We start from the raw sequence: 57,671 nt of genomic DNA, 5'->3' as shown, positions 1-57,671 counted from the left end.
TCTCGGGGAAGTGCCTATCATAAATTGCTGGAACTGCTGGATTTTACTGTTGATTATGATGAGACAAGTCTGCCAGAAGCAGTGGAAGATCTCTTAAGAGCCGGCAGGATTCCGCGAGAGATGGCGGAGTGTATCCGTCCTGGAGATATTCTTGAATTTCTTCGCTGTGAGAGCGGCCGGCGGATGAGAAAGGCTGCCCGGAAGGGCGTGCTTTTTAAAGAGCAGCCTTTTGTGCTCAGCATGGATGCAGAAGAGCTTTATTCCAAGAGCAGTCTGGCGGCGGATGCCGGAGAAAAAATTCTTGTCCAGGGGATCATTGACGTGTATTTTGAGGAACCGGACGGACTGATCGTGCTGGACTATAAAACAGACCGGGTGAAGAGCGCGGACGAGCTGAAGGAAAAATACCATGCCCAGCTGGATTATTATGCCAGGGCACTGACGCAGCTGACAGAAAAACCGGTAAAGGAAAAGATTATCTATTCATTTACGCTCAGGGAGGAAATCAAAGTATGAAGATTCTGATCGGTTATCTGATCCTGGTCAACGGGATCACAATGATTCTGTATGGTATGGATAAATGGAAGGCAAAGGCAGGAAAGTGGAGGATCCCCGAGCGTACCCTTCTGCTGTTTACTCTGGCAGGCGGCTCTGTGGGGGCTCTGGCGGGGATGCTGATGTTCCGCCACAAGACAAGGACCGCGAAATTTGTCATCGGAGTGCCGGTGATGCTGGTCGTACACTGCGTGATCGTCGCGGCGGCGGTGATAAGACTTGCGGGATAAAAGCAGCGGGCTCTGGAAGCAGCATGGGCAAAAAGGGCTTTTCATAAGAAAGATTTTCTGTTATGATAGAGTGCAGAAAAACAGAGCGGGTTCTGATACTCCCACGGTACCGCAATGGGGCGGGAAGGGGGAGCAGTCCCGCTTTTTGTAATTTTACGGGAAAGGAAAAGGATAAATATGGTAAAACTGAATGAAAATTATTTAAATGTAAAAGAAAGTTATCTCTTTGCCGAGATCGCCAGGAGAGTGAGCGCCTACGAGGAGGCACATCCAGCACAGGCAGAGAGGATCATCCGTCTGGGAATAGGCGATGTGACCCGCCCTCTGACGAAAAGCGCTATTGAGGCCCTCCACGAGGCGGTGGAGATGCAGGCTGACGGGGCGACGTTTAAAGGATACGGACCGGAACAGGGGTATGAGTTTATCCGCAGGGCGGTATCTGAATATTATGCGCGAAACGGGGTGAATGTAGATCCGGATTCCGTATTCATTTCTGACGGGGCCAAGAGTGACACGGGAAATATTACAGAACTGTTCTCCATGGAGAATGTGATCCTTGTGCCGGATCCGGTCTACCCGGTGTATGTGGATACAAATATCATGGACGGCAAACAGATCATATATATGAACGGAACAGAGGAAAATGATTTCCTTCCTATGCCGGATGATTCGGTGACAGCAGACGTGATCTACCTGTGTTCACCAAACAATCCTACCGGCGCGTGCTACAGTAAAGAACAGCTGCAGGCCTGGGTAGATTACGCGCTCAGAAATAAGGCAGTGATCTTATTCGACTCCGCTTATGAGGCCTTTGTCTCTGAAACGGATCTGCCCCGCAGTATCTATGCGGTGAAGGGGGCGGAAAAATGTGCCATTGAATTCTGCTCTCTCTCAAAAACAGCCGGATTTACAGGAACCCGTTTCTCCTATACAGTGGTACCGAAAGCACTGACTTTCCCTTCTTCTGCTGGAGAGGAAATGAGCCTGCATGATATGTGGAACAGAAGACAGTCTACCAAGTTTAATGGGACACCTTACATTATCCAGTATGCCGCGGCTTCTGTGCTTACCGAGAAAGGCATGAAGGAGTGCATGGAAAATATTTCGTATTATATGGAGAATGCGGCTGTGATTGCCGATACGCTCCGAAGGAATCATATTCCATTTACCGGAGGGGTGAATTCCCCGTATATTTGGTTTAAATGCCCGGACGGAATGGATTCCTGGCAATTTTTTGACCGTCTTCTGGAGAAGGCTCAGGTGGTCGGAACTCCGGGCGCGGGCTTTGGCGTGAATGGCAAATACCATTTTCGACTGACTTCATTCGGCACTCATGAAAAGACGAAAGAAGCCATGGAGCGGTTTGAAGCCATGCTGAAAGGTGTGTAAGAATGTTGCGCCATAAGGAAAAAGGTTGACACAGGATTTAAAAAATATTTGCAGATGCCGGCAGGCGTCTGACTGAGAAGCGCTGTGACAGAGCGCTTCTTTTTATAACTTGAGCCAGACAAAAGGGTTTGGAGCAGATCTTTGGAAAGTCTTAAGAAACAGTTTTATATAACTTAAGTAATATTATATTGACACTCTATATTATATAAAATATAATATAGAAAACAGCACAATACAGTGCTTCCGGTATTGTGCAGAAAGGGTGATTGGATGATATTTAACACGGGCGCGGCACTTCTGGATGCCATTGTGCTTGCTGTTGTCTCCCGGGAGGATGAGGGAACCTACGGCTACCGCATTACTCAGGATGTGCGTAAAGTCATTGATGTGTCAGAATCGACGTTGTATCCGGTCCTGCGCAGGCTTCAGAAAGATGAATGTCTGGAAGTATATGACAGACAGTTTGACGGCAGGAACAGAAGATACTATAAAGTGACATCCCAGGGGATGGCGCAGCTGAATCTGTATAAATCAGAATGGAAGACATATACTCATAAGATCAACGCAATATTTGAGGGAGGTGTGACTGCATGAACCGTATTGGATTTTTAGCTGAACTAGAAAGACTGCTGGCGGATATGCCGGAGGAAGAGCGGCGCGCGGCGGTTCAGTATTATGCAGATTATTTTGCCGACGCCGGGGAGGAAAAGGAAGCGGATGTACTCCGGGAACTGGGAAGCCCCAGAAAGGTGGCCGAGTCGATCAAATCGGACTACTATGGAACGGAGTTCAATGAATCAGAATTTGACCAGAAAAATTGTATGGAAAAGTATGGGAAGACTTCCGGCTGTAAGAAAGAAAAAAGCGAGGAGGACTCAAGGCCATGGACCAGCGGAAAAGTGAAACTGCTTCTTATTGTGCTGATCGTGATCGCTGTGTGGCCTGTTTCTCTGGGCGCGGCCGGTATCGTGCTGGGTATTGTTGCCTCAGTCGTATGCTTTTTTGCAGGACTTGTGATCGCGGCTGTATGCATTATGATCGCGGGGGTGGCGGTAGCAGGAATGGGAATCGCCCTGTTTGTGATCCCTCCGGCGGCAATGATTGTTACAGGAGTGGGACTTCTGTTATTTGCGGTGGGACTTGCCGCGACAGTCGGAACAGTAAAGCTCTGCATCCTGGTATATCCGGCGATGATCAGAGGTTTCGTGAACCTTTGCAGACGTCCGTTTTATGGAAAGGCGGTGTAACAGAGAATGAGCAGGAAATGGAAGGTATTCTGGATTGTGGTCGCCGCGCTGGCCGCGGCGGGGATCTTTCTGACGGCTGCCGGGATTGTAATGGGAGGCCTGACAGATCTAAGCAGCAGAGAAGACGAACGGATTGTAAGTTCCTGGCTGAACCGGCTTGGCCTTGGGAGTTCTGAAAGTACGATAGCGATGTCTGATGGGGGAGATATCGCAAACGATGGAGATCCGGATTCTGGATATGTGCCGGGAGAACCCAATGGAACTACGGTGACCGCCTATGAAGATATCTCAGAGATGGATTTTGATATTGCGGCTGCCGGTTTGAGTGTTCAGGCTTATGACGGGGAGAAGATCATTGTAGATATTTCCGAACTGAGAGAGGATCTGCAGGATGACGTGGCGGTCTTTCGGGAGGACGAAAAGCTTAAGGTTGAAATGGAGAGCCATGGGAAATGGAATACAAATGATACCGGATTGATCCGTGTCAGTGTTCCTGCGGATGCTTCATTTGAAAAAGTTTCCGCCCATGCGGGAGCGGGATTTATTCAGATGGACGCGCTGGATGCTTCCGAGATTTCTGTCGATGTTGGGGCAGGGCAGGGGATCCTTACATCGTTTTATGCAGATATTCTGGAAGCGGACTGCGGAGCCGGACAGATCATACTGGAAGGAGAAGTGTATGATGAGGCAGATATTAGCTGCAATATCGGAGAAGTACTCTATACTGTCCCGGGAGAGCCTGAGACTTATGATTATGAGGTGACCTGCGGTATCGGTGAGGTTGTGATCGGGTCAGAGGCCTACAGCGGGCTGAACGATAAACTGGAGATAGACAATGGAAGCGGGACAGGGATCCGCGCGGACTGTGGTCTGGGAAGGATCGAGATCATATTTGAGTGAAAATTTTGAGAGTAGGAGGTATTAGCTGTGAATGAGAAAAGACTATATCGGTCGAGGAAGAGCAAGATGATCTGTGGGGTATGCGGAGGCATCGGAGAATATTTTAATATAGATCCTACGCTTATACGTCTGGTATTTATACTGTTTGGCTGCACAGGAGGCGGGATACTGGCATATATCATCGCGGCGATCATTATTCCGGACAATCCGGAGTAGAGTTATCAGAATATTCACGGAAAAGGGGTCAGGCACCTTTTAAAAGGTGCCTGACCCCTTTTCCGTGAATATTCTGTCTTCTTTCTGGCCATACTCCTGAAAAACAGAAAGAAGGAATATTATGGCAAAGAAGAAAGACAGGCCGATCGACCTGGATCATCTGGAACCAGAAGAAAAAATAAAATATGAAGTCGCGGAAGAACTGGGACTTCTTGACAGGGTACTGAGCCAGGGCTGGAAATCTCTTACTTCAAAAGAGACCGGAAGAATCGGAGGACTGGTGACGAAAAAGAAAAAACAGAAACAGTAAAATCTTTACAAAAAACAGTATATTTGATAAAATTGTACAGCCGGGAATAAGATTAGGTACCAGTATACACAGAGGCTGTAGGTGATATAGGTATGTCAGATAAGATAAATATCCTTGGAGTCGAAATGGACTGCCTCAGCGCGAAAGAAGCCATGCTTCAGGCAATGCAGTTTATGGAGAACGGCTCAGTGGATACCATAGAGATCCTGTCCATGGATGTCCTGATGAACGGAAGAGATGACCTGAAATGGAAGGAACTGTTAAAAGAGATAAAGATCGTACTTCCGGGTGAGGCAGAAATACTTGAGGCAGCAGAGGTATACGACAGAGTACAGATAAAGGAAGCCGCTAACAGGACCTTTTTCAGGATGTTGATGAAATATTTTCAGAAAAACAAAAAGAGAATTTTCCTTCTGGCTGACACAGAGGAAAGACTTGAACGGGCCGGTGCGGCAGCGTCCGGCTATAACCGGGGACTGCGTCTGTCAGGCCGGGGCCTGCTGGATCCGGACGGGAGCACGGAAGAAAATATCATCAACGATATCAATGGAACGGAGACAGATTGTATAATATCTGTTCTGTCATCTCCTTATCAGGAACAGTTTATTACAAGGAACAGGACTCTGCTTAACGCAAAACTTTGGTTGGGCTGTGGCTCTATGTTTGAGAAAAGCCAGGAGGAACGAATGCCTCTTGGCCAAATCCGACATTTCTTCCTAAAAACGATGTTCCGGCGGAGAGTAGAAAAGCAGCAGAAAGAAGAGTAAAACGCCCGATATGGGCCTCCAGGCTTGATTTGTGAACAATGTCTAAGCATGAAAATGTGAAATTTTTGTAAAATATTTGAGGAAATGCATAAAAAAAGTGTATTTCCTCTTTCTTTTTTTGCTGTTTTGCATTAATATAATATTTGAGTATGCAAATGGGAGGATTTTTTTGGCTCAAAATTTGTGAAAATTATACATGGGACAAATCGGAGGAGTGGAGGAAAAAACATGATTTCTAATCAGATACTTCAAAACACGATCGAAGGGCTAAAGGGAATTTCAAGAGTTGATTTCTGTGTGCTTGACACAGAAGGGAAGGAACTGGCGGCTACATTTGAGAATGAGCAGGACCGGGCAGAAGCGGTACTTTCTTTTGTAGAATCCCCGGCGGACAGCCAGGTGATCCAGGGCTGTCAGTTCTTTAAAATATTCGATGAACAGAGGCTGGAATATGTACTTCTCGCCGACGGGGACAGCGAAGACGCATACATGCTGGGAAGGATCGCTGTGTTCCAGATCCAGAGTCTTCTGATCGCTTATAAAGAGCGGTTTGACAAGGACAATTTTATAAAAAATCTCCTTCTTGACAACCTGCTCCTGGTGGATATTTATAATCGCGCGAAAAAATTACATATTGACACAGAAGTAAAACGTGTTATCTTTATTATTGAAACATCGCACGAAAAGGACAATGCCGCCCTTGAAAACGTGAGGAATCTGCTCGGCGGGAAGTCAAAAGACTTTATTACTGCCGTAGATGAGAAAAATATCATCGTGGTCAAGGAACTCTCGGAGAAGGACGGAAACAAAGAGCTGGAGAAGATGGCGGGAGAGATGCTGGAAACACTCCACAGCGAGAGCGAAGAGGAGCAGATCCGCATTGCCTACGGCACCATTGTCAATGACATCAAAGAAGTCTCCAAGTCATATAAAGAGGCAAAGATGGCTCTTGATGTAGGGAAGATTTTCTTTGATGAAAAAGATATTGTGGCGTTTACCACTCTCGGTATCGGAAGACTGATCTACCAGCTTCCGATCCCCCTGTGCAAGATGTTTATCAAAGAGATTTTCGAGGGGAAATCTCCGGACGATTTTGATGAGGAGACATTGACGACTATCAATAAATTCTTTGAGAACAGTCTCAATGTATCAGAAACGTCCAGACAGCTTTATATTCACAGAAATACTCTTGTATATCGTCTGGATAAGCTTCAGAAAAGTACAGGACTTGATCTTCGTGTGTTTGAGGATGCCATTACATTCAAGATCGCGTTGATGGTAACGAAATACATGAAGTACATGGAGTCGCTGGAATATTGATATCTGACAAGCCCTGCATCACGCGGACGGGACCGCCGCGCGTGCTTGCACGCAAAGAGCGGAAACGGGAGCGTGATATCGGGCGCTCAGCCCAAGCGAGATGGAGGCATAGCCGAAATCGAGCGTGCAGGGCGAAAGCCGTGAGCGGACGGGATCGCCGCGCGTGCTTGCACGCAAAGAGCGGAAACGGGAGCGTGCAGGACCAGATATCTGAAAATACGCAGGAGTATAGGTAATTAGTAGGAGGAACATATGATTGAGTTAAGGAACGTGACGAAGGAGTACACCAAAGGAAACGCCGCCCTTAACGGGGTCTCCGTGAAGATTGAACGGGGAGAGTTCGTGTTCATCGTCGGGGACAGCGGTTCGGGTAAATCAACACTGATCCGTCTGATCATGAAAGAACTGAATCCGACAGAGGGTACGATCATAGTCAACGGTCAGAATCTGAATCGGATGAGACACCGCCACATTGCGCGGTACAGAAGAGGACTTGGAGTTGTATTCCAGGATTTCCGTCTTCTGAAAGACAGAAATATATATGAGAATATCGCATTTGCCCTGCGCGTGACAGAGACGCCGACAAGGATCATCAAAAAGAAAGTGCCAGCAGCCCTTTCTTTAGTTGGACTTGCTCAGAAATATAAGTCATTCCCAAGGGAACTTTCCGGAGGAGAACAGCAGCGAGTCGCGATCGCGAGGGCACTTGTGAATGAGCCTGCCATTTTGTTGTGCGACGAGCCGACTGGAAATCTGGATCCGACAAACTCATGGGAAATCATGAGTATCTTGAAGGAGGCAAACGAGCGTGGGACAACAGTTCTTGTCGTGACGCATAACCAGGAGATCGTGAACGAGATGAACGAGCGCGTGATTACCATGAAACAGGGCGTGATCGTCAGTGATGAACAAAAAGGTGGGTATATAGATGAGGATTAGTACATTAGGATACGTAGGAAAACAGGGTATCAAGAATATCTGGAGGAACAAGATGTTTTCACTCGCATCCATTGCGACGATGTCTGCTTGTATCTTCCTGTTTGGTCTATTTTTTTCAATAATCGTTAATTTCCAGTATATCATTCGAACGGCAGAAGAAGGTGTCGCGATCACGGTATTTTTTGATGAGGACGCCACAGATGCCCAGAAGGATGCGATCGGAGAGGCACTCGAATCCCGGGATGATGTTTCAGAGGTGAGATATGTCTCGGCAGAACAGGCATGGGACGAGTTCCAGGAGCAGTATTTCGGGGATAATCCGGAGCTGGCAGAAGGGTTTAAGAATGATAATCCGCTGGCAAGTTCGGATAATTATGAAGTATACATGAAGACTTCGGAAGACAGCGGAAACCTGCTGTCACGGAGCCGTTCACTTTCAGAGACCCAGAGCGATCTTGTAGAGTTTGCCCAGGGGCTGGACGGTGTCCGTGAGGTCAACAGATCTGATGTGGTTGCCAATACACTTTCGAGTGTAAATACACTGGTAGCAGTGGTGTCCATCGCGATCATAATCATTCTGTTCGGAGTATCTATTTTCTTGATCAGTAATACGGTTACTATGGGTATCACGGTCCGGAAGGAAGAGATCGCGATTATGAAATATATCGGAGCCAAGGATTTTGTTGTCCGGTCTCCGTTTGTGATCGAAGGTCTTATTATTGGTATTTTTGGCGCGGCGATCCCTCTTGTACTGCTGTTTTTCCTTTACGACAAGGCTGTGCAGTACATTATGGAGAAGTTCAGTATCCTGCAGAATATTATCGATTTCCTGCCGGTGACGACAGTTTACCAGATACTTCTCCCGGTTGGTCTGATCATGGGAATCGGAATTGGTTTCCTTGGAAGTTTCTTTACCGTGCGGAAGCACCTGAAAGTTTAGGAGGCGCTTTTATGAAAAGACGAATGAGAAAACTGGCGGGGCTCTTCCTGACTCTGACAATGATATTAGGGCTGGCTTGTAATGTAAGCGCTACTACCAGCGAGGACATCAGTGACGCTCAGCAGAAGGCGGACGATCTGGAGGAACAGAAAAACGCGGCCGAGGCTGAACAGGACACTTTGGCAGGGCAGCTGGACAGTATTCTGGCGGACATAAAAGATACAGAGGCCAAGCTGGAAGACAAGAAAGCAGAAGTGGAAGAAGTCGAGAATGAGCTCGCTCAGGCAAAGATCGACGCGAACAACCAGTATGAGAGCATGAAAGTCCGCATAAAATACATGTATGAGAGTGGTGGGAATCAGCTTGTTGAAGTGCTCATGGAAAGTAAAAATATGGGCGATTTTCTCAACAAAGCGGAGTATGTTTCTCAGATTTCCGAATATGACAGGAATGAACTGATCAAGTATCAGGAGACTGTCCAGGAGGTAGAGGAGAAGGAGGAGCAGATCCAGTCAGAGTATGAGGAACTGGATACGCTCCAGACTGAACTGATCACACAGCAGGAAGAAGTTCAGACGCTGATCGACAGCAATGAGGCTGAACTTGCGGATATCCAGTCGCAGATTGATGAAAATGCGAGTCTTCTTGAGGAACTGCAGCAGAAGGCGGCAGAAGAGGCGAGAGTCCAGCAGGAAAGCGGCGGGACCAGCTACATACAGGGCGGCGGGATCGTAGTCAGCGGGAACGGGTATTTTACCCATCCCTGCCCGGGATATACATATCAGTCCAGCTATTTCGGCGAGGTCCGTTCTTTTGATCCGACGCCCCATAACGGGAATGATTATGCGGCCCCGGCAGGAACGCCGACCTACGCGGCAGCGGCAGGTACAGTGATCATAGCGGGGTGGAGTTACAGCGCAGGGAACTGGGTGGTTATTGACCATGGGAACGGACTCGTGACAAAGTATATGCACCACAGTGCTCTGTGTGTTACTGCCGGTCAGTATGTGGAGAAAGGACAGCAGATCGGCGCAGTAGGGACTACCGGATATTCAACTGGAAATCATTTGCACTTTCAGGTAGAACTGAATGGAGTTCCAGTGAATCCGGACACGTATCTGTGATATATACCAGCCTGCAGTAACAGAGCTGGATAAGACAAGGGAGGACAAAGTGGAAGAAGTGTTCCACTTTGTCTTTCTTGCAGTTTTGAGGATGATCCGGGGAATAAGACGCTTGCAGGGTTGTAAAAAATCGTGAGGAGTGATGTTTATGGACTGGAAAACAGAACAGACAATATCGGAAAATTCAGAGAGCAAAAGTACAGAAGCAGAAAAGAGTGGCAGGAATTTAATGGAAAGCGCAAGGAATCCAAAGAGCGGCCCCAAATTCTGGCCGGGTGTTCTGGCGGGAGTGGCCGCGACGCTTTTTGCATTCGCAGGTATCAAAGGAGGAACGTATCTTTTTGAACATATATTTGGAAACAGTTTTGCGTCGGACGGGATATCTGAGACGGATGTAGAGGAGAAACTGGATCAGATCAACGGGCTGATCGAAGACTATTATCTTTATGAGGATGAAATTGATGAGGACGCTCTGATCGACGGTATTTATTCCGGGTATGCCACTGCGCTGGGCGACCCTTATACAGAGTATTATGACGAAGAAGAGACAAAAACTCTGGAAGAATCGACCAGTGGGGTATTCTCGGGGATTGGGGCACTTATGTCTAAAAACGCGGGCAGCGGCGAAGTCGTGGTTGTCAATGTATATGAGGATTCACCGGCGGAAAAGGCAGGGTTGAAGGATGGAGATATCATTTCTCAGGTAGACGGTAAAACGACTTCGGGCGAAGATCTGAGCACGGTGGCTTCCTGGGTAAAGGGAGAGAAAGGTACGGATGTAGTCCTTCATGTGCTCAGAGAGGGGGAAGAACTGGAGCTGACTGCCACCCGTGATGATATCGAAACCCAGACGGTCTATTATGAGATGAAAGATGAACAGACCGGATATATTGCTGTCAGTGAATTTGACGACGTCACTTACGAACAGTTCGAGACTGCGCTGAATGAGCTGGAAGCACAGGGCATGGAAGGCCTGGTGATCGATCTGCGGGGAAACCCGGGAGGAAATCTGACCACGGTGACAGACATGTTAAAGCTCCTGCTTCCGGAAGGCACGATCGTATCTACAAAAGATAAATACGGTAATACAGAGGAAATTACCTGTGACGGTGAAAATGAATTTACAAAGCCACTGGCAGTACTTGTGAATGAATACAGCGCCAGCGCCGCGGAAATATTCAGCGCTGCGGTGCAGGATTATGGCACCGGGATGATTGTAGGAACGACGACTTACGGTAAAGGAGTCGTTCAGCAGATTATTGATCTGGGAGACGGCAGCTGCCTGAAACTTACGATTGCGGAGTACTATACTCCAAACGGGCGGAGCATCAATGGGACTGGTGTAGAGCCGGATATAGAAGTAGAATATGAATATAATGAGAATGATCCTGAGGCAGATAATCAGTTGGATAAGGCTCTGGAGACAGTTCGGGGAATGCAGGGACAGGTTAAAAATTAACAGAAGATATTAGTATAAAAAACCAATTGTCAGACAAGAAAAATATAAAAAAAGATATGTGTATTCAAAAAAATACAATCCAAGGTGAAAAAAGTTCTTGCAAAATGAATATCATGGTGATAATATATGAAACATATTTTTAACAGACTAAAGTGTTAAAATGGAAAAGGCAATGAACAAGACTCCGGTCTTCAGAAACTGACAGGAAGGAGGCGTCACCGACTGAGAGCGCCGGACAGCGGAGAAGACTGTGGGAACACTTGGGAGCTGACTGTCTGAACTAATAGTAGGGCGGTACGGAAAAGCATACGTTACATGCAAAGAGAGGAACCGAAAGCACTTGACGAGAGCAAGCGGCAGTGCAGGTCGAGTCCTAGTGCGAGGTTGTTCCGTGAGATTAGCGAGAGCAAGCGGAAGCGCAGCTTGAGGTTAGCGAACGGGACTTCCTTAAAAAGTGCACTTGACGAGAGCAAGCGGCAGCGCAGGTCGAGTCCTGGTGCGAGGTTCAATGCGGGTGGTACCGCGGATTTTATCTTGATAATTTCCGTCCCGGGATACTGATGTATCCCGGGATTTTTTCTGTTCCGGGATGCTGGATCTGAAAGGAGAAAGAAAAATGGAACTGGTAAAAGGAGTAAAAAGAGCAGAAACTTTGGAACTTGATGAACTTCTCGAAGAAACAGTGCGGGGAAAACAGGTCAAAGTCAGTGGAGCCGTGCATACAATCCGCGACATGGGGAATATAGCATTCATTATTCTTCGTAAACGCGGCGGACTGCTGCAGTGTGTGTATGAAAAAGACATGTCAGGATTTGACTTAAAAGACATCAAAGAAGGTGCTGCCATAGAAGTGTCAGGCACGGTTGCGGAGTCAGCGAAAGCGCCCCGGGGGATTGAAATCCGATTGCGGGGAATTCGGATACTGAGCCAGCCTGAAGCGCCTATGCCGCTGGCAGTATCCAAATGGAAACTGAACACTTCCCTGGAGGCCAAACTGAATTACCGTGCTATTTCTCTCAGGAATATCCGGGAACGGGCAAGATTTCGGATTCAGGAGGGGCTTGTGCGGGGGTTCCGTGATTTTCTGTACATGGAAGGTTTTACAGAGATCCATACTCCAAAGATCGGGGCCAAGAGCGCGGAGGGCGGAGCCAACTTGTTCCGTCTGGACTACTTTCACAGACCGGCGGTGCTCCAGCAGAGTCCTCAGTTCTACAAGCAGATGATGGTGGGCGTTTTTGACCGTGTATTTGAGACGGCGCCGGTGTTCCGGGCAGAGAAGCATAATACAAAACGTCATCTGAATGAATATACGAGCCTGGATTTTGAGATGGGCTATATTGACGGGTTTGAAGACATTATGGCAATGGAGACGGGGTATCTCCAGTACAGCATGGAACTTCTTAAGAGAGAGTACGGCGAAGAACTTCGGATCCTGGAAATTGAACTACCGAAGACGGATGAGATCCCGGCAGTAAGATTTGATGAGATCAAGCGGGCAGTATCGGAAGCCTATGGAAGGAAGATCAGAAGCCCTTATGATCTGGAACCGGAAGAGGAAACACTGATCAGCCGTTACGCAAAAGAAAAATGGGATGCGGATTTTGTGTTTGTGACCCATTATCCTTCAAAAAAGCGTCCTTTCTACGCAATGGACGATCCGGAAGATCCCACATATACGTTAAGCTTTGACCTTCTGTTCCGGGGCATGGAGATCACTACAGGAGGCCAGCGGATCCACGATTACCACAGCCTTCTGGGAAAAATGGAAAAACGGGGGATGACGGAAGAAGGCATGGAACAGTATCTGAGCGCTTTCAAGTACGGGATGCCGCCTCACGGAGGGCTGGGAATCGGACTGGAGCGTCTGACGATGAAGCTGACGGGAGAAGACAATGTACGGGAAGCGACCTTGTTCCCAAGAGATATGAGCAGGCTGGAACCCTGACAGAGAGGCAGAGGTAAGGAGGGCAGTTATGGCAGAGAGAATAACAGATGAAATGATCGAATATGTGGGGATCCTGGCTAAGCTGGAACTGACAGCGCAGGAGAAAGAAACTGCAAAAGCGGATATGGAGAAGATGCTGGACTATATCGACATACTGAATGAACTGGATACTTCGCAGGTGGAGCCTATGACACATATTTTCCCGGTCAGCAATGTGTTCCGGGAAGATGAAGTGAGAAACGCAGACGGAAGAGCAGAAACGCTTGCTAATGCGCCTCAGAAAAAGGGCGACTGTTTCGAGGTGCCCCGGACCATCGGATAGAGGAAAGAACAGAAAAGCAGCATCGGAAAAATAAAACAAATGAACGGACAGAATCCGGGAAAGGCGGTGGCGGCAGTGGAATTGTTAGAACTGACAGCCCTTGAGCTGAGCAGAAAGATAAAATCCGGCGAGATCACGGTGAAAGATGGGGTGGAAGCAGTGATCAACCGCATAAAAGAAGCGGAGCCGGTGATCCACAGTTATATTATGATCGATGAAGAACGGGCGTATAAACAGGCGGAACAGGTACAGAGCCGGATCCGCGCGGGAGAGCTTACCGGCCCTCTGGCCGGGGTCCCGGCGGCAGTGAAGGATAACCTTTGCACGGAAGGGATGCCGACGACATGCGCATCCAGGATACTGGAAGGCTTCCGGCCGGCTTATACAGCAGAGGCTGTGAAGAACATACAGGATGCCGGGATGATCATCATTGGAAAGACAAATATGGATGAATTTGCCATGGGGAGCACAACGGAGACCTCTTACTTTGGCCCGACAAGGAACCCCCATAATACAAAACATGTGCCGGGCGGTTCTTCCGGGGGCTCCTGCGCGGCAGTGGCGGCGGGAGAATGCTTCGGGGCGCTGGGTTCCGATACCGGTGGTTCCATCCGACAGCCCAGTTCCCACTGCGGCGTGGTGGGACTGAAACCGACCTACGGGACGGTTTCCAGATACGGGCTGGTGGCTTACGGTTCGTCCCTGGATCAGATCGGTCCCATAACGAAAGATGTGTCTGACTGCGCGGCATTTCTGGAGGTGCTGGCATCGTATGACCAAAAGGACAGCACTTCCGTAAGAAGAGACGACTATCATTTTACAGACAGCCTGACGCAGGATATCAGGGGGATGAGGATCGGAATCCCGCAGGACTATATGGGAGAAGGGCTTGACCCGGAAGTACGGGATGCGCTCATGAAGGCGGCAGAAGTGCTGAAAGATCAGGGCGCTGTCGTGGAGACATTTGATCTGGGACTGGTAAAATACGCGGTCCCGGCTTACTATACGATCGCGTCCGCGGAGGCCAGCTCGAACCTGAGCCGGTTTGACGGGGTAAAATACGGCTATCGCGCAGCGGACTATGAAGGCCTTCACAATATGTATAAAAAGACCCGTTCCGAGGGATTCGGAGAAGAAGTAAAACGGAGGATCATGCTCGGTTCTTTCGTTCTGAGTTCAGGCTATTACGATGCGTATTACCTGAAAGCACTCAGAACAAAGGCCCTGATCAAGCAGGCGTTTGACCGGGCGTTTGAATCCTATGACCTGATCCTGGGTCCGGCGGCTCCTTCTACGGCGCCGGAACTGGGGAGGAGCCTGAGCGATCCGCTGAAAATGTACCTGGCGGATATCTATACGATTTCTGTGAATCTTGCGGGACTTCCCGGAATCAGCGTGCCGGCGGGAAGAGACAGCAAAGGCCTGCCGATCGGCATGCAGCTGATCGGAAATGTGTTCGGAGAAAAGACACTGCTCAGAGCAGCCTATACCTTTGAATGCGCCACAGAAAAAATGTTTGAAAAACAGGCAGAGATACCTAAAGAGGCGCAGACAGCCTTTTCTGACGGAAAGGGGGCGTTTTAAGCATGGCAAAACAATACGAGACAGTTATCGGACTGGAGGTCCATATTGAGCTGGCGACAAAGACGAAGATCTTCTGTGGCTGCAGTACCGAGTTCGGAGGAGAACCCAACGCTCATACGTGCCCGGTGTGCACGGGAATGCCGGGGGCCCTTCCGGTACTCAACCGGCAGGTCGTGGAATACGCCCTGGCGATGGGGCTGGCTGCCAACTGTGAGATCACGCGCATGTGCCGGTTTGACCGGAAGAATTATTTCTATCCGGACAATCCGCAGAATTACCAGATCTCCCAGCTTTATCTGCCCATCGCAAGAAACGGGTATGTAGAGATCGAGACGGCAGGCGGGACGAAGAGAGTGCGCATCCACGAGATGCATATGGAAGAGGATGCGGGAAAGCTGATCCACGATGAATGGGACGACACGTCCCTTGTGGATTACAACCGGAGCGGGGTGCCGCTGATCGAGATCGTATCAGAACCGGATATGCATTCCGCTAAGGAAGTCATCGCGTATCTTGAGAAGCTGCGCATGACCGCGCAGTATCTGGGGATTTCGGACTGCAAACTGCAGGAAGGATCCATGCGGGCGGATGTGAACCTGTCAGTCAGAGAAGCGGGAACGGACATCCTGGGAATCAGGACGGAGATGAAGAATCTGAACTCCTTCAAGGCGATCACCCACGCCATCGAGGGGGAGAGAGAGCGGCAGATCGAACTGCTGGAGGAGGGAAAGGCCGTCACCCAGGAGACCCGGCGGTGGGATGAGAACAAGGAACAGTCCTACGCCATGAGATCCAAGGAGGATGCCAAAGATTACCGGTATTTCCCGGATCCGGATCTGATCCCGGTGGTCATCAGCGACAGCTGGATCGAGGAAGTCAGATCCCGTCAGCCGGAGATGCGACCGGAAAAAATAGAGAGATATCAGAGAGAATATGAGATCCCCCGGTATGACGCGGAGATCATTACAGAATCAAAGAAACTGGCAGACCTGTTTGAAGAGACCGTGAAGATCTGCGGCAGACCCAAACAGACGGCAAACTGGATCATGGGCGAATTGTTCCGGCTTATGAAAGAGAGCGGGACACAGGCGGAGGATCTGAAACTGTCGCCTGCCCATCTGGCGGGGCTGATCGAACTGATCGACCAGGGCAGCATCAGCAGTTCCGTCGGGAAGAAAGTGTTTGAAAAAATCTTTGCTGAAGATGTAGATCCGGTGCAGTACGTAGAGGAACATTCCTTAAAGACAGTGAATGATGAAGATGCCCTCAGAGCGGCTGCGGAGAAAGTGATCTCCGATAATCCTCAGGCTGTGGATGACTATAAAGCCGGAAAAGAAAAAGCCTTTGGGGCTCTGATGGGTCAGACCATGAGAGCGCTGAAGGGCAAGGCAGACCCGGCAGCGGTGAGAAAAGTGCTGGAAGAGTTATTGCAATGAACGTAAAAGATATGTGATTCCATGCGGTAAAACAAATTAGCACTCAAACCTTGACATGGCTAATAACTCTTGCTATATTACTAATAGAACACGAGATTATGCGTGGTCAGCAAGGAGGAAAATGCCATGAATATTAATAGATTTACACAAAATTCACTTCAGGCTGTCCAGAACTGTGAGAAGATCGCCGCGGATAACGGCAATCAGGAGCTGGCGCAGGAGCATCTGCTCTATGCGCTGCTCACACAGGATGACAGCCTGATTTTAAAATTATTGGAAAAAATGAGCATCCAGGGCCAGTTCTTCATCAACCGTGTGGAACAGGCCATCGGTAAGCGGCCGAAAGTCCAGGGCGGTCAGGCTTATGTGGGACAGGATCTCAATAAAGTCCTCATTCATGCAGAAGATGAGGCAAAACAGATGGGGGACGAGTATGTCTCTGTGGAGCATCTGTTTTTAGCCCTGTTAAAATATGCAAGTAAAGATATGAAACAGCTTTACCGGGAGTTTGGCATCAGCAGAGAGGGATTTCTGCACGCATTGTCCACAGTCAGAGGCAATCAGAGAGTGACAAGCGACAATCCGGAAGCAACCTATGATACGCTGAACAAGTACGGACAGGATCTGGTAGAGCGTGCCCGGGATCAGAAACTAGATCCGGTCATCGGGCGGGATGAAGAGATCCGGAATGTGATCCGTATCCTGTCGCGTAAGACAAAAAACAATCCGGTGCTTATCGGAGAGCCCGGCGTCGGGAAGACGGCTGTTGTGGAAGGACTGGCACAGCGGATCGTCAGCGGGGATGTCCCGGAAGGGCTGAAGGAAAAAACGATCTTTTCCCTTGATATGGGAGCGCTTGTAGCCGGTGCCAAATATCGGGGCGAATTCGAGGAACGTTTAAAGGCAGTCCTTGAAGAGGTGAAAAACAGCGACGGAAAGATCATTCTGTTTATCGATGAGCTTCATACAATCGTAGGAGCCGGAAAGACCGACGGCGCAATGGACGCGGGAAATATGCTCAAGCCAATGCTGGCCAGAGGTGAACTGCACTGTATCGGCGCCACCACACTGGATGAGTACCGTCAGTATATCGAGAAAGACGCGGCTCTGGAGCGACGGTTCCAGCCGGTGATGGTAGATGAGCCTACGGTGGAAGACGCAATTTCGATCCTGCGCGGACTGAAAGAGCGTTATGAAGTTTTCCACGGCGTGAAGATCACGGACAGCGCTCTTGTGGCGGCAGCCACGTTGTCAAACCGTTATATTTCGGACCGGTTCCTGCCGGACAAGGCTATTGACCTTGTGGATGAAGCGTGCGCCCTGATCAAGACAGAGCTGGATTCCATGCCGACAGAGCTGGATGAACTGCGCAGAAGGGTCATGCAGCTGGAGATCGAGGAGGAAGCCCTCAAGAAAGAGGACGACCGTCTGAGCAAAGAGCGCCTGGAACATCTCCAGGAAGAGCTGGCGGGACTGAAAGAAGAGTACGCCGGCAAAAAAGTGCAGTGGGAGAATGAGAAGACATCTGTGGAACGCGTGCAGAAGATCCGCGAGGAGATCGAGCAGGTCAATAAAGATATCCAGAAAGCCCAGCGGGAGTATGACCTGAACAAGGCCGCCGAGCTTCAGTACGGCAGACTGCCCCAGCTGCAGAAACAGCTGGAGGAAGAAGAGGAGAAGGTAAAGGCAAAAGATCTGGCCCTTGTCCATGAGGCCGTCACGGAAGAGGAGATCGCGCGCATCGTTTCACGGTGGACCGGGATCCCGGTGGCGAAGCTGAACGAGAGCGAGAGGAATAAGACGCTCCACCTGGCGGATGAACTCCACAAAAGGGTTATCGGACAGGACGAAGGGGTGGAACTTGTGACAGAGGCCATCATCCGTTCTAAGGCAGGGATCAAGGATCCCGGGAGGCCGATCGGTTCATTTTTGTTCCTCGGGCCTACCGGAGTGGGCAAGACAGAGCTCGCGAAGGCGCTGGCACAGAGCCTGTTTGACGATGAGAACAACATGGTGCGGATCGATATGAGTGAGTACATGGAGAAATACTCTGTGTCCAGACTGATCGGAGCGCCTCCGGGATATGTGGGATACGATGAGGGCGGCCAGCTTACAGAGGCAGTCCGCAGGAAGCCGTACTCGGTGGTTCTGTTCGACGAGATCGAGAAGGCGCATCCGGATGTGTTCAATGTGCTCCTCCAGGTGCTGGATGACGGGCGGATCACGGATTCCCAGGGGCGGACCGTGGACTTCAAGAATACGATCCTGATCATGACATCCAACATCGGAGCAGGTTATCTGCTGGAAGGGATCCATGAAGACGGCACCATCGATGAGAAGTGCCAGGAACTGACCATGAATGACCTGAAAGCTCACTTCCGTCCGGAGTTTCTGAACCGGCTGGATGAAATTATCATGTTCCGGCCATTGACGAAACAGAATATCCGTGCCATTATTGATTTGTTGATATCGGATGTTAACAGACGGCTTGAGGAGAAAGAGCTGAAGATCGAACTTACAGAAGAGGCGAAAGATTTTGTGACAGAGGGAGGTTACGACCCGATGTACGGCGCAAGACCTCTGAAGCGCTACCTGCAGAAAAATGTTGAGACTCTTGCCGCAAGGCTGATCCTCGGCGGAGATGTGGGGCGGGGCGATACGATCCTGATCGATGTGGCCGACGGGAAGCTGACTGCATCCGTAAAAGGACAGGTCAGGCCGGCAGACTGATCCGGGAATTCCTGTATTTTCCTCAGCTGGGGAGTACGGCGGAAGGGGCGATCGTCAGATGACACCCATTATTTTTCATATTGATGTAAATTCGGCTTATTTAAGCTGGACAGCAGTAGAACAACTGAAAAAAGGAGCCAGAGTGGATCTGCGCGAGATACCGGCCATCATCGGCGGGGACCAGAAGTCCCGCCACGGCGTGGTGCTGGCCAAATCCTCTCCGGCAAAACGATATGGCATCCGCACAGGGGAACCTGTTGCGAATGCCTTTCGTAAGTGCCCGAATCTTGCCATGTATCCCCCGGACCACAAGATGTACCGGGAAAAGAGCAGACAGCTCATGGAGTATCTTCGGACATTTACGAAAGAGATCGAGCAGGTCAGCGTGGACGAGTGCTATATGAATTTTACGCCTATCATGGGCCGCTATCATTCTCCTGTAGACGGAGCAGTGGAGATCAAAGACGGCATTAAGGAGCGTTTCGGGTTTACTGTCAATATCGGTATTTCAACGAATAAGCTGCTGGCGAAGATGGCTTCGGATTTTGAAAAGCCGGACCGGATCCACACACTGTTCCCTGAGGAGATCCGGGAAAAAATGTGGCCGCTGCCGATCGGAGATCTCTATATGGCGGGCCGGTCCAGTGTGGAAACGTTCAAAAAGCTTGAGATCAATACGATCGGCGACCTGGCCGGGACAGATCCGGATCTGATCGCGCTGCATCTGAAAAGCCACGGCAGGATGCTGTGGGAGTTCGCCAATGGAAGAGGGGCGGAAGTAGTCCAGGCGGAGCCGGAGGAAGCCAAGGGGATCGGTAATTCTACGACGTTGAAAGAAGATATATCAGATATGAAAGAAGTCCGTCCGGTTTTTGAGGAACTGGCAGACAGTGTGGGAAACCGCCTGAAAAAGGCAGGAAAAAAAGCCGGCATGGTGAGCGCGGAGATCAAGTATTATGATTTTCGGACGATCTCCCATCAGATACAGCTGGACCGGCCGTCCAATGATCCGGCGGTCCTCAGCGAGACTGCTTGCGCGCTGTTCCTGGAAGTGTGGAGCGGGGAGCCGGTCCGGCTTCTTGGGATCCGGACGTCCAAACTGACCGATGAAGCGGCTCCCGAGCAGATGTCTATTTTCGATATAGAACCGCCGAAAGAGATGGATGAGAAGCACAGACGCGTGAAAAAGGCAATGGATGAATTGAACGCCAGGTTCGGGCAGGGAGCGGTAGTGAAGGCAAGTCTGATGAAAAGAAACGCGGGAAAGCAAAATGCAGGGAAACACGATGAAAAGAAAAAATTATAATCTGGAACTGATCCGGCTGATATCCTTTGTCCTGGTTATCGTGATCCATGTGACCAATTATTTCTGCAGGGCATATGGAAAGATAAGCGGCGGAGAGTATCTCTTTTCGCTGGCGCTGGATACGGCCGCCAGAGTCAGTGTACCCTGCTTTTTTATGATCACCGGCGCGCTGCTTGTGGGAAGGGATGAACCTCTGGCCAAGCATGGACGCCGCCTTCTGCGATTCCTTGTAGTGCTGATCGTATGGAGTGCGGTCTATTATTTCTGGAATACATTTTACATGGGGACGCCCTGTGACCTGGCAGCCATTCTGGACAAACCGACAGAGGAACATCTGTGGTATCTGTACGCAATGATCCCGATCTATCTGGTGCTGCCGTTCTTTCAGGTGATGTGCAGAGGAATGAGTATGAAGCTGGAAAAGGCGTTTCTTGCCGTGGCGTCTGCTGCTGTTCTTTTAAACTATATCCTGAGGCTTATGGACCAGGAGGCTTACTATGATCTTCCGCTGATCGGCGACCGCGCCTATGCCTACTATGTGTTTGTAGGCTATTATATCTATAAATACAGAAGACATATCCGTCTTGGCCAGAAAGCGGCCGGGATCATATGCGTGTGCGGTCTGGCCGCGGCTTTTGGAATCACACTTGCAGTGACAGTCAGCCAGGGCAGCCATTATGAGGGAGCCCTGACATATGAAACGCCGTTTATCGTAATAGCCGCCGCTGCATTCTTCCTGCTGATGCTCAGACTGAAAGAAGCGAATTTTGTTCCCGGAGAGCGGGCGCAAAAATGGATCGATCTGTTCTGCGGCTGTTCCTTTGGGATCTATCTGATCCATATTCTGTTTCTCGATAATTACAAAAAATTTGTGGAGCCATGGGATCTGTCCGCCTGGATCGCGGTGCCGGCCTTGGTGATCAGTATAGGGGCAGTGTCGTTTGTCTGCATCTGGCTGTTGAGAAAGACGAAAGCCGGAAAATGGTTTTCCTAAAATGCGGGGGGTTGAGTGTGGGCAGAAAACAAGATGACGGACATTCCTACCCCCATTGTCAATGATACGGATCAGGAGCCGGTTCTGTGTCGTGACCGTGTGGAGAGTGTTCTTTCCGGCTTCTTCGATAGCATCAAAGCCATGCTGTATATCATCCGTATGCCTTATTTATGGTGTGGGCCAGAAAGGAATCCGGGCTGGAGATCACTCCGTCCAGGATTTCTTTTTCAGTGATTCTTGACAGCAGTATCTCTCTTTCTGTTACTCTTTCCCAGTCATATGTGATATAGATAAATCCGCCGCGTTCGGTGGCATCGGGATATGCTGCGTCGTTCCTGGGATCCAGGAGCAGTGTACCCGCCCAGGTCTGTCCCTCATCCCGGCTTATCATGGCAGTCAGATTTGTCCTGCCGCGCCAGGATTTTACCGGTCCCTGTTTTCTGATTTCTTCCAGATCAATGCGCTCCTCAAACTGATAATGATTGACCATGAGCAGATTTCCGGAGGAAAGGCGCCGGATAAAGAACCGGGAGCAGGGGCCGTCAATATGACATTTCCGTCCGGCAGACCATGTCCTTCCTTTATCTTTGGAAAAGCTTTCCCCAATTCCGTCAAAAGTCCGGCTGAGCATCCAGATGGTGCCGTCCTTTTTTTCATACAGCATATGTTCATCAAAACTCCGGTTGGGCATATCGGCATGCCCCAGGAGATGGAAAGTTTTCCCGCGGTCAGAGGAAATATAGACATTAGGATAATATTCGTCCTGGAGCCCATGGTCCTCAGTCGGGGGTTCGCTGATCCAGATCGCGCATGGCAGGAGCCATTCTCCGCTGGACAACACGAGCGGTTTATTGATCATGACTCCGTTGGCGATCCGGCGGGGCTCTGAAAAGGTGAGTTCCCGGAAAGGAACCTGCGGATGCTGACATACGGAAGCCCATACGCCTGCCCGTCCGTCATTGAAACCCCGGCCCTGATTCCAGAACAGCCAGAGGCGTCCTTCCGGGTCCAGCCATATGTTCGGATCATAGAGGCGGATGGCTGGATCCGGATGCTTGATCACAATAGAATCTCCCGAGAAGGTCAGCCCCCGGTCAGTGCTTATAATGACTTTTATGTAATTGCCAGGTACCTCCGGCTCAGCTCCCCCGTAAAATATGACAAAGACAGAACCGTTGTCCAGTGCCTCAACAGAAGGCGCAGCCTGCCAGCGGCGCACCGAATCTTGAAATTCATTTTCCTCTGGATTGAATTTTAAGATAGCAGGGGTCATGGCAGGATCAAGATAGTCCATTTCTATACCTCCATTTCAAAAACGATATAATTTTCCGACAATTTTTTGACAAAAATATAATAATCTCGAAAAAATGTAATTGTCAAACGAAAAAACAGATAAAAACATCAAAACAGGAAAATGCACAAACATACCTATTCAAAATTAGAAATAGTTACAAAAAGAAAATGAGTAAATTGAAGGCGAAAAACAGAAGCTTTATACTCATCATAGATGAGCAGTCAGGAAAGAGGCGCTCAGAGAAGAGAAAGAAGGTGAAAGTTTGCTTGATTTAGCAATCAGGAACGGCATACTGGTGCTGGAAAACGGTGTTGTATGCGGTGAGGTCGGGATTCGGGACGGAAGGATCGTCTGTATCGGACAGGAAGGAGAGATCGGAGAAGCGCGGCAGACTGTTGACGCGGAGGGGAAATATATATTCCCGGGATTTATTGACCCTCATGTACACTGCTGGGATCCGGGACGAGGGATCCGGGACGACTGGTATTATGCGTCCAGAGCAGCGGCAGCAGGAGGGATCACCACGATCATAGAGCACCCTTTGAGTATTCCGCCTGTAAAAGACGAGGCTTCTTTTGCGTTGAAAAAAAGGACGGCAGGCGAAAAATCCTGCGTGGATTTTGCTCTTTGGGGAGCGCTTGTCCCGGACAATCTCAAGGAACTGGAAAAGATGTATGCAATGGGAGCAGTAGCGTTTAAAGGTTTCATCTCATACTGCAATGAAGATTATCCCCACATTCCCGACTCTGTGCTCTATGACGCCCTCCGTCTGTCCAGAAAAAAAGGCTTTCTTCTGGCTGTACATGCGGAGAATGCGGAGATGGCGGATACAGGAGAAAAGAGGATGAAGGCGCAGGGGCGCCGGGATCCTCTGGCACACATGGAGAGCCGGGACGAGATCGTGGAGTTGGAAGCTATCAACCGGGTGATCTTTTTTACGGAACAGACCGGCGGTCATATGCACATCGTACACATGACTATTGCCGGAGGAGCTGAACAGATCAGAAAAGCACAGCAGAGAGGTGTGGATATCAGCGCGGAAACCTGCCCACATTATATCGCGGCGGACTGCAGGCTGCTGGAAGAGCGTGCCGGGTTCGCGAAGTGTACGCCTCCCCTGCGCAGACCGGAAAATACAGAAGCAATGTGGGAATACTTAAGAAACGGGACGATCACTATGATCACATCGGATCATACCGATTATCTGTACGAGGAAAAACTGGCGGCAAAAGAAGATATCTGGGCATGTGAAAACGGCATGCCGGGCGTTGCGACGCTGGCTCCGCTGACTTTGGATGCATGTATGAACAGACACGGATTTTCTGCGGCCGAGACAGCAAAGCTTCTGTCGACAAACGCAGCCAAAAAATTTGGAATATATCCGAGAAAGGGATGCCTGCGGATCGGGGCAGATGCAGATTTTGCAATTGTGGACATGGGAAGAGAATGGATCGTTGACGGCGGAAAATTATATTATAAACAGAAATGGAGCCCCTATGACGGATGGAAGATCAAAGGCGCGGTAGACAAAACGATCGTCAGAGGAAAAATCGTCTATGACAGCGGACGTATTCTGGCAGAGAAAGGATACGGCAGATTTATCAACCCTAGGGAAATTTCTGAAGAATCATTATAGGAGACCAGTATGCAGGATATGAATTATCAGCAGATCAGAAAAAGTGGGTTTTTCAGATCAAATTCAGAGATCATGCGGTTTCTGATCCTGGAGTATCTGGCTGAGTCAGACACGTCTATGGGAAGCTGGGTTCTGACAAACAAGCTGAAAGAGCAGGGTCTGAAAACCAGTCTGGCCACAGTAGGAAGGGCTCTGAAAGCTTCCGATGGAGACGGGTATACAAGTCTTGAAAACAATGAAGGACGGATGATCACGGAAAAGGGCAGGGAGTATGTCCGGAAAAATCAGAACGAGATCCGCCGGTTTTATCTGAACAACAGACTGATGAATTCAGTGAAGATCGATTCTTCAAAACAACTGGAGGATATCATTACCGTAAGGATCCTGCTGGAGACTGATTCCGTGCGCAGGGCCGTGCTGAACCTGACAGAGGAGGCTGTCGGGCGGATGAAGAGGATCCTGACAGAAGTAGATGCGCATCCGGAAGACCTTTCTCTTGTCACAAGGCTGAATGCACAGTTCCATAAAGAAATCGCCGCAGTGGCAGATAACCGGTTTGTGATGACGATCATGGACATTTTGCTGGATGAACAGTGGAATATAGAAAACAGCTTTGATGTACAGCCAAAATATCACAATTATGAAAATGCACAGGATCATTGGCGGATTCTGCGATCCATGGAGGAGAGAGACCCGGACAAAGCCGCCCGACACATGAAACGGCATCTTGAAAAACTGCGGGATGACGCACTGAGAGGAATACAGTTTTCCGATGAAGAGGAAGAAAGGAACGGATGATCATGGGAAACCGTGTGGAAATGACAGGGATCACAAAGCGTTTTGGCGCTGTCACAGCAAATGACAAAGTGGATTTTGTCTGCAAGGATTATTGTATCCACGGCCTGATTGGGGAAAACGGGGCCGGGAAGACAACGCTGATGAAGATCCTGTACGGGATGTACAGCCCGGATGAGGGAAGCATCAGGATCAACGGAAAGGAGGTCAGGCTGACTTCTCCAAAAACAGCGATCCAGCACGGGATCGGTATGGTACACCAGCATTTCACCCTGGTTCCGTCACTGACTGTGGCGCAGAATATCATACTGGGGAATCCGCCTAAAAAAGGACTGGGTGTAATCGACCGGGACAGGGCCATCAAAAAAATCCGGGAAATGTCAGAGCTCTACAATCTGAAAGTAGATCCGCTGGCCGTTGTGGAAGACCTTCCGGTAGGAATCTGTCAGAGAGTGGAAATTTTGAAGGCTCTTTACCTTGGGGCAGATATTCTGATCCTGGATGAGCCGACAGCGATCCTGACCCCCCAGGAGATCAGACAGCTTTTTATTACGCTCAAGGAATTAAAGGAAAAGGGAAAGAGTATCGTTCTGATCACACATAAGCTGGCGGAACTGACCTCTGTGACAGATGATATTACGATCTTAAGGAACGGGAAAGTAACCGGACATCTGAAGACCAGCGAGACCTCGGAAGAGGAGATCGCCCGGATGATGGTAGGGAAAAAGATGAATATGGAAGTCACAAAGGAAGAACACCGGCCAGGAGAAGTCAGGTTAAAAGTGACGGATCTGACCAGATATGACAAATTTGGCGTGCAGACTCTGGATCAAGTATCTTTTGAGGTGCGGGCCGGGGAGATAGTGGGAGTTGCAGGTGTCCAGGGAAATGGGCAGACAGATCTGATCGATGTGATCACAGGATTTGAAAATGAGTATGACGGCACTGTTATTATAGGCGGGAAAGAATTTCGCGCACAGGATGGTGTGGCAAAGAGGCGTTTACAAGGTCTGATGCATATCCCGGAAGACCGGCAGTCAAGAGGAGCGGCGCTGGAAGCATCCCTGCTGCAGAACTACAGTATGGGAAACTTTATCAATCAGAGGGGCGGCTCACCGCTTATCAACTGGCGAAGCCAAAAGGTAAAAGCGGAGGAAGCCTATAAAATGTATGGGATCAAATATGGAAAGATAGAAGATCCGGCCTATTCCCTTTCAGGAGGAAATCTCCAAAAAACAATAGTGGCACGGGAAATGCTGGCAGAACCGACTGTGCTGATCGCTGCTCAGCCGACTCGGGGCGTGGATATAGGCGCAACAACTTTTATCCATGAAAAACTACTGGAACAGAGAGAAAAAGGCGTAGCTATCCTGCTGGTATCGTATGAACTGTCTGAGATCATGTCGTTAAGTGACCGGATCCTGGTGATGTATAACGGGAGGATTATCGGCGAGACTACGACAAATGAGAGCAGCGAGGAAGATATCGGGCTTCTGATGGCCGGAATCAAAGGAGGTGACGCTTCGTGAATTTTGATTTCAGACAGCAGCCGATCAAGATCAGTTCAGCGATCCTGGCGATTATACTGGGTCTGATTGTCGGATCAATTTTTATTGCTTTTACCGGGAATAATCCTATTATAGTTTATGGCTATATGATAAGCGGTGCCTTTGGCAGCCCGTCCGCTATTGCGTCCACCCTTCGCTGGACAACGCCTCTGCTGTTTGCGGGACTGGCGGCAACGGTAGCCTTCCGGGGCGGGATGTTTAATTTTGGAGTAGACGGACAGCTGTATATGGGAGCTTTTGCGGCGGCGCTGGCCGGTATCTATTTTGAGGGACTGCCCATGTTTCTGCACATCTTGGTCTGTTTTGGGGCAGCCATGATCTCCGGATGTCTGTGGGCAGTAATCCCGGCACTGATCCGGGTACGTCTGGGAGGAAATGAGGCCATTCCGGCAATGATGATGAATTATATCGCCATGTATCTGTGCGATTATTTGACGCAGACATTTTTTCTGCCGGAGGATACCTACGGACAGACTATGGCGACAGAACTGATCAGTGAAAATGCCAGACTGGAGAAAATCATACCGCCGTACACAGTGACATATGGATTTGTGATCGCGGTAGCGCTGATCATCCTCGCGCATTTTGCGTTAAAGTATACGAAAGCCGGATTTCGGGTATCAATGACAGGATTGAACAGTGAATTTTCTCATTATGGCGGGATCCAGGTCGATCAGATCCGGTGGCGCGCGATGCTGCTGAGCGGGGCGATAGCCGGACTGTGCGGGGCCGCGGAGGTAATGGGCGTTACCTGGCGTTATGAATCAGGATTTTCACCGGATTTCGGGATTGAAGGAATTCTGGCGTCCCTTCTGGGAGGGAATGAACCATTCGGACTTTTCCTCGGAGCGCTGTTTATGGGGGCGATGAAAGCGGGTTCCCTGGTAGTAGAGAGAAGCGCCGAGGTGCCAAGAGCCCTTGCGGAAGTAATCAAAGCTTTTATCATCTGTTTCGTATCGGCGAGATATCTGTCCGCCTATATCGGACTGGACAGGCTGACAGAAACAGCGAAAAGGGCTTTCTATAAAATAAGAAAGAAAGGAGGAGATGAACCAGATGCTGAATAATCTTATCATTACCGTACTGGCAGTATCTGCGCCGATTCTGCTGTGCGCGATCGGTTCTTTGCTGTGTGACAGGGCAGGAGTGACCAATATTTCCCTGGAAGGAACAATGCTGATTTCTGCTTTCGCGGCAGTTGCCGGATGCTATTTTACAGAAAACTGGATCACAGGCATACTGGCCGGTGTGGGAGCCGGACTGGCAGCATCGCTTTTCTTTGCTCTGATAACGATCAAATTCGGCGGGGCTGAGCTGGTGGTCGGCTTTACGATGAATGTGCTTTTAGACGGATTGTCAATCTTTCTGCTCAGGACGATCTTCGATGTCTCCGGGTCACTGGTATCGGAACGGATCGTAAAGATCCCTGAGTTTTCCGTGCCGGTGCTGAAGGATATTCCGATTTTGGGCGGCTTTATGACAGATCTGAATATTCTGGTATGCTTTGCGTATATCAGTGTATTCCTGGCATATTTTATTCTGAAAAAGACGCAGCTGGGATTGCAGATCATATCCAGCGGAGAAAATCCGCAGGCTGCCGCGACGGTGGGAATCAGTGTCTACAGGATCCGCCTTCTGACTTTGGTCATCACAGGAGTCCTATGCGGACTGGCAGGTGCTCAGTTGTCCATTGGATATCTGTCTATGTTCACGGAAGGCATGACGGCAGGCAGAGGATTCATCGCGCTGGTGGCGGTCATGTTTGCCCGGGGAAATGCCCTGCGGGTGCTTCTGGTGACGATGCTGTTCGGAACGGCGGAAATGCTGTCGAATTATCTGCAGCTTTATGAGTACTCATCCTATTTGATCCTGATGATCCCATACATCTGCGTGATCGCGCTGACGATTATTCAGCTCATGTTGGAAAAAAAGAAGCAGAAGATCAAAAGAGCAGTAAAGAAAGCAGTTCAGTAATCCGTTATTTAAATTCATGAGAACAATTAGGAGGAATATGTATGAAAAAGAGATTGTTGGCAGTACTTCTTTGTATGGTTATGCTGGTTCTTGCGGCAGGATGCTCCGGTGGAGACAAGGAACAGAGCAGCGGGGAAGCTGAAGGAGGAGATATCACAATGAGCGCTGCATTTGTGACGGTGCAGCCACTTGGAGACCCTACGATTGATCTGTGCTACGCGGGTTTTGAAAAAGCTGTAGAGGAGTTTGGCTTTGAAGAGACGACTGTTGTAGAGGCGAAAGCCGGAGAATATGAAGAAAATTTCCGGGCTCTCTGCGAGGAGGGATACGGACTCATTATCGCCAATATGCCGGAACTGCAGGAAGCAGTCGGAAGAGTGGCGCCTGACTATCCGGATACAAAATTTATGATCGCGCTTGGCGAGGCAGACGGTGACAATGTAATCAGCACATGGAACGAGGAACAGTACGGAACCTATATTACAGGAGTGTATGCGGGACTGATGACAAAAACGAACAAGGTAGCGTTCCTCGGCGGTGTGGACAACGATCAGCTTGGCAGAGTAGGCGGCGGTTTTGTGGACGGTGTTGCCGCTTCCAATCCGGACTGTGAAGTGGAAGTAATGTTCGTCGGCGATTTCTCGGATCCTACCAAGGGAAAGCAGATGGCGGATCTTCTGTACAATGAGGGATGCGATATCATTTTCCAGGCGGCCGCAGAATCTGGAAAGGGCGTTTTTGAGAGCGCGAAAGAACTGGGTGAAGGACATTATGTGATCGGTATCGACGTGGATCAGAACGGGGATCTCCCCGGACAGGTGATTGGCTCTTTTGTGACACCATACGATGAGTGGGTATATGAGGCGATGAAGGAATATGCAGAGGGGAATTTTGAGGGTCGCGTAATCTATAGGAGTGTTGCAGAAGGGACAACCCTGAAAATGGCTACAGACTATATCGATGTTCCGCAGGATGTACAGGATGCGGTGGCGGAAGCTACGGAACAAGTACTGAACGGAGAGATCGAGCCGTCATCAACTTTAAAATAGCAGGAAGGGGGCAGTTGTCTTGAAAACAGTTATGGTGATCGGATGCAGCGGACTGATCGGGCATGCTTTGGTGAAGAAACTTTTGGATGAAGGCTATGATGTAGTCGGATATTCCCGAAATATTCCGGACATTAAAAACCAACATTTTTTCCCGTACATAGGGGAATTATATGAAATCAGCCGTATGGTCCAGGCAATGCTGGATCACCAGGTGGAAGTTGTGGTACACAACGCGGCTTTGTCCCATCCGAAGATGGCGGCGGATGACCCGTACAAAATGTTCCAGATCAACCTGGCAGGTGTGATCAATTCCATAGAAGCAGCAAGGATCACCGGAGTAAAAAGATATCTTTTTGCCAGTGCAGCCGGGGTATATGGCAATAACATCTCAGATCCGATTACTGAGGACATGCCGCTGCAGTCGGAATGTGCTTATGATTCGTCCAAGATCGCTGCCGAGGAAGTTGTAAAAAATTACGGAATCGAGTGTGGGATCCTTCGTATTGGGTTCGTATATGGACCGGGACGTGTCCGTGAGTGTCCGATTGCGATGCTGCTTAAGGCAGTCCATGAGAATACAGCAGTGAGATGGGACTCCGGAGCAGACCAGTATCTGGATTATGTATACATTGATGACGTAGTCCGCGGCATGACACAGGCTGTGGGTGCAGAGAAACTGAGGTATAAAGTTTACAATATGGGTGGGGGTATGTTCACTCCATACCGGAATGTTGTAAAGATTGTCCAGGAACTGTTTCCACAGGCCAGGATGGAGATAGGGAGCGGCGGACTGGGATATGATAATATTGGGAGGATGGACAACAGCAGGGCCTGGGAAGATTTTGGCTATAAACCCCAGATAACTCTGGAAGAAGGAATCAGAAGATATGATGAATGGCTGTTTGGAAAATAAAGCATATAAAAAACGTTTTTTCAATGAGAAACTAATCGCTATTCTGAGAGGAGTAGATCAAGAGCGGCTTCCTGCAACTGTAGACGCACTGAAAAAGGGGGGAATCACATTAGTCGAGATTCCGTTTGATCAAACAAAGACACCGGAATACACGACAGAAAAAATAAAGACGGTGCTCACCAATTTCAGCAGAGAAAACGTACTCTGTGGAGCCGGAACGGTTCTGTCACCAGAACAGGTACAGGCTGCGTATGATGCGGGAAGTAGTTTTATTATAACGCCTTCTGCAAAGCAGGATGTCATCCGCTGTGGAAAAGAGCTTGGACTGTTTGTTATGGCAGGCGCGATGAGCCCGACAGAGATTGAAAATGCATATGAATGGGGAGCAGACGTTATTAAGATCTTCCCGGCAGACGTACTGGGAGTTTCTTATATAAAAGCTCTGAGAGGTCCATTCCCCTATATCCCTCTGGCAGCAGTGGGAGGGGTGGATCTGGATAATATTAGCCGGTTCTGTGACGCAGGGATTTCCATGTTTGGCATTGGAGGCAATCTGGTGAGAAAAGACATGATCTGCGGCGGGGATTATGACAGGATGGCAGAGCTGGCCGGAAAGTATGTTGAAAGGATCCGCGCATACCAGAAATAGCGGGAAAAGCGGCAGGAGGTCCGGCATGAAGTATATTCTTACGATAGACACAGGAACTACAAATACGAGAGTACTCCTCTGGAAGAACAAAACAGAACCGGTACGATTGGCACAGACGGCAGTAGGAGTAAGAAATACAGCCGTTGACGGGACTAACAGGAAATTAAAGGCGGGACTACGGCAATGCATGGAACAGATCCTGCATATGGAAGGAATCTGCTGGGATGACGTCGGAAGTATTCTGGCCGCAGGAATGATTACGTCAGAACTGGGACTGGTGGAGATCCCCCATGTGGAAGCGCCTGCCGGGGTCCGAGAACTGTCCCTACACATGGAGAAACATTGCATGCCGGAGATATGTCCACTGCCGGTCTGGTTTATTCCAGGGATCAGAAACCAGGGGAGTGTATCCAATCTATCCGGCGTAGAACAGGCAGATATGATGCGGGGCGAAGAGGTAGAGAGCCTGGCGCTGCTCCAACGTTTCCCAGAAGAGGGACAGAAACTGCTGGTGTTGCCGGGAAGCCATACGAAATATATATCTGTCGATGAACAGGGAAAGATTCAAGGCTCGGCTACATCCATTGCCGGGGAACTGCTGGAGGCCATTACGAAAGAGACAAGCATTGCAAAAACAGTGGATTCTCACTTCGCCGAGGAAGAAAATTATGACAGTGATATGGCATTGCTGGGCTATAAGACGGCACGGGATGTGGGGATTGGGCGTGCCTGCTTCTGCGGAAGGATCATGGAGATCCTGCTGGAACAGACACCGGACCGGATAGCAAGCTATATCCTTGGGGCTATTCTTGAAAGTGATATCCGGATGTTGAACAGCAGTGCGATTTCAGGCCAGAAGAAGGCCAGGATTATAATAGCGGGGAAAAATCCGCTCCGGCAGGCCCTGTATGAGATTTTTTCCAGAGAGGTAAAGTGTGCGGAAGTTACGCAGTATATACCAGAGAAAAATGCTGTGCCTTTAAGCGCGGCCGGTGCGATGCTTGTAGCCAAGCAGGCAGGGCTCCTTTAATTTCTGTCTTTCCAGAATAAAAATCTTTAACATTTCTTTAGAATCTTATATCAGCCCCCTTAAGATTTGCAGGATATCCTGTATACAGTTGAAAGGGGGCTGTATTTTTTGACTATCCAGGATCTTACCAATTATTTTTTACAATATGGCGCTTTTTTCATCTATCTGATCGTACTATTGGAATATCTCAATCTCCCCGGATTTCCGGCAGGAGTGATCATGCCTCTGGCGGGGCTGTGGGCGGCTCAGGGTGAAATCAGTTTTCCGGTAGTCATGCTGCTGACTGTAGCGGCAGGACTGACCGGAAGCTGGGCTCTATATCTGTTGGGCAGATTTGGAGGGGGAAAACTTCTGGAAGTTTATTTCAGAAAATTTCCAAAACACCGTCCGGTCATTGAGGAAAAAATGGAGTTTCTAAGGAGAAAGGGGTCAGTCGGTGTGTTTATCAGCAAGCTGCTTCCCATGGTACGTACGATCATCTCTATTCCGGCGGGAATGGTAAAGATGGATTTTGCGAAATATACGATCAGTTCGATCTGTGGAATATTCCTCTGGAATCTGGCATTTGTCGGAGCAGGATATTTCTTCGGGGACGCGGCGATTCGACTTTTATCTTAGGACATGCAAGGGAGAAATAATTTATGAAAATTACAGTGAAGGGGGATGAGTTTGATGAAGATCGCAATGTTGACCAATAATTACAGACCGTTTGTGGGCGGAGTACCGATTTCAGTAGAACGTCAGGCGCAGGAGCTGATCCGCCTCGGAAATCAGGTCACAGTTTTTGCTCCAATGTATGGAGAGAGTATGGAAGAGAGGGAAAAGTTACTGGAAGAGGACAGACGGGCCCCGGAGCGGGTAGTACGTTACTGCTCCCAGAAGAAAAAGATGGATAACGGAATGGTGTATCCGGCAGTCTATCCGAAAGCAATTATAGACATATTTGCGCGGGAGCATTTTGACTGCATCCATGTGCATCATCCAATGTTTGTCGGGCCATGGGGATTATGGCTTGGGAAAAAATACAGGATTCCGGTTGTATATACATACCACACAAGATATGAGGATTACCTTCATTATCTTTCTGTTTTTCGGGTGAAAAATGAAAGCCTCTGGATAAAGAAAAAAGCTGTAGAGATGATCCGGAAACAACTCATCCCGTTTTATATGGGATGGTTTGCAGGAAAATGCGATCTTGTACTGGCTCCGTCAGAGGGGATGAAGAAGGTCATCCGGGAATATGGAGTGAAAACTCCGACGGAAGTGCTTCCTACCGGACTGGATGAGACTTTTTTCCGGAAAGATGTGGAAAAGTCAGAGAAAATACGGCAAAAATACGGCAGGGGCAAAAAGAACCTGCTGGTCACTGTATCCCGGCTGGAAAAGGAAAAAAATTATGGCTTTCTGATCAGAGGAATCGCGGAGATCAGAAGGAAAATGGGAGATGATTTTCATGTTCTGATCCTTGGAGACGGAAGTCAGAAATCCGAACTTAAGACAAGAGCTTCCATTCTGGGAGTTCAGGATATGATCACTTTTGTGGGCAGCATTCCCAATGAGAGTGTGAAGGATTACCTCTATTCTGCGGATTTGTTTCTGTTTGCGTCGAAGTCAGAGACACAGGGGATTGTGCTGGCAGAGGCAATGGCAGCAGGATGTCCTGTGGTAGCGGTCCAGGCGGTGGGAGTGGACGATATCGTGGAGGATGGGATCAACGGATTTCTGACAGCTGAAGAGGAAGAAGAATGGTCAGATCGTGTGATAGAAGCACTCCGGGAAGAAAATTATAAAAAGATGCAAAAAGCGGCATTTCGGACCGCAGCAAATTATCGATCTTCCACGCTTGCCATATACGAAGAGATGCTCTACAATCAGTATAGTGCGCTAAAAACTTCCGGAGGGGAGACTTATGAAGATGAAGAAACTCGCAGAGAACACTCTGCAATGGCTGTTCACTAAATATCTTGATTTTATCGAACGGACAGTCAAGATACAATGGTATGAGGAGAATCATTATGGCGACAGTCAGATCTTTGGATTCTGGCATGAAGACAGTTTTTTCATGAATATTGTGCTGGATAAACTGTCCGCCAAGACTACTCCGGTGGATGTCATTGTGACAGCCGATACAAGAGGAAATTATATTGAGAACATGGTGCAAAAAAGCGGCGGAAATGCCCTTAGAGTCCCGGACGGATTCAAGGCATTTACCGCACTGAAAAAAATCGTTCAGGATTCGTATGAGAAGACCCATTCAATAGCTGTGGCGCTGGACGGGCCGCTTGGCCCCAGACATGAGCCGAAGAAACTGGCATTTTATCTGTCAGAGCATGCACAGGAAGAGTTTGTAGGGATCTCACTTTCCTATTCCTCTTGCCTGCGTCTGAAACGACGGTGGGATAAATATGTAATACCGCTGCCATTTACCACAGTTACTGTGGCGGTGAAAGATTATGGCGTAGTAAAGAAAAACGCAGTGCCGGAACTGCCGGTGGATGCAGAATTTGCGAAGGGGGCCGTGTACCTTTTAAAAGGGGCCTGACCCCTTTTAAAAGGTACACGGCCCCGATGAGCTGAATTTATCAGAATAATCAGATAATAAGGAGTCATTATGGAAGTAAATCATATTTTAGTTGTTGAGGATGACAAGGAGATCCGGGAGGGGGTCCAGATCTATCTCCAGAGTCAGGGATACAAAGTATTTCAGGCTGCGGACGGCATTGAAGGACTGGAGGTGCTGGAGAAGGAGGAGATCCATCTTGCGATCATAGATATCATGATGCCCCGGATGGACGGCATCCGTATGACGATGAAGTTGCGGGAAAAATATGATTTTCCGGTGATTATGTTATCCGCGAAATCCGAAGAAGTAGATAAGATCACAGGATTGAATATCGGTGCGGATGACTACGTGACAAAGCCGTTTACTCCAATGGAGCTGATGGCAAGGGTTAATTCCCAGCTAAGGCGGTACAGGAAATTTCTGGAGAAGCTTGCTCCAAAGGAAAATGTGCATGTGATCGGTGGTCTGGAAATCAATGAAGACTCGGTAGAAGTATCTATGGATGGTAATCTGGTAAAACTGACCCCCATCGAATATAAGATCCTGCTGCTTTTGGCTAAAAATCCCGGAAGAGTATTCTCAGCGGAGGAAATCTATGAACGGGTCTGGCAGGAGAAAGCGATTAATACGGATACGATCATGGTACATGTACGGAACATAAGGGAAAAGATTGAGATTGATCCCAAAAATCCAAAATATTTAAAGGTGGTGTGGGGTGTTGGATACAAGATCGAAAAGCAGCCATAAAATCGGTATTATCACAGCTGTTTTAATCCTGGCTCTCTGCTCTGTGATCATGATGGGGCAGTATGGTTCCATGGCTTCCTATCTGAACACTGAGGAAGCAGAGGCGACGTGGAATACAGATGCCCTCTGGGGAATGGGATATGACCTGAATGAAGGAAATTATATTCTGTACAATGAATATGCGAAAGAAACAGACCCGTCGGAAGTGCTGGAAGAATACGGTCAGCGTCGGTTTGACCTGACAAAAAAATATCTGGATTACGGAGTATTTAACAGTGAAGGGGAATCCGTTCTGGATGATACAAGTAACACGGTATCAGACCGGCTGCAGGCCGAGGATACAGAAGATTACGCATTTCGCGTGACATATTGGTTTTCACAGAGCGGGGAACTTTCAGGCATACAGGTGGACGGGACAGAGATGTCTCCTCAGGAAGCATATAATCTGGAAGTACAATACTTGAATGAATTTGCGAATTCACAGGAGGATTATGGAATTGCGAGTATCGCGACCATCAGTGATGTCAGCATAGTATATGGTATGACTGAGGACAATCTCATATCCTATTGCAGCGCATTTTCGTCGGACGATATAGGAGTATATGATCTGGCGTATTCTCCGGCCTTTGCGGATACCCTGAAAGTATTGTGCTTGATTATTGTAGTGGCAGCGCTTTTATTGCCATGTGTAAAGCGTCTGGACATCAGCGAAATGAAAATGTTCCAGGTACCTTTTGAAATCCCGGTGATCGTGCTGTTGTGCCTCTTCGCCACAGAAGTCATCATAATCCCCGCGGAGATGGCATATATGACCATCAACGGAACGTTTCTGCAGAGTTCGGGGTACATTTTGGAGACAGGGATAACACTGATCAATTTTGCCGTTTGGTTTATTTTCTTTGGAATTTTATTCTGGGCGGTTACTTCCATGAGGGTAATGGTACGGATGAAGGGGGCGTACTGGAAAGAACGTACACTGACCGTGAGAATGATACGGCGGATCAGAAACAGAGGTGATGAAGATGACGTCAAAATGAAAGAAAGAGCCGGGGGGATCATCAGAAAGATCAGAGACTTTTTCGCCAGACAGTATGATGCCCTCCAGCACCTTGATTTTCAGGATAAGACCAACAGGACCATCTTGAAGGTCGTAGTGATCAATTTTATTATTTTGTTTATTGTATGTCTGTTCTGGTGGTATGGGACATTTGCTCTGATCATATATTCAGTCCTGCTGTTTTTCTTCCTTAGGAAGTATATGACAGATATTCAGGAAAAATATAAACTGCTTTTAAAATCTACAAACCAGCTTGCCGAAGGACATCTGGATGTACCTATTGATGGTGACATCGGACTGTTCAATCCAATACAGGACGAGTTGAAAAAGATCCAGAAAGGTTTTAAAAAGGCTGTAGAGGAAGAAGTGAAAAATGAGAGGATGAAAACAGAGCTGGTCACGAATGTATCTCATGATCTGCGTACACCTCTGACTGCGATTATCACATATACCGACCTTTTAAAAAATGAAAAGGATGAAGAAAAGCGAAAAGAATATATCCAGGTGCTGGAAAGAAAGTCCCTGAGACTGAAAGTGCTGATCGAGGATCTGTTTGAGATCAGCAAAGCGGCCAGCAAAAGTGTAGTCATGCATTTTATGAAAGTAGATATCATTGATCTTCTCAAGCAAGTGGAACTTGAAAATGACAGCAAGATCAAGGAGATGAACCTGGAGTTTAAATGGAGGCTTCCGGAGCATAAGCTGGTGATGTATCTTGACAGCCAGAAGACGTACCGCATTTTTGAGAATCTGATCGTCAACATTACAAAATATGCGCTGCCGCACACCCGGGTCTATATCGAGGTGACAGAAAAGGAAAGTTCTGTGCATATCTCCATGAAAAATGTATCGGCTACAGAACTGGACTTCAACACAGACGAGATCACAGACCGGTTTGTAAGAGGCGACTCTTCAAGAAATACAGAAGGTTCCGGGCTGGGCCTGGCTATCGCCAAAAGTTTTGTGGAACTGCAGCATGGGACCCTTAAGATTTCTACAGAAGCGGATCTGTTTAAAGCGGATATTATGCTTCCGAAGCTCGAAATTCCGGCAGGGGGGGGCGAATCCGGTACAGAAATATTGTCCTGACCGCGTGAAAGAAATACGTGCCGGACGCATCATACAGTTATTGTTTTATTCTTCTTTTCCTATTATAATGATATTGGTAAGAGTAACTGCGGACTGTAAAGAAAGGGAGAAAAAGAATATGAAATACGAGATCAAAGGAGATGTGCTTCCGGTAGTGATCTGCTACCTGGAAAACGGTGAGACAATGATCACTGAAAAAGGTTCTATGAGCTGGATGTCACCGAATATGAAAATGGAGACCACGTCCAACGGAGGAGTGGGAAAAGCTCTTGGCAGGATGTTTGCGGGCGAATCCATTTTTCAGAACAGATATACTGCTGTGAATGGCAATGGAATGATTGCTTTTGCATCCAGTTTTCCAGGTCAGATCCGTATGTGGGAAGTAAAACCCGGCAATGAAGTAATTGTACAGAAATCAGGATTCCTGGCAGCGGAGGCCAGCGTGGAACTGTCCGTATTCTTTCAGAAAAAATTAGGAACAGGATTTTTCGGCGGTGAAGGCTTTATCATGCAGAGACTGTCGGGGCAGGGAACAGCGTTTCTTGAGTTTGACGGATATGTGGTAGAATATAATCTCCAGCCCGGGCAGCAGATTGTTGTCGATACCGGATATCTGGCGGCTATGGACGGATCATGCAGTATGGAGATCCAGAAAGTTCCGGGGCTTAAGAACATGGTGTTTGGCGGCGAGGGGCTGTTTAATACGGTGATCACCGGACCAGGGCGCGTGTGGCTCCAGACAATGCCTATTTCCAATGTAGCAGGAGAAATTCTCCGGTTTATGCCGGCCAAATAGACAAATTTGAGTTTGTCGGAGTGATTCAGAAGCCGCCGGGAAGGATAGATAAACCTTAGGGAATAGAAAAAAGCCGGTATCGGAAAAACGTATTCTGCCGCCGCAGAAAGGTGCTTCCGAACACTATTCTTTTCCTGCTCTACAGTTTATCTGTCCTTTCCGGCGTCATGATTCATTCCCCGTCAATCTCGCGATTAGAAAGGAATACGAGAAGGGGACTCCATTGGAGAAAGAAACATCCACGGATCTCTGGCGTATATTTCTGGCTTTCTTGAAGGCAAACGATATAGTCGATAACGTTCCGCTTTCATAATTACTTTATAAATTGCGAGATTGTTGAGGGGAGAGGATAGGAGGCCGGGGAAGGAAGAGATGTCCATCGAGGGCCGTGCAGCAACGCCGGCATTTGGGGCGCGTTCTTTGCGCCCTTATGTGCCGCTGCGTTGCAGCCCCGAGCGAAAGCGTGCCCGAGATGGATATCCTCTTCCGTCTCCCGGCGGCCACATCCACCCTCAACAAACTCAGATTTATCTCCAAAAGTCTGTTTTATCTTTCAGCTGGATATTTTCTGCCTTAAAGACGGGATCTTTTCCGGCTTTTTTCTGTTTCATGTAATCTTTCATGGCGCGCAGGGCAGGACCTCCGAGGATGATGATAACAGGAAGGTTCAGCAGCGCCATCATACCCATGAGAACATCAGCGGTGCTCCATACAAGACTGAATTCCATTGTGGATCCGACCAGTACGATCAGTGCCGCGGCAAGACGGAATCCATTGAGCAGAGATTTTTTCAGCTGTCTTCCGCAGAGAAATTTCAGCCCCATTTCCGCATAGTAAAAATTTCCGATCAAAGTGGTGAATGCAAACAGGCAGAGAGCTACCGTGATAAATAAAGTACCGAATCTGCCAAGGGAACCGGAAGCAGCCGCCTGTACCCAGGACATACCCGCAAGCTCAGGCGCGGGTGCCACTCCGGAACATAGGAGCATAAAGGCGGTAGCAGAACAGATGAGGATGGTGTCGATAAAAACGGACAGCATCTGCACTAGCCCCTGTTTTACAGGATGGGATACGGCTGCGCTTGCGGCGGCATTGGGAGCGGAGCCTACACCGGCTTCATTGGAGAAGAGGCCGCGTTTGATACCGTGCATGACACAGGAACCGGCAAAACCTCCGAAGATTGCCTGAAAATCGAAAGCATTGCTGAAAATATCAGAAAACATCTGAGGGATGGCATGATAGTGAGTAACAACGATGAACAGAGACACAGTCAGGTAGAAGATGCCCATCACAGGAACGAGAACTCCGGTAATCTTGGAAATCTGTCTGCTGCCACCGAAGATACTTACCGCGAAGATCAGCGCAAGAAGAATCCCGATGATAACAGGGGTTACTTTTGGATCAAAAAAGTCATATGCGCGGAACGAATCCGCGATATTAAAGGATGCCACCAGATTGAAACCGCCCATGTAGGTCAGAATGAGAAGCACGGCAAAGATCACGCCGATCCAGCGTTTTTTCAGGGCAGCCTGTATATAATAGGCAGGACCGCCGTAGGAACTGCCGTCTTCTGCCCGATGTTTATAGATCTGGGCAAGGGTACTTTCAATGAAAGCAGAGGCACTGCCGAGGAGGGCGGTCAGCCACATCCAGAATACTGCTCCGGCACCCCCCAGACAGATAGCAGTGGAAATGCCGGCAATATTTCCGGTTCCCACTCTGGAGGCAGTGGAGACCATCAGGGCCTGAAAAGAGGACAGCCCGTTCTTGTCATCTCCGGGCTGCGCGACAACACGGATGGATTCGGCAAACATCCGGAACTGAACAAAATGTGTGCGAACGGAGAAATAAATTCCTGTTCCGAGCAGCAGGATGATCAGTACATAACTGTAGAGCAGGTCACTCAGTGAATTTATAAAATCTGCAAACAATTTGTTTCCCTCACTTTCTTCTCATATCGGTTTCCGGGTATACAGTCGGTTTATCATTATATAGCATGAAACCTGTTTTGTCCAGAAATACCACAGACATGTTTTCCAGACTTTGCAACATACTGTAGATTGTGCTATCCTATAGAAGTATATAGTCAGAAACATATGGTAAACTGAGGCAAAATATCTTCTGGTATGAGCGTTATACTACATATAATCAAGTATGGGAAGAATTTTGTTTTTACAAGAATTGTTTTTACAGAAAAAGATGGGTTTGAAAACGGCAGGATCATGGGAGGAATCGTCATGAGATTAAAGAAACTCTTAGAACGTCTGGATTATAAAGTGATACAGGGCAGTGATGACATTGAGGTGACTGCGCTGGCGAATGATTCCAGGAAAGCAGAGAAAGGTTCTGCTTTTGTCTGCATCAGCGGCGCAGTCTCCGACGGGCACCGGTTTGTAGCAGACGTGGCGGAAAAAGGTGCCGCGGCAGTAGTCGTGGAAAAGGAGACAGAGTCTCCGGCGGGCCTGACGGTCATCCGGGTGGATGATACAAGATACGCGCTTGCGCTTATGTCTGCCGCGTATTTTGGTTATCCTGCGGAAAAGTTGAAGATCATCGGAATCACGGGAACAAAAGGGAAAACCACTACAACCTATATGATCCGGTCGATTCTGGAAGGCGTAGGGCATAAAGTGGGGCTGATCGGGACGATTGAGGCGATCATCGGAGACCGGAGGATCCCGGCCGCCAACACGACTCCGGAATCTTTTACCATCCACCAGTATTTTGCGCAGATGGTGGAGGAGGGCTGTGACAGTGTGGTGATGGAAGTGTCCTCCCAGGGGCTGATGCTCCACCGGACAGCCGGGATTCCTTTTGAGATCGGCATTTTTACAAATTTGGGGAGAGACCATATCGGTCCTAACGAACACAAGGATTTTGAGGATTATAAGAGATGCAAGGCGATGCTGTTCCGGCAGTGCGCAGTTGGCATCGGCAATGTAGACGACAAGTACTTTCAGGATATTTTCCGGGATGCCACATGCCGGGTGGAAACTTTTGGATTTTCCGAGAAGGCCGACCTGCGCGCAGAGGACGTGGAGCTGGTATCCAGGCCCGGATATCTGGGAGTGGCATACCATGTGGCCGGACTTATGGATTTTGATGTGGAGATTGATATACCGGGCAAATTCAGCGTGTACAATTCTCTGACAGCCATCGCGGTATGCCGACATTTCGGGGTGCAGGAAGAAAAGATCCGGGAGGCTCTGAAAAAGGCAAAGGTTAAAGGCCGTATCGAGATGGTGAAAGTGTCGGATGAGTTTACGTTGATGATCGATTACGCCCACAATGCGATGAGTCTGGAAAGCCTGCTGACTACATTGAGAGAATATCATCCCAAGCGGCTGGTCTGTCTCTTTGGCTGCGGCGGCAACCGTTCCAGAGACAGGCGGTATGAGATGGGAGAAGTTTCCGGAAGACTGGCAGATCTGACCATTATTACATCTGATAATCCGAGGTTTGAGGAGCCCCAGGCAATTATCGATGATATCAAGACCGGAATTGGCAGAACAGCCGGGAAATATGTGGAGATCTGTGACAGAAAAGAAGCAATACGGTACGCCATTGAACACGGCCAGCCGGGAGATGTGATCGTGCTGGCAGGTAAGGGACACGAAGATTATCAGGAGATCCGGGGAGTGAAGCATCCCATGGACGAAAGGGTCCTGATCCGGGAAGTCGTAGAAGAGCTGGCAGAAGGGAAATGATCGTGTGTTTGCGGATGTTATCATAGACATACAACATGAAAAACTGGATAAGATCTTTCAGTACCACATTCCGGAGAACATGGAAGGAAAGCTGGAACCCGGCATGGAGGTGCTGGTGCCCTTTGGGAAAGGGAACCGCGAGATCAAGGGATATGTGACGGGAATCTCGGAAACATGTGATTACGATCTTTCCAAAATAAAGGACATTTCCGCGATTTCCCAGAACGGTGTGGAGATCGAGGCAAAGCTGATCTATCTTGCGGCATGGATGAAGAAGAATTATGGCGGGACCATGATCCAGGCTCTGAAAACGGTTCTTCCTATTAAGAAAAAGGAAAACGTAAAGATCAGAAAAAAGCTCCGGCTCCTTCTGGACAAGGAGACAGGAGAGCGTCAGCTTCATTACTATCAGGAGAAAAATCAGAAGGCCAGAGCAAGACTGATGGCGGCGCTGCTGGACGATCCGGTCCTTGAGTATGAATTGGTGACAAAAAAACTGAACATTACTTCTTCTGTGATCCGGGCACTGGAAGAACAGAGAGTACTGGAAGTGGAGTCAGAGCAGGTTTTCCGTAATCCCGTAAGGCAGACCGGAGAACCAAAAGAGGACATTGTCTATACAGAAGAGCAGAACCGGGTGATCCAACGTTTTAAGGAAGACTATACAGGCGGACAGAGGAGGACCTATTTGATCCATGGTGTGACCGGCAGCGGGAAGACAGAAGTCTATATGGAGATGATACGGACTGTAGTGGAGATGGGAAAGCAGGCGATCGTACTGATACCGGAAATCGCGCTTACCTATCAGACTGTGATGCGGTTTTACCGCCGGTTCGGTGACCGGGTCTCTATCATGAATTCGCGTCTTGGCGCCGGAGAGCGGTATGATCAGATGATGCGCGCGAAGGCGGGGGAAGTGGATGTGATGATCGGCCCCCGCTCAGCGCTGTTTACCCCGTTTCCCGATCTCGGGCTTATTGTCATCGACGAGGAGCATGAACCGACTTACAAAAGTGAACAGGTTCCCAGATATCATGCCCGGGAGACCGCGGTCAGGAGGGCTCAGACTGAGGGGGCCAGTGTGGTGCTGGGCAGCGCTACTCCTTCCATGGAAGCGATGTACCGGGCAGAGAAAGGGGAATATGTCCTTCTGGAGATGAAGAACCGTTCTCGGATGCAAAGTCTGGCGGATGTATATACCATAGATCTGCGGGAAGAATTAAAGAGAGGAAACCGGTCTATTTTGAGCGGAAAGCTGAAGGAGCTGATGGAGGACCGGCTGGAAAAGAAAGAGCAGATCATGCTCTTTTTAAACCGGAGAGGATATTCTGGATTTGTCTCCTGCCGGGAATGTGGACATGTGGTGAAATGTCCACATTGCGATGTTTCTCTCTCTTTGCACAGAGACGGAAAGATGAGGTGTCATTACTGTGGTTATGTCCGCCCCAGAGTGACAGAGTGTCCGGAGTGCGGATCCCGGCATATCGGAGAGTTTAGGGCAGGGACTCAGCAGATCGAGGAGATTGTCAGACAGATGTTCCCCGGGGCCAGAGTGCTGCGCATGGACATGGACACCACGCGCCGGAAGGACTCTCATGAAAGGATCCTCTCCGCTTTTGCCAATGAAGAGGCCGATGTGCTGGTAGGAACGCAGATGATCGTGAAGGGACATGATTTCCCTAATGTTACTCTAGTGGGGATCCTGGCTGCGGACATGTCTTTGTACACGGCGGATTACCGATGCGGAGAACGGACATTTCAGCTCCTGACACAGGCTGCCGGCCGGGCGGGAAGGGGAGAACGGCCGGGTGAAGTGGTGATCCAGACTTACAGTCCGGATCACTATGCCGTGAGAACCGCGGCAAACCAGGATTACGAAGCTTTTTATGAGGAAGAGATCCGATACAGAACACTGATGGGCTATCCACCGGCGGAAAATCTTCTGGCGGTGTTTGTCTCCTGTGAAGATGAAACGCTGCTGGAAACGGGATGCCGGTATCTGAGAGACTACAGTCAGCGCGCGGCAGGTTCTTCCAAAGTTTCGGTGATCGGTCCGGCGTCTCCCGGTATTGAAAAGATTAAGGATGTCTACCGGAGAGTGATCTACATCAAGGCAGAAGAATACGCGGCGCTTGTGGGGATAAAAGACCGCCTGGAGCAGTATATTGAAATAAATCCGGGATTTAATAACATGAGGATCCAGTTTGATTTTAACCCCATGTAAAAGTAACAAATACAATACAACATACAGATAGAAACAGATACAGGAAAGAAGGAGGCAATTATGGCGATCAGACAGGTAAGAGAGATCGGAGACGACATACTGGCAAAACAGAGCAAGGAAGTGACGAAGATGACCCTTCGGACGAAAATCCTGATCGGGGATATGCTTGAGACGATGTATGAAAAAAACGGAGTGGGCCTTGCGGCTCCGCAGGTAGGGGTACTGAAAAAGATCGTGGTCATCGATGTGGGTGATGGCCCTGTCGTCCTGATCAATCCAGAGATCATGGAGACTTCCGGAGAACAGACCGGAGAAGAGGGATGTTTAAGCGTACCGGGAAAATGGGGGATCGTGACCCGTCCAAACCATGTGAAGGTGCGGGCTCTGAATCAGGAGATGGAACCCTTTGAGCTGGAGGGAGAGGAACTGCTGGCACGGGCCATCTGTCATGAGGTGGATCATCTATATGGGAGATTATATGTAGATAAAGTGGAGGACGGCCTTCACGACGTGGGAGAGGAAAGCGCATCTGAAGAGACGGAGGAATAAAACATATGAGAGTTATATTTATGGGAACCCCTGAATTTTCCGTGGGGACACTGGAGGCGCTGATCCATGCGGGACACGATGTGTGTCTGGCGGTTACCCAGCCGGATAAGCCCCGGGGAAGAGGAAAAGAAATGCAGTTTCCTCCGGTGAAGGAGACGGCGTTGAGCCATGGTATCCCGGTCTTTCAGCCGAAAAGGATCCGGGATCCTCAGTGCGTGGAAGAACTGAAAAAGTACGGGGCGGATGTGATCGTGGTTATTGCTTTCGGCCAGATCCTTCCGAAGGAGATTCTGGAGATGACTCCCTATGGCTGCATCAATGTTCATGCGTCCCTGCTTCCGAAATACCGGGGAGCGGCCCCCATCCAGTGGGCTATCATCGAGGGGGAGACAGTGACCGGAGTGACTACCATGCAGATGGATGAAGGTCTGGATACAGGGGACATGATCCTGAAAAAGGAAGTGTCTGTGTCTGAAGACGAGACCGGGGAGAGCCTCCACGACAAGCTGGCCGCAGCAGGGGCAGAGCTGTGTGTGGAGACGTTAAAGGCAGTGGAGGACGGCACTGCGGTTTTTGAAAAGCAGGGAGAGAGTCCGACCCCATATGCAAAGATGCTGACAAAGGAGATGGGGAACATCGACTGGACCTGGCCGGCAGAGAGGATCGGGCGTCTGATCAGGGGACTGAATCCCTGGCCCAGTGCCTATACGCACTGGAATGGAAAGGTGATGAAGATCTGGAGGGCGAAGGCAGAGAAAAGCGGCGTGGGAGAGATGCCGCCGGGGACCATATGCCGGGTCGGGAAAAATGACCTCTGTGTACAGACCGGTGACGGGATCCTCCGGGTGTATGAAGTGCAGATCCCGGGAAAGAAACGGATGGACACCGGCGCTTTCCTGAGGGGATATTCCGTTGAGCCTGGAACATTGTTGACGGAGGAATGATGGTCCTGCAGGCAGCAGGATCAAAATAACAGGAGGTTGACAGAATGCTGTTTTATTATTATGACTGGACGTATCTTCTTGTGCTGATCGGAGCCGTGATCTGCATCGCGGCTTCCGGCAGGGTGAACCGGACATTTGCCAGATATTCCAGGGTGGCCAGCCACTCGGGGATGACTGGAAAAGAGGCGGCAGAACAGATCCTGAGCCGGAACGGGATTTATGATGTACAGGTTATCCATATCCCGGGGAATCTGACAGATCATTATAATCCTGGAAAGAAGACGCTGGGACTTTCGGATACCGTATATAATTCCACATCCGTGGCGGCTATCGGTGTGGCGGCTCATGAGTGCGGACACGCGGTACAGCACGCGACCGGGTACGTTCCTCTGGCTATCCGGGGCGCGCTGGTCCCAGTGGCCAATATCGGTTCCATGGCCGCATGGCCTCTGATCCTGATCGGGCTGTTCATGAATGGAAGAACCGCCATTTTTCTGATCAATCTCGGGATCCTGCTTTTCTCAGCGGCTGTGTTGTTTCAGCTGGTAACGCTGCCGGTGGAATTTAATGCTTCCGGAAGGGCAGTAAAGGTGCTGGAGACCTCCGGTATGCTCTATCCGGATGAGGTGGGTTCTGTGAAGAAAGTGCTGAGCGCAGCGGCCCTGACTTATGTGGCCAGTGCGGCAGCAATGATCCTGCAGCTTCTGCGTCTTATTATCATAGGAGGAAGAAGAAGGAATGACTGAATCGGTTAACATCCGGGAGATCGTACTTGAAATCCTGATGGAAGTCACGGAGAATGGTCAGTACAGCCACGTTATCCTCCGGGATGTCCTGTCTAAATACCAGTATCTTGACAAGAGAGAGCGGGCCTTTATCACCAGGGTGACAGAAGGGACGCTGGAGCATCTGATCGAGATTGACTATATCCTGGACCAGTTCTCGAAGGTTAGGGTAAAGAAAATGAAGCCTCTGATCCGGAATCTTCTCCGCAGCTCGGTATATCAGTTAAAATATATGGACAGCGTTCCTGACCGGGCAGTGTGCAGTGAGGCGGTGAAACTGGCCGGAAAGAGAGGGTTCTCGGGACTGAAAGGTTATGTGAACGGAGTGCTGCGGAATATTGCCAGAGGTCTGGGTGACATCATATATCCACAGGAGGAGATCCGGGCTTTGTCGATAAAGTATTCCTGTCCGGAGTGGATCCTTAAACTGTGGCAGCAGACATATGACAAAGAGACGATCGAGAGGATGCTGTCTGAATTCCAGCGGGGAAAGCCGGTTACGATCCGGTGCTGCCTGAATCACGGCACTTCGGAAGAATTGAAAAACCGGCTGGAGCAGGAAGGAGTAGAGGCGCGGGAGCATCCCTATCTCTCCGGCGCATTTGATATAGAGGGTTATGACCATCTGGAAAGCCTGGAGAGTTTCCGGCAGGGCATGTTCACGGTCCAGGATGTCAGCTCCATGCTGGTGGGGGAAGTAGCAGATCCCCGGGCGGGAGATCTGGTCATTGATGTGTGCGCCGCTCCCGGGGGCAAGGCCCTCCATATGGCTGAAAAAATTTTTATGGCAGAGAAGAAGGCCGTAACGCCGGACGAGACCGGGAATGCCCTGGAATGTTTAAACAGAGACGGGCAGGGTCACGTGGAGGCCCGGGATCTGACGGAATATAAGGTGGAACTGATCCGGGAAAATATCGGACGCATTGGTCTTCCGAATATCTCCGCAGTGTGCCGGGATGCAACTGTGCCTGACAGTGCGTCGGCAGGGACGGCGGATGTAGTGATTGCGGATCTGCCCTGTTCCGGTCTGGGCGTACTGGGAAGGAAAGCGGATTTAAGATACAGAGTCACGCCGGAAGGGATCGAAAGCCTGGTCCGGCTTCAGCGCAAGATCCTGGGATGTGTAAAGGATTACGTAAAGCCCGGAGGAGTACTTATCTACAGTACATGCACGATTAATCCTGCTGAAAACATGGACAATGTACACTGGTTTCTGGAAACATTTCCAGAGTTTACTCTGGACGATATTACCGGCAGACTGTGCGCAGAACTCCAGGAAAGTGTAACCGAGAAAGGCTGTATCCAGCTGCTTCCGGGTATACATAAAAGTGATGGATTTTTCATAGCAAGATTGATCAGAAACGGCAAGAAGAATGCCGGGCAGAACGAAGCCCCCGGGTGACGGGGGTATCCGGAACAGGAAAGGCAGAGACAGCGGATATGGGAAAAGATATCAGAGCATACCGATATGAGGAACTTAAGACAGAACTGGAACATCTGGGAGAAAAGGCGTTCCGCGCAAGGCAGATCTACGAGTGGCTTCATGTGAAGCTTGCGGACAGTTTTGAAGAGATGACCAATCTTTCCATGGATCTGAGAAAGCGACTGGGAGAAGAATATGAGATTCTTCCGGTTACGATGGCAGAACGTCAGGTATCCAGGCTGGACGGTACGAATAAGTTTCTTTTCCGTCTGTATGACGGCAATATGGTAGAAAGCGTGCTTATGCGATATAAGCACGGGAATTCTGTCTGCATTTCCTCCCAGGCCGGATGCAGGATGGGATGTGTGTTCTGTGCTTCGGGGATCGGCGGCCTGAAGCGGAATCTGTCGCCATCGGAAATGCTGGGGCAGGTCTATCAGATCCAGAAGATCACCGGGGAGCGGGTGCACAATGTGGTAGTCATGGGAACCGGGGAACCTCTGGATAATTATGACAACTTTATACAATTTATCCATATTCTTACGGATGAACATGGACTGAACATCAGCCAGAGGAATGTGACGGTGTCCACCTGCGGCATTGTGCCCGAAATGCTCCGGCTGGCGGACGAGGAACTGCAGATCACGCTGGCGCTGTCTCTTCACGGAGCTACACAGGAAAAACGCAGGAAGCTTATGCCTGTGGCCAATAAATATGACCTTTCAGAGGTACTGTCAGCCTGTGATATGTATTTTCGGAAAACCGGCCGGCGGGTGACATTTGAGTACAGTCTGGTACATGGCATCAATGATACGGATGAGGATGCCAGGGAGCTGGCTTCCATTCTGAAGTCAAGGAACTGTCATCTTAACCTGATACCGGTCAATCCGGTGAAAGAGCGTGATTTTATCCGGCCGGGCAGGAAAAACGCCCTGAATTTCAAAAATAAACTTGAAAAAAGTGGAATAAATGTTACTATAAGAAGGGAAATGGGCTCTGATATCGACGGAGCCTGCGGTCAGCTCAGACGCCGCTATGCAGAAGAAGATACAAGAACCGGCAGGATATAAGGAGACGGATATGAAGACATTTTCAATTACAGATGTAGGAATGGTGCGGCAAGTGAACCAGGATTATGTCTACACCACAGACAGGCCTCTGGGAATCCTTCAGAATCTCTTTGTAGTGGCAGACGGAATGGGCGGACATCAGGCCGGGGATTACGCTTCCAAATATACGGTGGAAGTGCTGAAAAGAGAACTTAAGATGAGCGAGGGCGAAGATGTGGAGCGATGTCTTGTGGCGGCCATCAAGACGGCAAACCAGGAGATCATCCGGGAAGCCGGAAAGGATGAACATCTCAAAGGGATGGGAACCACTGTCGTGGCAGCCACCATCATGAATCAGATGATGTATTTTGCTAATGTAGGAGACAGCCGGCTTTATCTGATCAACCAGGGCATACAGCAGCTTACAAAGGACCATTCGCTGGTGGAAGAGATGGTGCGGCTGGGCGGCATCCGGCCGGAAGAGGCCAAACATCATCCGGATAAGAACATCATCACAAGAGCAATCGGCGCGAAAGCAGATGTGGATGTGGACTTTTACGAACACCGTCTGAAACGGGGAGACATCATTTTGATGTGTACAGACGGTCTGAGCAATATGGTGGAGGATGAGGAGATCTTCCATATTGTACAGGGAGGAAGAGACATCGTGGAGGCAGGCCAGACACTGATAGACGCCGCAAAAGAAAACGGCGGTACGGACAACATAGGGATTGTCCTCATAGAACCGTTCGCAGACGAGGTGAGTGTATTATGATCAAAGAAGGAGTTGTATTAGGAAAACGGTATGAGATACTGGGACGTATCGGGTCCGGCGGAATGGCAGATGTCTATAAAGGCAAGGATCACAAGCTGAACCGGTATGTGGCGATCAAAGTGCTGAAAAGTGATTACCGCACAGACGAGGTGTTTATCAAGAAATTTTTGAGTGAAGCGCAGGCGGCAGCAGGCCTGATGCATCCCAATGTGGTAAATGTCTATGATGTGGGACAGGACCGGGGCCTTTATTATATGGTCATGGAACTGGTGGAAGGAATCACGCTGAAGGATTATATCGAGAAGAAAGGAAGACTTTCAGCGAAGGAGACCATCAGCATCTCGATCCAGATGGTGACAGGAATCCAGGCAGCTCATAACCAGCATATCATACACAGGGATATCAAACCTCAGAATATCATTATCTCAAAAGATGGAAAAGTGAAGGTGACAGATTTCGGTATCGCCCGTGCCACCACGTCTACCCAGACGATCAGCACCAGTGTGATGGGATCTGTCCATTATACATCTCCGGAACAGGCCCGCGGCGGCATCGTAGATGAAAAGAGCGACATTTATTCTGTCGGTATTACCATGTACGAGATGATCACAGGGCATGTGCCTTTTGACGGAGATTCTACGGTGACAGTGGCGCTGAAGCATCTGCAGGAGGAGATCACGTCCCCCGCGGAAGAAGTGCCGGATATTCCATACAGTCTTGAGTGCATAATCATGAAATGTACCCAGAAAAATCCCGGGCTCAGATACCATGACTGTGCGTCACTTCTGACAGATCTGAAGCATTCACTGGTAGATCCGGAGGGAAATTTTGTCGTTCTGGGAGCGGCTTCCGGCGATACAGACAGGACAATGGTTATGTCTGAAGAAGAGTTGGAGCGGGTGCAGAGGCGCAGTTACAGAAACGATGATGATGACTATGATGATGACGATGATGATTATGACGAAGATGACCGGCGGGCTTATGACCGCCGCAGAGCGCAGCAGGACCGCAGGAGGGGTAAGAAGAACAATGTAAATCCCGATACAAAAAGGATCATGCGTATTCTTATGATCGTGGCCGGGGTGGTCATTGCGCTGCTGGTACTGTTTCTTGTGGCGAACGCGGCAGGATTTTTCAGCGGGCCGGGCTTGTCTGAGAGTAATGAGGAAACGGTAAAAGTTCCGGATGTACGGGGAATGACTTTTGAGGAGGCAAAAGCCGAGCTGAAAAAATCTAATCTGGGGATCAAAGAAGCAGCAGAAGAAGAACCTTCCAATGAGTACGCGAAAGGTGAGATCAAAAGCCAGGATCCCGGCGTGGGAGAAAGGGTGGCAAAAAATTCTACTGTCACCGTAGTGATCAGCAGCGGTGAGGCGGCAGAGAAGACTACTGTTCCCAATGTGGTGGACCGAAGCGAGGCAGACGCAGAGAAAATTCTTCAGGACGCCAACCTTAAGGTTACAAAAGGAGAACCGCAGTACAGCGATACCATAGCAGAAGGAAATGTAATCTCTTCGGATCCGACGGCGGGCACGGAAGTAGATGAAGGCACCAGCGTGACCATCGTCGTCAGTCTTGGAAAAGAGGAAGTAACGGTTCCGAATCTTTATAATAAGAGCGCTTCTGAGGCAGAGGCCGAGTTAAGCGCGGCAGGGCTTGTGGGCAGTGCCAGTGAGGATTACAGCGACAGCGTTGAGGCGGGATATGTGATCTCCCAGAGCCCGGAGTCGGGTTCGAAGCTGGAAAAAGGCGGGACAGTATCCTATGTCGTAAGCCTTGGGCCCAGAACACAGACGGTGGAGGTTCCCGATGTGCTAAGAGAATATCCCGAAACTGCGGAGACAAGGCTTAGAGAATATGGTTTTGAGCCAGTGTATGCCGGAACGGCAGAAAGCAGTCTTCCAGCTGGTACGGTCTGTAGCACTAGCCCAGAGCCAGGAGTTAAGCTGGAGACAGGTAGCCAAGTATATTATTGGGTGAGTTCAGGGCCTGCACAAAGCCAGGATCCGGATTCAGGAAGCGGGACTGAAGGCGAGTAGGCGTAGAAGTTGCTGGGGAGACAAATAGGACTGTCAAATTACTATGCAGGGTAAAATTATAAAAGGAATTGCCGGATTCTACTACGTTCACGTGGTAGAATCCGGTATTTATGAGTGTAAGGCAAAAGGAATCTTCCGAAAAGACGGAATCAAACCCCTTGTGGGAGACAATGTAGAGATAGAGATACTGGATGAAAAGGATATGGAAGGAAACATCACTAAGATCCTTCCCAGAAAGAACGAACTGGTGCGCCCGGCCGTGGCCAATATTGATCAGGCTCTGGTGGTATTTGCAGTGACGAAACCCAAGCCCCATTTCAATCTTCTGGACCGGTTTCTTGTGATGATGGAGAGCAAGGATATCCCTGCTGTGCTCTGTTTTAACAAGACAGATATCGCAGAAGATCCGGATATCGCGGGGCTGCAAGAAATCTACGGGAAATGCGGATATCCTTTGGTTTTTACCAGCGCAAAGAAAGAAAATAACATAAAGGAACTCAAGAGTCTGCTTGGCGGCAGGACGACGGCCATCGCGGGACCGTCAGGCGTGGGGAAATCATCACTGATCAATCTGCTCCAGTCCGGGGTCACGATGGAGACGGGCAGCATCAGCCATAAAATTGAAAGAGGAAAGCACACGACCAGACATTCCGAGCTGATCGTTTTGGAAGAAGGTTCGTATATTATGGATACGCCCGGCTTCAGTTCTCTTTATGTAAGTGAGATTGAAAAAGAGGATCTGAAATACTGTTTCCCGGAGTTCGGGATGTATGAGGGACATTGCCGGTTCAACGGCTGCAGCCATGTACATGAACCGGGGTGCGCGGTGAGGCAGGCTGTAGAGGAGGGGAAGATACACAGGATGAGGTACGAGGACTATATCGGGATGTACCGGGAATTACAGGAAAGGAAGAGGTATTGAATTATGGAGAACATTCTGGCACCATCCATGCTGGCTGCTGATTTCAAAATACTGGGTGAGCAGCTTAGACGGACAGAAGAGGCAGGAGCAAAGTACATTCATTTTGATGTGATGGACGGAGATTTCGTACCAAGCATATCTTTCGGAATGCCTGTGCTTTCGTCGGTGAAAGACGCTACAGGACAGCTCCTGGATGTGCATCTCATGATCAAAGAGCCGATACGCTATATAAAAGAATTTGCCGCCTGTGGGGCAGATATTATCACGGTACACCTGGAGGCCTGTACAGATCTTAAGAAGACCATCGACGAGATCCATAACTGTAATGTAAAGGCCGGAATTTCTGTCAAGCCGGCAACTTCGGCGGAAGAACTGATTCCTTATCTGGATCAGGCAGATATGTTTCTTGTTATGAGCGTGGAGCCGGGATTTGGAGGACAGAAATTCATGCCGGAGTCACTGGAAAAGATCCGGAAGATCCGGGAAATGCTGGAAGAGAGAAATCTTGAGCGGGATATCGAGGTAGACGGAGGCATCTATCAGTCTAATGTGGCTCAGGTGCTGGAGGCGGGAGCGAACGTTATCGTGTCCGGTTCAGGGGTCTATGGCGGAGATATCAGAAAAAATGTAGAAGGATTTATGGAGATATTAAAGAAATATGAATAAGCGGACTGTTATTGTAAGCGGCGGAATACTGGAATCAGATTTTGTGCTCCCCATTTTGGAAAGTGAAGAGACCGAATTCATTATTGGAGTAGACAGAGGTCTTGTATTCCTTTATGACCATGGGATCAAGCCGGATTATATCGTCGGAGATTTTGACAGTGTTCCTCATGAACTGGTAAATTACTACCGGGAGAAACTAAATGTACCCATCCGGGAATTTAATCCGGTGAAAGATGCGTCAGACACGGAGATTGCCCTAAGGCTGTGCCTGAGACTGAATCGAAAGAAAATATGGATCCTGGGCGGAACCGGGAGCCGGATCGATCATCTGTGGGCGAATGTCCAGTGTCTTCAGATTGCTTTGGAGGCGGGAGCAGATGCGTGGATCCTGGATCGATATAACCGGATCCGTCTGATAAACAAAACCACCGTACTCAGGAAAGAGGAGGCTTTCGGGCCATATTTTTCGCTGTTTCCGCTGGAACTGCCGGTGGATGACCTGAGTATATCCGGAGCGAAATATCCTCTGAAGAATCATTTCCTCAGACCCACTGACAGTCTCTGCGTCAGTAATGAATTCGATGAGGATGAAGTGACAATCTCGCTGGCCTATGGGAAAGTCATTCTGATGGAGACTCGGGATTAGTGTACAGCAGGATTCTTGAAAAGGAGAATACAGATAAATGAAATTAGGAATCGTAGGTTTACCAAATGTAGGAAAGAGCACATTGTTCAATTCCCTGACAAAGGCGGGAGCAGAATCGGCCAATTATCCGTTCTGTACCATCGACCCTAATGTGGGCGTGGTCGCAGTGCCGGACAACAGGCTGAACGTTCTGGGGGAGATGTATCATACGAAGAAGATCATCCCGGCGACGATTGAGTTCGTGGATATTGCGGGCCTTGTCAAGGGCGCTTCCAAGGGAGAGGGACTGGGAAACCAGTTCCTTGCCAATATTCGTGAGGTGGATGCTATCGTGCATGTGGTCAGATGTTTTGAGAACAGCAATATCGTGCATGTGGATGGAAGTATCGATCCCATGCGGGACATTGAGACGATCAATCTGGAGCTGATCTTTTCTGACCTGGAGATCCTGGAGAGAAGGATTGCAAAGACAGTGAAACTTTCCCGTAATGATAAAACGGCAGCCAAGGAGCTGGATCTTCTGAACCGGGTGAAAGCGCATCTGGAAGACAGCAAGATGGCAAAAAGCTTTGTGACGGATGACGAGGATGAGCAGGCCTGGCTTGCAGGGTATAATCTGCTGACAGCAAAGCCGGTAATTTTTGCCGCAAATGTGTCGGAAGATGATCTGGCAGATGACGGAGCCTCCAATGCGGGAGTGCAGGCTGTGCGCCAGTATGCGCAGCAGGAGGACTGCGAGGTCTTTGTAGTATGCGCGGAGATCGAGGAGGAGATCTCTCAGCTGGACGAGGATGAAAGGAAAATGTTCCTGGACGATCTGGGCCTGGAAGAATCCGGCCTTGAAAAACTGATCCGGGCGAGTTATCATCTCCTTGGACTGATCAGTTATCTGACAGCCGGGGAGCCGGAAGTCCGCGCATGGACCATCAAAAAAGGAACAAAAGCGCCTCAGGCGGCAGGAAAGATCCATACAGATTTTGAGCGGGGATTCATCCGTGCCGAGGTAGTAAGTTATGACGATTTGATCGCATGCGGTTCCCATACGGCAGCAAAAGAAAAAGGGTTGATCCGTCTGGAAGGAAAAGACTACGTCGTCCAGGACGGCGATATTATGTTGTTCCGGTTTAATGTATAGCACCAGTTCAGCCATGAATCTGCATGTGAGCAGGGAGCGTGCTCGCACGGTCCGGCGAACAGGCAGATTCATGGGGTGAGCGCCAGAATATGAGCAAAACAGCGGCGAAGCCGCAGTAAGCACGGAGTGCGGTTTTGCGAATGGCGCAGCTGAGCTGGGGAAAAATCAGTGAGGAGTTTATAAAAGATATGCATTATGACATCAGTTTTCCCAACCTGGGAATCCATTTGGATCATGTGGGAAAGACAGTCAGTGTTTTTGGATTTGAGATTGCGTATTACGGGATCATTATCGGCTGCGCCATACTGATCGGTTTTCTGATCGCAATGGCAGAAGCCAGGCGCACAAGACAGGATCCGGAAGATTATCTTGATATGGGGATTATCGGCGTGATTGCCGGAATCGTGGGCGCCAGACTATATTATGTAATATTTGACTGGCAGACATATAAAGATGATTTGTTGAGTATTCTCAATCTCAGAGAAGGCGGACTTGCGATCTACGGCGGCGTAATTGGAGCGGTAATCGCAGTGTTTATCCTGGCCAGGGTAAAACGGCTGTCGGCATTTCAGATATTTGATACCGTGGCTCTGGCAATTCTCAATGGACAGATGCTGGGCCGCTGGGGGAATTTTTTCAATCGGGAGGCGTTCGGAGAATATACGAACGGCCTATTTGCCATGAGGCTTCCTTTGGATGCGGTGCGCTCCGGGGATGTAACAGAACTGATGCGGGAACACATGGAGCAGATCGGCGGGATCAGCTATATCCAGGTGCATCCGACTTTTCTGTATGAATCGGTATGGTGCGCGGTGTTGCTTATCCTTCTGGTCCTGTACCGGAAGCATAAGAAGTATGAGGGTGAAGTATTTTTACTTTACATTTTTGGCTATGCTCTCGGCAGAGTATGGATTGAGGGACTTCGGACAGATCAGCTCCTGATACCGGGAACCGCTATCCCGGTTTCTCAGCTTCTTGCAGGATGCATCGTTATCGTTGCGGGTGCGGCTCTTCTGTATCTGAGGAAACATCACAGGAGGATGCCGATGTTAAAGAGCGGAAAGATATATGAGCCTATGCCCGACAAGATCGAGGGGAAGAAGCCGCCCAGGAAGAAGGACAGGATATTTAAGTTTAAATAACTTGATTGTTTCTGGTATATTGGATATAATGTTCACGTACTTGCTGTCTGGAACCAGGCGGCAGTCATCAATATTTATACGGAGGAGAAAGCAATGGGAGTTGCGTCACTTGTACTTGGAATTATTTCAATCGTGATCAGTGTGTTTGGCACCGGAAGCTTTGGCTGGCTTGGTCTCATACTTGGCATCATCGGTATTGTGCTTGGTGTGGAGGGAAAGAAAGTTCCGGAGCAGGCAGGTATGGCAAAGGCAGGTTTTATCTGTTCTATTATAGGAGTGGTGCTCAGTCTTCTATTCTATATTGCCTGTATCGGATGTGTCGGATGCCTGGGGTGCATGTCAGCTTTTGCCTAGACATAATGAAATAGTATGTAAAAACCATATTTAAGGGCTAAAAAAGGGATGCGAGCATCCCTTTTTCTTTATAAACTAATGTTTTACTTGATAAATTTGAAAAAGGTGGATTTATGGGAATACAGATCGGATCTCGAATAATCCCCTGGTATGGGATGTTCATTGTGATCGGAGTGGCAGCAGGGGCCATTCTCGGTTATTTTCTGACACGAATGAAACATATGAAATTTGATGAATTTATAGAACTTGCCTGTTTTGCCGGCCTAGGAGGCATTATCGGAGCCAAGCTCCTGTATCTTGCCGTATCCTGGAATCAAATCGACCTTACCCGGATTACAGAACCCGCCTATCTGAACGGACTGATGAACGGTGGGTTCGTATTTTACGGCGGTCTGGCCGGCGGATTTCTGGGGGCTTTTCTGGCCGGGAAGATCC

Annotated in this window: 53 protein-coding genes and 1 pseudogene (2 of these 54 running past the window's edge); 52 read left to right on the top strand and 2 right to left on the bottom strand. The window is 49.2% G+C overall.

All coding sequences use genetic code 11. From position 1 onward, the window contains the following. The 21 genes from addA to BQ7367_RS01205 all read left to right on the top strand — a co-directional run. A protein-coding gene (addA, locus tag BQ7367_RS01310; protein WP_072523816.1) for a helicase-exonuclease AddAB subunit AddA crosses the window boundary here: on the top strand, positions 1-516 show its end. Its footprint begins 3,117 nt before the window's first position; only the last 516 of its 3,633 coding nucleotides appear in the window; the start codon falls outside the window, past its left edge; its stop codon occupies positions 514-516. Then, positions 513-785: a DUF1294 domain-containing protein gene (locus tag BQ7367_RS01305; protein ID WP_072523815.1), complete on the top strand. Its 273-nt coding sequence runs from the start codon at positions 513-515 to the stop codon at positions 783-785. Before addA ends, BQ7367_RS01305 begins: the two co-directional genes overlap by 4 nt. Positions 786-962: 177 nt before the next feature. Then, the gene (locus tag BQ7367_RS01300) at positions 963-2,174 is read left to right on the top strand and encodes an LL-diaminopimelate aminotransferase (protein ID WP_072523814.1); all 1,212 of its coding nucleotides are present in this window, start codon (positions 963-965) and stop codon (positions 2,172-2,174) included. Between the two features lie 270 nt (positions 2,175-2,444). Beyond that, positions 2,445-2,768 carry a PadR family transcriptional regulator gene (locus BQ7367_RS01295; RefSeq protein ID WP_072523813.1) on the top strand — a complete coding sequence of 108 codons (324 nt, stop codon included), beginning with the start codon at positions 2,445-2,447 and terminating at the stop codon, positions 2,766-2,768. After that, complete coding sequence (locus BQ7367_RS01290) at positions 2,765-3,421, top strand: DUF1700 domain-containing protein (protein WP_072523812.1); 657 nt, start codon at positions 2,765-2,767, stop codon at positions 3,419-3,421. The genes BQ7367_RS01295 and BQ7367_RS01290 overlap by 4 nt, the downstream gene beginning before the upstream one ends. Before the next feature lie 6 nt (positions 3,422-3,427). Next, on the top strand, positions 3,428-4,321 hold the full coding sequence (locus BQ7367_RS01285) for a DUF4097 family beta strand repeat-containing protein (RefSeq protein ID WP_072523811.1): 894 nt from the start codon (positions 3,428-3,430) through the stop codon (positions 4,319-4,321). 27 nt (positions 4,322-4,348) lie between these two features. Further along, the gene (locus tag BQ7367_RS01280; protein WP_072523810.1) at positions 4,349-4,537 is read left to right on the top strand and encodes a PspC domain-containing protein; all 189 of its coding nucleotides are present in this window, start codon (positions 4,349-4,351) and stop codon (positions 4,535-4,537) included. Positions 4,538-4,658: 121 nt separating this feature from the next. Then, the gene (locus tag BQ7367_RS01275; protein WP_072523809.1) at positions 4,659-4,847 is read left to right on the top strand and encodes an alpha/beta-type small acid-soluble spore protein; all 189 of its coding nucleotides are present in this window, start codon (positions 4,659-4,661) and stop codon (positions 4,845-4,847) included. A gap of 92 nt (positions 4,848-4,939) precedes the next feature. Continuing rightward, positions 4,940-5,614 carry a WecB/TagA/CpsF family glycosyltransferase gene (locus BQ7367_RS01270; protein ID WP_072523808.1) on the top strand — a complete coding sequence of 225 codons (675 nt, stop codon included), beginning with the start codon at positions 4,940-4,942 and terminating at the stop codon, positions 5,612-5,614. Between the two features lie 228 nt (positions 5,615-5,842). Continuing rightward, on the top strand, positions 5,843-6,934 hold the full coding sequence (locus BQ7367_RS01265) for a PucR family transcriptional regulator (protein WP_072523807.1): 1,092 nt from the start codon (positions 5,843-5,845) through the stop codon (positions 6,932-6,934). A gap of 252 nt (positions 6,935-7,186) precedes the next feature. Continuing rightward, positions 7,187-7,873 carry a cell division ATP-binding protein FtsE gene (gene ftsE / locus BQ7367_RS01260; RefSeq protein ID WP_072523806.1) on the top strand — a complete coding sequence of 229 codons (687 nt, stop codon included), beginning with the start codon at positions 7,187-7,189 and terminating at the stop codon, positions 7,871-7,873. Beyond that, positions 7,863-8,813 carry a permease-like cell division protein FtsX gene (gene ftsX / locus BQ7367_RS01255; protein ID WP_072523805.1) on the top strand — a complete coding sequence of 317 codons (951 nt, stop codon included), beginning with the start codon at positions 7,863-7,865 and terminating at the stop codon, positions 8,811-8,813. Before ftsE ends, ftsX begins: the two co-directional genes overlap by 11 nt. Before the next feature lie 11 nt (positions 8,814-8,824). Next, the gene (locus tag BQ7367_RS01250; protein ID WP_072523804.1) at positions 8,825-9,937 is read left to right on the top strand and encodes a murein hydrolase activator EnvC family protein; all 1,113 of its coding nucleotides are present in this window, start codon (positions 8,825-8,827) and stop codon (positions 9,935-9,937) included. A gap of 148 nt (positions 9,938-10,085) precedes the next feature. Continuing rightward, complete coding sequence (locus tag BQ7367_RS01245) at positions 10,086-11,396, top strand: S41 family peptidase (protein ID WP_235837514.1); 1,311 nt, start codon at positions 10,086-10,088, stop codon at positions 11,394-11,396. Positions 11,397-12,012: 616 nt separating this feature from the next. Next, positions 12,013-13,344: an aspartate--tRNA(Asn) ligase gene (aspS, locus tag BQ7367_RS01235; RefSeq protein WP_072523802.1), complete on the top strand. Its 1,332-nt coding sequence runs from the start codon at positions 12,013-12,015 to the stop codon at positions 13,342-13,344. Between the two features lie 28 nt (positions 13,345-13,372). Further along, a complete protein-coding gene (gatC, locus tag BQ7367_RS01230) occupies positions 13,373-13,666 on the top strand; it encodes an Asp-tRNA(Asn)/Glu-tRNA(Gln) amidotransferase subunit GatC (protein ID WP_072523801.1) in 294 nt (97 codons plus the stop codon). Between the two features lie 39 nt (positions 13,667-13,705). Then, a complete protein-coding gene (gene gatA / locus BQ7367_RS01225) occupies positions 13,706-15,250 on the top strand; it encodes an Asp-tRNA(Asn)/Glu-tRNA(Gln) amidotransferase subunit GatA (protein ID WP_442855322.1) in 1,545 nt (514 codons plus the stop codon). 2 nt (positions 15,251-15,252) lie between these two features. Further along, positions 15,253-16,686: an Asp-tRNA(Asn)/Glu-tRNA(Gln) amidotransferase subunit GatB gene (gene gatB / locus BQ7367_RS01220; protein ID WP_072523800.1), complete on the top strand. Its 1,434-nt coding sequence runs from the start codon at positions 15,253-15,255 to the stop codon at positions 16,684-16,686. A gap of 126 nt (positions 16,687-16,812) precedes the next feature. After that, positions 16,813-19,416: an ATP-dependent chaperone ClpB gene (clpB, locus tag BQ7367_RS01215; protein ID WP_072523799.1), complete on the top strand. Its 2,604-nt coding sequence runs from the start codon at positions 16,813-16,815 to the stop codon at positions 19,414-19,416. A gap of 58 nt (positions 19,417-19,474) precedes the next feature. Continuing rightward, the gene (locus BQ7367_RS01210; RefSeq protein ID WP_072523798.1) at positions 19,475-20,722 is read left to right on the top strand and encodes a Y-family DNA polymerase; all 1,248 of its coding nucleotides are present in this window, start codon (positions 19,475-19,477) and stop codon (positions 20,720-20,722) included. Beyond that, positions 20,703-21,716: an acyltransferase gene (locus BQ7367_RS01205; protein ID WP_072523797.1), complete on the top strand. Its 1,014-nt coding sequence runs from the start codon at positions 20,703-20,705 to the stop codon at positions 21,714-21,716. The genes BQ7367_RS01210 and BQ7367_RS01205 overlap by 20 nt, the downstream gene beginning before the upstream one ends. A 151-nt stretch (positions 21,717-21,867) precedes the next feature. On the opposite strand, the gene BQ7367_RS01200 is transcribed toward BQ7367_RS01205, so the two are convergent. Beyond that, a complete protein-coding gene (locus BQ7367_RS01200; RefSeq protein ID WP_143142932.1) occupies positions 21,868-23,010 on the bottom strand; it encodes a sialidase family protein in 1,143 nt (380 codons plus the stop codon). A 256-nt stretch (positions 23,011-23,266) separates the two neighbouring features. Between BQ7367_RS01200 and allB the strand changes: the two are divergent. The 15 genes and pseudogenes from allB to BQ7367_RS01125 form a co-directional block, all read left to right on the top strand. Next, positions 23,267-24,646: pseudogene (gene allB / locus BQ7367_RS01195) on the top strand (allantoinase AllB); the annotation flags it as partial. A gap of 9 nt (positions 24,647-24,655) precedes the next feature. Then, the gene (locus BQ7367_RS01190; RefSeq protein ID WP_072523795.1) at positions 24,656-25,444 is read left to right on the top strand and encodes an FCD domain-containing protein; all 789 of its coding nucleotides are present in this window, start codon (positions 24,656-24,658) and stop codon (positions 25,442-25,444) included. Next, positions 25,441-26,970, top strand: coding sequence for an ABC transporter ATP-binding protein (locus tag BQ7367_RS01185; protein WP_200786677.1), 1,530 nt, complete (start codon positions 25,441-25,443; stop codon positions 26,968-26,970). The genes BQ7367_RS01190 and BQ7367_RS01185 overlap by 4 nt, the downstream gene beginning before the upstream one ends. Then, positions 26,967-28,076, top strand: a complete 1,110-nt coding sequence (locus tag BQ7367_RS01180; RefSeq protein ID WP_072523794.1) for an ABC transporter permease — start codon at positions 26,967-26,969, stop codon at positions 28,074-28,076. The genes BQ7367_RS01185 and BQ7367_RS01180 overlap by 4 nt, the downstream gene beginning before the upstream one ends. Then, complete coding sequence (locus BQ7367_RS01175; protein WP_072523793.1) at positions 28,066-28,983, top strand: ABC transporter permease; 918 nt, start codon at positions 28,066-28,068, stop codon at positions 28,981-28,983. Before BQ7367_RS01180 ends, BQ7367_RS01175 begins: the two co-directional genes overlap by 11 nt. Before the next feature lie 41 nt (positions 28,984-29,024). Then, positions 29,025-30,032: a BMP family lipoprotein gene (locus BQ7367_RS01170; RefSeq protein WP_072523792.1), complete on the top strand. Its 1,008-nt coding sequence runs from the start codon at positions 29,025-29,027 to the stop codon at positions 30,030-30,032. 19 nt (positions 30,033-30,051) lie between these two features. Continuing rightward, a complete protein-coding gene (locus BQ7367_RS01165; RefSeq protein WP_143142931.1) occupies positions 30,052-30,945 on the top strand; it encodes an NAD-dependent epimerase/dehydratase family protein in 894 nt (297 codons plus the stop codon). Then, positions 30,935-31,594: a bifunctional 4-hydroxy-2-oxoglutarate aldolase/2-dehydro-3-deoxy-phosphogluconate aldolase gene (locus tag BQ7367_RS01160; protein ID WP_159431605.1), complete on the top strand. Its 660-nt coding sequence runs from the start codon at positions 30,935-30,937 to the stop codon at positions 31,592-31,594. The genes BQ7367_RS01165 and BQ7367_RS01160 overlap by 11 nt, the downstream gene beginning before the upstream one ends. Before the next feature lie 25 nt (positions 31,595-31,619). Next, the gene (locus BQ7367_RS01155; RefSeq protein WP_072523790.1) at positions 31,620-32,624 is read left to right on the top strand and encodes a 2-dehydro-3-deoxygalactonokinase; all 1,005 of its coding nucleotides are present in this window, start codon (positions 31,620-31,622) and stop codon (positions 32,622-32,624) included. Between the two features lie 108 nt (positions 32,625-32,732). Next, complete coding sequence (locus BQ7367_RS01150) at positions 32,733-33,242, top strand: DedA family protein (RefSeq protein ID WP_072523789.1); 510 nt, start codon at positions 32,733-32,735, stop codon at positions 33,240-33,242. Between the two features lie 54 nt (positions 33,243-33,296). Further along, positions 33,297-34,583 carry a glycosyltransferase gene (locus BQ7367_RS01145; protein ID WP_072523788.1) on the top strand — a complete coding sequence of 429 codons (1,287 nt, stop codon included), beginning with the start codon at positions 33,297-33,299 and terminating at the stop codon, positions 34,581-34,583. Next, on the top strand, positions 34,534-35,166 hold the full coding sequence (locus BQ7367_RS01140; protein ID WP_235837513.1) for a lysophospholipid acyltransferase family protein: 633 nt from the start codon (positions 34,534-34,536) through the stop codon (positions 35,164-35,166). Before BQ7367_RS01145 ends, BQ7367_RS01140 begins: the two co-directional genes overlap by 50 nt. A 69-nt stretch (positions 35,167-35,235) precedes the next feature. Further along, positions 35,236-35,934: a response regulator transcription factor gene (locus BQ7367_RS01135; RefSeq protein WP_072523787.1), complete on the top strand. Its 699-nt coding sequence runs from the start codon at positions 35,236-35,238 to the stop codon at positions 35,932-35,934. Continuing rightward, complete coding sequence (locus BQ7367_RS01130; RefSeq protein WP_072523786.1) at positions 35,906-38,080, top strand: sensor histidine kinase; 2,175 nt, start codon at positions 35,906-35,908, stop codon at positions 38,078-38,080. The genes BQ7367_RS01135 and BQ7367_RS01130 overlap by 29 nt, the downstream gene beginning before the upstream one ends. Before the next feature lie 118 nt (positions 38,081-38,198). Beyond that, the gene (locus tag BQ7367_RS01125; RefSeq protein WP_072523785.1) at positions 38,199-38,876 is read left to right on the top strand and encodes a TIGR00266 family protein; all 678 of its coding nucleotides are present in this window, start codon (positions 38,199-38,201) and stop codon (positions 38,874-38,876) included. A 527-nt stretch (positions 38,877-39,403) separates the two neighbouring features. Here BQ7367_RS01125 and BQ7367_RS01120 read toward each other — a convergent pair. After that, positions 39,404-40,807, bottom strand: a complete 1,404-nt coding sequence (locus tag BQ7367_RS01120; RefSeq protein ID WP_072523784.1) for an alanine/glycine:cation symporter family protein — start codon at positions 40,805-40,807, stop codon at positions 39,404-39,406. Between the two features lie 306 nt (positions 40,808-41,113). Here BQ7367_RS01120 and BQ7367_RS01115 point away from each other — a divergent pair, with 306 nt between their 5' ends. From BQ7367_RS01115 to BQ7367_RS01040, 16 genes are all read left to right on the top strand, one after another. Next, complete coding sequence (locus BQ7367_RS01115; protein ID WP_072523902.1) at positions 41,114-42,583, top strand: UDP-N-acetylmuramoyl-L-alanyl-D-glutamate--2,6-diaminopimelate ligase; 1,470 nt, start codon at positions 41,114-41,116, stop codon at positions 42,581-42,583. 4 nt (positions 42,584-42,587) lie between these two features. Next, the gene (gene priA / locus BQ7367_RS01110) at positions 42,588-44,807 is read left to right on the top strand and encodes a replication restart helicase PriA (RefSeq protein ID WP_072523783.1); all 2,220 of its coding nucleotides are present in this window, start codon (positions 42,588-42,590) and stop codon (positions 44,805-44,807) included. Positions 44,808-44,867: 60 nt separating this feature from the next. Continuing rightward, positions 44,868-45,356, top strand: a complete 489-nt coding sequence (gene def, locus BQ7367_RS01105) for a peptide deformylase (protein ID WP_072523782.1) — start codon at positions 44,868-44,870, stop codon at positions 45,354-45,356. A gap of 5 nt (positions 45,357-45,361) precedes the next feature. Beyond that, entirely contained in the window at positions 45,362-46,300 is a 939-nt protein-coding gene (fmt, locus tag BQ7367_RS01100) for a methionyl-tRNA formyltransferase (RefSeq protein WP_072523781.1), read from the top strand. Positions 46,301-46,344: 44 nt separating this feature from the next. Next, positions 46,345-47,046 carry a zinc metallopeptidase gene (locus BQ7367_RS01095; RefSeq protein ID WP_442855321.1) on the top strand — a complete coding sequence of 234 codons (702 nt, stop codon included), beginning with the start codon at positions 46,345-46,347 and terminating at the stop codon, positions 47,044-47,046. After that, complete coding sequence (gene rsmB, locus BQ7367_RS01090; protein WP_072523780.1) at positions 47,039-48,487, top strand: 16S rRNA (cytosine(967)-C(5))-methyltransferase RsmB; 1,449 nt, start codon at positions 47,039-47,041, stop codon at positions 48,485-48,487. The genes BQ7367_RS01095 and rsmB overlap by 8 nt, the downstream gene beginning before the upstream one ends. A 38-nt stretch (positions 48,488-48,525) precedes the next feature. Continuing rightward, a complete protein-coding gene (rlmN, locus tag BQ7367_RS01085; RefSeq protein ID WP_072523900.1) occupies positions 48,526-49,578 on the top strand; it encodes a dual-specificity RNA methyltransferase RlmN in 1,053 nt (350 codons plus the stop codon). Between the two features lie 10 nt (positions 49,579-49,588). Continuing rightward, positions 49,589-50,332 (top strand): Stp1/IreP family PP2C-type Ser/Thr phosphatase, encoded by a 744-nt coding sequence (locus BQ7367_RS01080; protein WP_072523779.1) that lies wholly within the window; start codon positions 49,589-49,591, stop codon positions 50,330-50,332. Continuing rightward, positions 50,329-52,371: a Stk1 family PASTA domain-containing Ser/Thr kinase gene (gene pknB / locus BQ7367_RS01075; protein ID WP_072523778.1), complete on the top strand. Its 2,043-nt coding sequence runs from the start codon at positions 50,329-50,331 to the stop codon at positions 52,369-52,371. The genes BQ7367_RS01080 and pknB overlap by 4 nt, the downstream gene beginning before the upstream one ends. A gap of 43 nt (positions 52,372-52,414) precedes the next feature. Further along, a complete protein-coding gene (rsgA, locus tag BQ7367_RS01070; RefSeq protein ID WP_072523777.1) occupies positions 52,415-53,293 on the top strand; it encodes a ribosome small subunit-dependent GTPase A in 879 nt (292 codons plus the stop codon). A gap of 3 nt (positions 53,294-53,296) precedes the next feature. Next, on the top strand, positions 53,297-53,959 hold the full coding sequence (rpe, locus tag BQ7367_RS01065) for a ribulose-phosphate 3-epimerase (RefSeq protein WP_072523776.1): 663 nt from the start codon (positions 53,297-53,299) through the stop codon (positions 53,957-53,959). Further along, positions 53,952-54,605: a thiamine diphosphokinase gene (locus BQ7367_RS01060; protein WP_072523775.1), complete on the top strand. Its 654-nt coding sequence runs from the start codon at positions 53,952-53,954 to the stop codon at positions 54,603-54,605. The genes rpe and BQ7367_RS01060 overlap by 8 nt, the downstream gene beginning before the upstream one ends. 37 nt (positions 54,606-54,642) lie before the next feature. Continuing rightward, positions 54,643-55,740 carry a redox-regulated ATPase YchF gene (gene ychF / locus BQ7367_RS01055; RefSeq protein WP_072523774.1) on the top strand — a complete coding sequence of 366 codons (1,098 nt, stop codon included), beginning with the start codon at positions 54,643-54,645 and terminating at the stop codon, positions 55,738-55,740. Between the two features lie 140 nt (positions 55,741-55,880). Beyond that, entirely contained in the window at positions 55,881-56,882 is a 1,002-nt protein-coding gene (gene lgt / locus BQ7367_RS01050; RefSeq protein WP_442855320.1) for a prolipoprotein diacylglyceryl transferase, read from the top strand. Between the two features lie 93 nt (positions 56,883-56,975). Beyond that, positions 56,976-57,236: a hypothetical protein gene (locus tag BQ7367_RS01045; RefSeq protein ID WP_072523773.1), complete on the top strand. Its 261-nt coding sequence runs from the start codon at positions 56,976-56,978 to the stop codon at positions 57,234-57,236. A gap of 113 nt (positions 57,237-57,349) precedes the next feature. Beyond that, positions 57,350-57,671 carry the 5' end (the start) of a prolipoprotein diacylglyceryl transferase gene (locus BQ7367_RS01040; RefSeq protein ID WP_072523772.1) on the top strand. It continues 455 nt past the right edge of the window, so the window shows 322 of its 777 coding nt (coding positions 1-322); its start codon is at positions 57,350-57,352; its stop codon lies beyond the right edge, outside the window.

It is taken from the genome of Clostridium sp. Marseille-P3244 (assembly GCF_900120155.1).
In the GTDB taxonomy this organism is placed as follows: domain Bacteria; phylum Bacillota; class Clostridia; order Lachnospirales; family Lachnospiraceae; genus Mediterraneibacter.
This window is presented reverse-complemented; position numbering and strand designations above follow the sequence as displayed.

Bases quoted from the DNA above. Each gene is read 5' to 3' on its own strand.
- ftsE (WP_072523806.1), top strand. From the start codon at position 7,187: ATGATTGAGTTAAGGAACGTGACGAAGGAGTACACCAAAGGAAACGCC.
- BQ7367_RS01205 (WP_072523797.1), top strand. From the start codon at position 20,703: ATGAAAAGAAAAAATTATAATCTGGAACTGATCCGGCTGATATCCTTT.
- ftsX (WP_072523805.1), top strand. From the start codon at position 7,863: ATGAGGATTAGTACATTAGGATACGTAGGAAAACAGGGTATCAAGAAT.
- clpB (WP_072523799.1), top strand. From the start codon at position 16,813: ATGAATATTAATAGATTTACACAAAATTCACTTCAGGCTGTCCAGAAC.
- gatA (WP_442855322.1), top strand. From the start codon at position 13,706: ATGAACGGACAGAATCCGGGAAAGGCGGTGGCGGCAGTGGAATTGTTA.
- BQ7367_RS01190 (WP_072523795.1), top strand. From the start codon at position 24,656: ATGCAGGATATGAATTATCAGCAGATCAGAAAAAGTGGGTTTTTCAGA.
- BQ7367_RS01305 (WP_072523815.1), top strand. From the start codon at position 513: ATGAAGATTCTGATCGGTTATCTGATCCTGGTCAACGGGATCACAATG.
- BQ7367_RS01210 (WP_072523798.1), top strand. From the start codon at position 19,475: ATGACACCCATTATTTTTCATATTGATGTAAATTCGGCTTATTTAAGC.
- rsgA (WP_072523777.1), top strand. From the start codon at position 52,415: ATGCAGGGTAAAATTATAAAAGGAATTGCCGGATTCTACTACGTTCAC.
- def (WP_072523782.1), top strand. From the start codon at position 44,868: ATGGCGATCAGACAGGTAAGAGAGATCGGAGACGACATACTGGCAAAA.
- BQ7367_RS01185 (WP_200786677.1), top strand. From the start codon at position 25,441: ATGATCATGGGAAACCGTGTGGAAATGACAGGGATCACAAAGCGTTTT.
- gatB (WP_072523800.1), top strand. From the start codon at position 15,253: ATGGCAAAACAATACGAGACAGTTATCGGACTGGAGGTCCATATTGAG.
- lgt (WP_442855320.1), top strand. From the start codon at position 55,881: ATGGCGCAGCTGAGCTGGGGAAAAATCAGTGAGGAGTTTATAAAAGAT.
- rsmB (WP_072523780.1), top strand. From the start codon at position 47,039: ATGACTGAATCGGTTAACATCCGGGAGATCGTACTTGAAATCCTGATG.
- BQ7367_RS01200 (WP_143142932.1), bottom strand. From the start codon at position 23,010: ATGGACTATCTTGATCCTGCCATGACCCCTGCTATCTTAAAATTCAAT.
- BQ7367_RS01145 (WP_072523788.1), top strand. From the start codon at position 33,297: ATGAAGATCGCAATGTTGACCAATAATTACAGACCGTTTGTGGGCGGA.
- rpe (WP_072523776.1), top strand. From the start codon at position 53,297: ATGGAGAACATTCTGGCACCATCCATGCTGGCTGCTGATTTCAAAATA.
- gatC (WP_072523801.1), top strand. From the start codon at position 13,373: ATGGCAGAGAGAATAACAGATGAAATGATCGAATATGTGGGGATCCTG.
- aspS (WP_072523802.1), top strand. From the start codon at position 12,013: ATGGAACTGGTAAAAGGAGTAAAAAGAGCAGAAACTTTGGAACTTGAT.
- BQ7367_RS01155 (WP_072523790.1), top strand. From the start codon at position 31,620: ATGAAGTATATTCTTACGATAGACACAGGAACTACAAATACGAGAGTA.
- BQ7367_RS01295 (WP_072523813.1), top strand. From the start codon at position 2,445: ATGATATTTAACACGGGCGCGGCACTTCTGGATGCCATTGTGCTTGCT.
- BQ7367_RS01275 (WP_072523809.1), top strand. From the start codon at position 4,659: ATGGCAAAGAAGAAAGACAGGCCGATCGACCTGGATCATCTGGAACCA.
- BQ7367_RS01290 (WP_072523812.1), top strand. From the start codon at position 2,765: ATGAACCGTATTGGATTTTTAGCTGAACTAGAAAGACTGCTGGCGGAT.
- BQ7367_RS01250 (WP_072523804.1), top strand. From the start codon at position 8,825: ATGAAAAGACGAATGAGAAAACTGGCGGGGCTCTTCCTGACTCTGACA.
- BQ7367_RS01265 (WP_072523807.1), top strand. From the start codon at position 5,843: ATGATTTCTAATCAGATACTTCAAAACACGATCGAAGGGCTAAAGGGA.
- pknB (WP_072523778.1), top strand. From the start codon at position 50,329: ATGATCAAAGAAGGAGTTGTATTAGGAAAACGGTATGAGATACTGGGA.
- BQ7367_RS01135 (WP_072523787.1), top strand. From the start codon at position 35,236: ATGGAAGTAAATCATATTTTAGTTGTTGAGGATGACAAGGAGATCCGG.
- fmt (WP_072523781.1), top strand. From the start codon at position 45,362: ATGAGAGTTATATTTATGGGAACCCCTGAATTTTCCGTGGGGACACTG.
- ychF (WP_072523774.1), top strand. From the start codon at position 54,643: ATGAAATTAGGAATCGTAGGTTTACCAAATGTAGGAAAGAGCACATTG.
- BQ7367_RS01285 (WP_072523811.1), top strand. From the start codon at position 3,428: ATGAGCAGGAAATGGAAGGTATTCTGGATTGTGGTCGCCGCGCTGGCC.
- BQ7367_RS01115 (WP_072523902.1), top strand. From the start codon at position 41,114: ATGAGATTAAAGAAACTCTTAGAACGTCTGGATTATAAAGTGATACAG.
- BQ7367_RS01270 (WP_072523808.1), top strand. From the start codon at position 4,940: ATGTCAGATAAGATAAATATCCTTGGAGTCGAAATGGACTGCCTCAGC.
- BQ7367_RS01095 (WP_442855321.1), top strand. From the start codon at position 46,345: ATGCTGTTTTATTATTATGACTGGACGTATCTTCTTGTGCTGATCGGA.
- BQ7367_RS01045 (WP_072523773.1), top strand. From the start codon at position 56,976: ATGGGAGTTGCGTCACTTGTACTTGGAATTATTTCAATCGTGATCAGT.
- BQ7367_RS01300 (WP_072523814.1), top strand. From the start codon at position 963: ATGGTAAAACTGAATGAAAATTATTTAAATGTAAAAGAAAGTTATCTC.
- rlmN (WP_072523900.1), top strand. From the start codon at position 48,526: ATGGGAAAAGATATCAGAGCATACCGATATGAGGAACTTAAGACAGAA.
- BQ7367_RS01060 (WP_072523775.1), top strand. From the start codon at position 53,952: ATGAATAAGCGGACTGTTATTGTAAGCGGCGGAATACTGGAATCAGAT.
- BQ7367_RS01175 (WP_072523793.1), top strand. From the start codon at position 28,066: ATGCTGAATAATCTTATCATTACCGTACTGGCAGTATCTGCGCCGATT.
- BQ7367_RS01140 (WP_235837513.1), top strand. From the start codon at position 34,534: ATGAAGATGAAGAAACTCGCAGAGAACACTCTGCAATGGCTGTTCACT.
- BQ7367_RS01080 (WP_072523779.1), top strand. From the start codon at position 49,589: ATGAAGACATTTTCAATTACAGATGTAGGAATGGTGCGGCAAGTGAAC.
- BQ7367_RS01170 (WP_072523792.1), top strand. From the start codon at position 29,025: ATGAAAAAGAGATTGTTGGCAGTACTTCTTTGTATGGTTATGCTGGTT.
- BQ7367_RS01125 (WP_072523785.1), top strand. From the start codon at position 38,199: ATGAAATACGAGATCAAAGGAGATGTGCTTCCGGTAGTGATCTGCTAC.
- BQ7367_RS01245 (WP_235837514.1), top strand. From the start codon at position 10,086: ATGGACTGGAAAACAGAACAGACAATATCGGAAAATTCAGAGAGCAAA.